At 38.4% G+C, this 57,671-nt stretch carries 53 protein-coding genes and 3 pseudogenes (2 of these 56 cut by a window edge); 47 read left to right on the forward strand and 9 right to left on the reverse strand.

What is annotated here, in order from left to right; translation table 11 throughout:
* Together dhaQ and dhaS are read right to left on the reverse strand one after the other, a co-directional pair.
* On the reverse strand, window positions 1–25 hold the 5' portion of the coding sequence (gene dhaQ, locus SK608_RS05215; RefSeq protein WP_033677094.1) for a DhaKLM operon coactivator DhaQ. 965 nt of this gene lie to the left of the window's left edge; the window shows 25 of its 990 coding nt (coding positions 1–25); its start codon is at window positions 23–25; its stop codon lies beyond the left edge, outside the window.
* On the reverse strand, window positions 22–552 hold the full coding sequence (dhaS, locus tag SK608_RS05220) for a dihydroxyacetone kinase transcriptional activator DhaS (protein ID WP_033677096.1): 531 nt from the start codon (window positions 550–552) through the stop codon (window positions 22–24). The genes dhaQ and dhaS overlap by 4 nt, the downstream gene beginning before the upstream one ends.
* Window positions 553–705: 153 nt before the next feature.
* Here dhaS and dhaK point away from each other — a divergent pair, with 153 nt between their 5' ends.
* The 39 genes and pseudogenes from dhaK (at window position 706) to SK608_RS05410 (ending at window position 43,977) form a co-directional block, all read left to right on the forward strand.
* Entirely contained in the window at window positions 706–1,695 is a 990-nt protein-coding gene (gene dhaK / locus SK608_RS05225) for a dihydroxyacetone kinase subunit DhaK (protein WP_033677099.1), read from the forward strand.
* A 21-nt stretch (window positions 1,696–1,716) separates the two neighbouring features.
* Window positions 1,717–2,292 (forward strand): dihydroxyacetone kinase subunit DhaL, encoded by a 576-nt coding sequence (dhaL, locus tag SK608_RS05230; protein WP_033677101.1) that lies wholly within the window; start codon window positions 1,717–1,719, stop codon window positions 2,290–2,292.
* A complete protein-coding gene (gene dhaM, locus SK608_RS05235; protein ID WP_033677102.1) occupies window positions 2,292–2,666 on the forward strand; it encodes a dihydroxyacetone kinase phosphoryl donor subunit DhaM in 375 nt (124 codons plus the stop codon). The genes dhaL and dhaM overlap by 1 nt, the downstream gene beginning before the upstream one ends.
* A gap of 987 nt (window positions 2,667–3,653) precedes the next feature.
* Window positions 3,654–5,852 (forward strand): hypothetical protein, encoded by a 2,199-nt coding sequence (locus SK608_RS05240; protein WP_033677105.1) that lies wholly within the window; start codon window positions 3,654–3,656, stop codon window positions 5,850–5,852.
* Window positions 5,853–5,856: 4 nt separating this feature from the next.
* The gene (locus SK608_RS05245; protein WP_033677108.1) at window positions 5,857–6,516 is read left to right on the forward strand and encodes an ABC transporter ATP-binding protein; all 660 of its coding nucleotides are present in this window, start codon (window positions 5,857–5,859) and stop codon (window positions 6,514–6,516) included.
* A 501-nt stretch (window positions 6,517–7,017) separates the two neighbouring features.
* Window positions 7,018–8,829, forward strand: coding sequence for a DNA/RNA helicase domain-containing protein (locus tag SK608_RS05250; protein WP_033677111.1), 1,812 nt, complete (start codon window positions 7,018–7,020; stop codon window positions 8,827–8,829).
* Between the two features lie 233 nt (window positions 8,830–9,062).
* Window positions 9,063–9,755 (forward strand): pyrimidine 5'-nucleotidase PynA, encoded by a 693-nt coding sequence (gene pynA / locus SK608_RS05255; protein ID WP_033677113.1) that lies wholly within the window; start codon window positions 9,063–9,065, stop codon window positions 9,753–9,755.
* Window positions 9,756–9,816: 61 nt separating this feature from the next.
* Entirely contained in the window at window positions 9,817–10,470 is a 654-nt protein-coding gene (locus SK608_RS05260; protein ID WP_033677116.1) for a uracil-DNA glycosylase, read from the forward strand.
* Window positions 10,471–10,479: 9 nt separating this feature from the next.
* A complete protein-coding gene (locus tag SK608_RS05265; protein WP_001135768.1) occupies window positions 10,480–10,944 on the forward strand; it encodes an NUDIX hydrolase in 465 nt (154 codons plus the stop codon).
* Between the two features lie 12 nt (window positions 10,945–10,956).
* The gene (locus SK608_RS05270) at window positions 10,957–12,225 is read left to right on the forward strand and encodes a dihydroorotase (protein WP_033677118.1); all 1,269 of its coding nucleotides are present in this window, start codon (window positions 10,957–10,959) and stop codon (window positions 12,223–12,225) included.
* A 41-nt stretch (window positions 12,226–12,266) separates the two neighbouring features.
* Complete coding sequence (gene pdrM, locus SK608_RS05275) at window positions 12,267–13,628, forward strand: sodium-coupled multidrug efflux MATE transporter PdrM (protein ID WP_033677122.1); 1,362 nt, start codon at window positions 12,267–12,269, stop codon at window positions 13,626–13,628.
* A gap of 153 nt (window positions 13,629–13,781) precedes the next feature.
* Window positions 13,782–14,750, forward strand: coding sequence for a thiamine pyrophosphate-dependent dehydrogenase E1 component subunit alpha (locus SK608_RS05280; protein WP_000105369.1), 969 nt, complete (start codon window positions 13,782–13,784; stop codon window positions 14,748–14,750).
* A gap of 15 nt (window positions 14,751–14,765) precedes the next feature.
* Window positions 14,766–15,758 carry an alpha-ketoacid dehydrogenase subunit beta gene (locus SK608_RS05285; protein WP_000448702.1) on the forward strand — a complete coding sequence of 331 codons (993 nt, stop codon included), beginning with the start codon at window positions 14,766–14,768 and terminating at the stop codon, window positions 15,756–15,758.
* A 687-nt stretch (window positions 15,759–16,445) separates the two neighbouring features.
* Window positions 16,446–17,489, forward strand: a complete 1,044-nt coding sequence (locus tag SK608_RS05290) for a dihydrolipoamide acetyltransferase (protein ID WP_033677128.1) — start codon at window positions 16,446–16,448, stop codon at window positions 17,487–17,489.
* Window positions 17,490–17,534: 45 nt separating this feature from the next.
* On the forward strand, window positions 17,535–19,238 hold the full coding sequence (gene lpdA, locus SK608_RS05295) for a dihydrolipoyl dehydrogenase (RefSeq protein WP_033677130.1): 1,704 nt from the start codon (window positions 17,535–17,537) through the stop codon (window positions 19,236–19,238).
* Between the two features lie 59 nt (window positions 19,239–19,297).
* The gene (locus SK608_RS05300; RefSeq protein ID WP_033677133.1) at window positions 19,298–20,287 is read left to right on the forward strand and encodes a lipoate--protein ligase; all 990 of its coding nucleotides are present in this window, start codon (window positions 19,298–19,300) and stop codon (window positions 20,285–20,287) included.
* Between the two features lie 523 nt (window positions 20,288–20,810).
* Entirely contained in the window at window positions 20,811–22,070 is a 1,260-nt protein-coding gene (locus SK608_RS05305) for a UDP-N-acetylglucosamine 1-carboxyvinyltransferase (protein WP_033677135.1), read from the forward strand.
* Window positions 22,071–22,085: 15 nt separating this feature from the next.
* Window positions 22,086–22,637 carry a GNAT family N-acetyltransferase gene (locus SK608_RS05310; protein WP_033677137.1) on the forward strand — a complete coding sequence of 184 codons (552 nt, stop codon included), beginning with the start codon at window positions 22,086–22,088 and terminating at the stop codon, window positions 22,635–22,637.
* Window positions 22,630–23,907: a CBS-HotDog domain-containing transcription factor SpxR gene (gene spxR / locus SK608_RS05315; RefSeq protein WP_033677138.1), complete on the forward strand. Its 1,278-nt coding sequence runs from the start codon at window positions 22,630–22,632 to the stop codon at window positions 23,905–23,907. Before SK608_RS05310 ends, spxR begins: the two co-directional genes overlap by 8 nt.
* A 15-nt stretch (window positions 23,908–23,922) precedes the next feature.
* The gene (locus SK608_RS05320) at window positions 23,923–24,783 is read left to right on the forward strand and encodes a methionyl aminopeptidase (RefSeq protein WP_000631543.1); all 861 of its coding nucleotides are present in this window, start codon (window positions 23,923–23,925) and stop codon (window positions 24,781–24,783) included.
* Window positions 24,784–25,049: 266 nt separating this feature from the next.
* Window positions 25,050–25,757 (forward strand): thiol-disulfide oxidoreductase-associated membrane protein CcdA2, encoded by a 708-nt coding sequence (gene ccdA2, locus SK608_RS05325; protein WP_033677139.1) that lies wholly within the window; start codon window positions 25,050–25,052, stop codon window positions 25,755–25,757.
* 11 nt (window positions 25,758–25,768) lie between these two features.
* Complete coding sequence (gene sdbB / locus SK608_RS05330; RefSeq protein ID WP_033677141.1) at window positions 25,769–26,326, forward strand: thiol-disulfide oxidoreductase-associated lipoprotein SdbB; 558 nt, start codon at window positions 25,769–25,771, stop codon at window positions 26,324–26,326.
* A gap of 96 nt (window positions 26,327–26,422) precedes the next feature.
* Window positions 26,423–27,781 (forward strand): 23S rRNA (uracil(1939)-C(5))-methyltransferase RlmD, encoded by a 1,359-nt coding sequence (gene rlmD, locus SK608_RS05335; RefSeq protein ID WP_033677143.1) that lies wholly within the window; start codon window positions 26,423–26,425, stop codon window positions 27,779–27,781.
* A 72-nt stretch (window positions 27,782–27,853) separates the two neighbouring features.
* Window positions 27,854–28,471: an SAP domain-containing protein gene (locus SK608_RS05340; protein ID WP_033677145.1), complete on the forward strand. Its 618-nt coding sequence runs from the start codon at window positions 27,854–27,856 to the stop codon at window positions 28,469–28,471.
* Window positions 28,470–28,643 (forward strand): annotated as a pseudogene (locus tag SK608_RS10690) (ADP-ribosylglycohydrolase family protein); the annotation flags it as partial. The gene SK608_RS05340 and the pseudogene SK608_RS10690, both read left to right, overlap by 2 nt.
* Before the next feature lie 113 nt (window positions 28,644–28,756).
* Entirely contained in the window at window positions 28,757–29,638 is an 882-nt protein-coding gene (locus SK608_RS05345; RefSeq protein ID WP_033677147.1) for a diacylglycerol/lipid kinase family protein, read from the forward strand.
* 63 nt (window positions 29,639–29,701) lie between these two features.
* Complete coding sequence (locus SK608_RS05350) at window positions 29,702–30,193, forward strand: phosphoribosylanthranilate isomerase (RefSeq protein ID WP_033677150.1); 492 nt, start codon at window positions 29,702–29,704, stop codon at window positions 30,191–30,193.
* 173 nt (window positions 30,194–30,366) lie between these two features.
* On the forward strand, window positions 30,367–32,109 hold the full coding sequence (locus SK608_RS05355) for a glycoside hydrolase family 13 protein (protein WP_033677158.1): 1,743 nt from the start codon (window positions 30,367–30,369) through the stop codon (window positions 32,107–32,109).
* Window positions 32,110–32,228: 119 nt separating this feature from the next.
* Window positions 32,229–32,540 carry a hypothetical protein gene (locus SK608_RS05360; RefSeq protein ID WP_000420558.1) on the forward strand — a complete coding sequence of 104 codons (312 nt, stop codon included), beginning with the start codon at window positions 32,229–32,231 and terminating at the stop codon, window positions 32,538–32,540.
* A gap of 3 nt (window positions 32,541–32,543) precedes the next feature.
* Entirely contained in the window at window positions 32,544–33,260 is a 717-nt protein-coding gene (locus SK608_RS05365) for an alpha/beta hydrolase (protein WP_033677160.1), read from the forward strand.
* 489 nt (window positions 33,261–33,749) lie between these two features.
* A complete protein-coding gene (ylqF, locus tag SK608_RS05370; RefSeq protein ID WP_000201308.1) occupies window positions 33,750–34,601 on the forward strand; it encodes a ribosome biogenesis GTPase YlqF in 852 nt (283 codons plus the stop codon).
* The gene (locus SK608_RS05375; RefSeq protein ID WP_000201109.1) at window positions 34,588–35,367 is read left to right on the forward strand and encodes a ribonuclease HII; all 780 of its coding nucleotides are present in this window, start codon (window positions 34,588–34,590) and stop codon (window positions 35,365–35,367) included. The genes ylqF and SK608_RS05375 overlap by 14 nt, the downstream gene beginning before the upstream one ends.
* Before the next feature lie 16 nt (window positions 35,368–35,383).
* On the forward strand, window positions 35,384–36,934 hold the full coding sequence (locus SK608_RS05380; protein WP_004248487.1) for a ClC family H(+)/Cl(-) exchange transporter: 1,551 nt from the start codon (window positions 35,384–35,386) through the stop codon (window positions 36,932–36,934).
* Window positions 36,935–37,101: 167 nt separating this feature from the next.
* Window positions 37,102–38,493 (forward strand): peptidoglycan-N-acetylglucosamine deacetylase PgdA, encoded by a 1,392-nt coding sequence (gene pgdA / locus SK608_RS05385; RefSeq protein ID WP_000361598.1) that lies wholly within the window; start codon window positions 37,102–37,104, stop codon window positions 38,491–38,493.
* A 76-nt stretch (window positions 38,494–38,569) separates the two neighbouring features.
* Complete coding sequence (locus SK608_RS05390; protein ID WP_000844559.1) at window positions 38,570–39,412, forward strand: aldo/keto reductase; 843 nt, start codon at window positions 38,570–38,572, stop codon at window positions 39,410–39,412.
* A gap of 272 nt (window positions 39,413–39,684) precedes the next feature.
* Window positions 39,685–40,446, forward strand: a complete 762-nt coding sequence (locus SK608_RS05395; RefSeq protein WP_000794054.1) for a hypothetical protein — start codon at window positions 39,685–39,687, stop codon at window positions 40,444–40,446.
* 18 nt (window positions 40,447–40,464) lie between these two features.
* Window positions 40,465–41,382, forward strand: coding sequence for a glycine--tRNA ligase subunit alpha (glyQ, locus tag SK608_RS05400; protein ID WP_000038733.1), 918 nt, complete (start codon window positions 40,465–40,467; stop codon window positions 41,380–41,382).
* Between the two features lie 259 nt (window positions 41,383–41,641).
* A complete protein-coding gene (gene glyS / locus SK608_RS05405) occupies window positions 41,642–43,678 on the forward strand; it encodes a glycine--tRNA ligase subunit beta (protein WP_000164774.1) in 2,037 nt (678 codons plus the stop codon).
* A 42-nt stretch (window positions 43,679–43,720) separates the two neighbouring features.
* Window positions 43,721–43,977, forward strand: a pseudogene (locus tag SK608_RS05410) (DUF896 family protein).
* Window positions 43,978–44,292: 315 nt separating this feature from the next.
* Here the strand turns inward: SK608_RS05410 and SK608_RS11695 are convergent.
* From SK608_RS11695 to SK608_RS11910, 5 genes and pseudogenes are all read right to left on the reverse strand, one after another.
* Window positions 44,293–45,117 (reverse strand): annotated as a pseudogene (locus SK608_RS11695) (IS630 family transposase).
* Window positions 45,118–45,153: 36 nt separating this feature from the next.
* Entirely contained in the window at window positions 45,154–45,318 is a 165-nt protein-coding gene (locus SK608_RS11440; protein WP_200872044.1) for a hypothetical protein, read from the reverse strand.
* A 248-nt stretch (window positions 45,319–45,566) separates the two neighbouring features.
* Entirely contained in the window at window positions 45,567–46,382 is an 816-nt protein-coding gene (locus SK608_RS05425; RefSeq protein ID WP_033677165.1) for a TIGR03943 family putative permease subunit, read from the reverse strand.
* Window positions 46,379–47,284: a permease gene (locus SK608_RS05430; protein ID WP_033677167.1), complete on the reverse strand. Its 906-nt coding sequence runs from the start codon at window positions 47,282–47,284 to the stop codon at window positions 46,379–46,381. Before SK608_RS05430 ends, SK608_RS05425 begins: the two co-directional genes overlap by 4 nt.
* Complete coding sequence (locus SK608_RS11910; protein WP_000268685.1) at window positions 47,285–47,416, reverse strand: SPJ_0845 family protein; 132 nt, start codon at window positions 47,414–47,416, stop codon at window positions 47,285–47,287.
* A 680-nt stretch (window positions 47,417–48,096) separates the two neighbouring features.
* Here SK608_RS11910 and SK608_RS05440 point away from each other — a divergent pair.
* From SK608_RS05440 to SK608_RS05455, 4 genes are all read left to right on the forward strand, one after another.
* On the forward strand, window positions 48,097–49,413 hold the full coding sequence (locus tag SK608_RS05440) for a DUF1919 domain-containing protein (protein ID WP_000442120.1): 1,317 nt from the start codon (window positions 48,097–48,099) through the stop codon (window positions 49,411–49,413).
* 116 nt (window positions 49,414–49,529) lie between these two features.
* Window positions 49,530–51,659 (forward strand): Tex family protein, encoded by a 2,130-nt coding sequence (locus tag SK608_RS05445; RefSeq protein WP_033677170.1) that lies wholly within the window; start codon window positions 49,530–49,532, stop codon window positions 51,657–51,659.
* Complete coding sequence (locus tag SK608_RS05450; protein WP_004248479.1) at window positions 51,646–52,095, forward strand: SprT family protein; 450 nt, start codon at window positions 51,646–51,648, stop codon at window positions 52,093–52,095. The genes SK608_RS05445 and SK608_RS05450 overlap by 14 nt, the downstream gene beginning before the upstream one ends.
* A 58-nt stretch (window positions 52,096–52,153) precedes the next feature.
* The gene (locus SK608_RS05455) at window positions 52,154–52,426 is read left to right on the forward strand and encodes a PspC domain-containing protein (RefSeq protein WP_001085048.1); all 273 of its coding nucleotides are present in this window, start codon (window positions 52,154–52,156) and stop codon (window positions 52,424–52,426) included.
* Between the two features lie 137 nt (window positions 52,427–52,563).
* Here the strand turns inward: SK608_RS05455 and SK608_RS05460 are convergent, their stop codons facing one another.
* Window positions 52,564–52,761 carry a hypothetical protein gene (locus tag SK608_RS05460; protein ID WP_000680771.1) on the reverse strand — a complete coding sequence of 66 codons (198 nt, stop codon included), beginning with the start codon at window positions 52,759–52,761 and terminating at the stop codon, window positions 52,564–52,566.
* A 427-nt stretch (window positions 52,762–53,188) separates the two neighbouring features.
* Between SK608_RS05460 and SK608_RS05465 the strand changes: the two genes are divergently transcribed.
* The 3 genes from SK608_RS05465 to SK608_RS11700 are packed head-to-tail and all read left to right on the forward strand — an operon-like array spanning window position 53,189 to window position 56,237.
* On the forward strand, window positions 53,189–53,947 hold the full coding sequence (locus SK608_RS05465) for an ABC transporter ATP-binding protein (RefSeq protein ID WP_000173358.1): 759 nt from the start codon (window positions 53,189–53,191) through the stop codon (window positions 53,945–53,947).
* 1 nt (window position 53,948) lies between these two features.
* Window positions 53,949–55,937, forward strand: a complete 1,989-nt coding sequence (locus tag SK608_RS05470) for an ABC transporter permease (protein WP_033677172.1) — start codon at window positions 53,949–53,951, stop codon at window positions 55,935–55,937.
* 51 nt (window positions 55,938–55,988) lie between these two features.
* The gene (locus SK608_RS11700) at window positions 55,989–56,237 is read left to right on the forward strand and encodes a hypothetical protein (protein WP_033677173.1); all 249 of its coding nucleotides are present in this window, start codon (window positions 55,989–55,991) and stop codon (window positions 56,235–56,237) included.
* A 28-nt stretch (window positions 56,238–56,265) separates the two neighbouring features.
* Here SK608_RS11700 and SK608_RS05480 read toward each other — a convergent pair whose 3' ends face one another.
* A complete protein-coding gene (locus tag SK608_RS05480) occupies window positions 56,266–56,961 on the reverse strand; it encodes a VIT1/CCC1 transporter family protein (RefSeq protein ID WP_033677174.1) in 696 nt (231 codons plus the stop codon).
* A gap of 511 nt (window positions 56,962–57,472) precedes the next feature.
* Here SK608_RS05480 and SK608_RS05485 point away from each other — a divergent pair.
* Window positions 57,473–57,671 carry the 5' portion of a hypothetical protein gene (locus SK608_RS05485; RefSeq protein ID WP_033677176.1) on the forward strand. 566 nt of this gene lie beyond the right edge of the window, so the window shows 199 of its 765 coding nt (coding positions 1–199); the start codon lies at window positions 57,473–57,475; the stop codon falls past the right edge of the window.

Below are 57,671 nucleotides of genomic sequence, written 5' to 3' on the forward strand. Positions count from 1 at the left end.
GTTTATGATTTGAAATAAATGTCATTGTGGTCTCTTTCCAATAATTGTCATGATTAGAAAGTCTGGTTGTGGAACTGGACTTTTTTTATTGACGTAAGCCTTCACGATTTCTGCTAGAGCATGTGAATGATAGTCTAACAAAAAACAAGTATAAGCAGATGAATCGATATCAATCTGGCCATATTCTCTTAAAATTTTTAATACAAGCAAACGACAGTAGCTGATAAAGTGGTCATAGAAGTTATTTTGCCCTTGAATATCAAAAAGTTGAATATAAAAGTCACGCTCTTGTTCGAAATAAAAAAATAATTCTTGTAATAGTTTTTGGCCTGAAATGAAGTCCAAGTTATTGGTGATATACTCGGTTAAGTCATTTTCAAATATCCAGTCGAGCAGTTCATATTTGTCAAGAAAGTGATTATAAAAGGTCTGTCTACGAATGCCAGCTGATTCCATGATCTCTACAATAGAGATTTTGTCAAATTCTCTAGTAGCTAATAGGTCTCTAAATGCCTTGGCAATCCGTTTTTTTGTAATAAGTGATGATGCCATAGGAAGCCTTTCTTTTACTTACTTCATTTTACCAAAAAAATGTTTTAAACGGGTTTAAAAGGGGACAAATAATAGAATCTGTCCCTTACCAGCCAGAGGTAAAAAATATATAATGAAAGCGAAAACAAAGGTACATGCCGAAAGGAGTTTCTCATGAAAAAAATTATAAATGAACCGACACAGGTTGTTGATGAAATGTTGCAGGGATTGTCATTCATGCATGATGACTTGGTAGAACGCTTAGATGGCTTTGATGTTATCGTTAGAAAGGCAGAAAAGACAGGAAAAGTTGGACTCATTTCAGGTGGAGGTTCAGGACATGAACCAAGTCATGCTGGATTTGTAGGAGATGGAATGTTGTCTGCTGCCATTTGTGGAGCAGTCTTCACTTCACCTACTCCGGACCAAATTTTAGAAGCCATCAAGGCGGCTGATGAAGGTGCTGGAGTTTTCATGGTCATCAAGAACTATTCTGGGGACATCATGAACTTTGAAATTGCACAAGAACTTGCTGAAATGGAAGGTATTGATGTAGCAAGTGTTGTGGTTGATGATGATATCGCTGTTGAAAATAGTCTCTATACCCAAGGTCGTCGAGGTGTTGCAGGTACTATTTTAGTCCATAAAATTTTAGGTGATGCGGCTCGTTCTGGTAAATCATTATCTGAAATGAAGGACTTGGCCGACAAACTTGTCTTAGAAATTAAAACAATTGGCTTAGCCTTGTCTGGAGCAACCGTACCTGAGGTTGGGAAACCAGGTTTTGTTCTAGAAGATGATGAATTTGAATACGGAGTTGGTATTCACGGTGAGCCAGGATATAAAAAAGAGAAAATGCAACCTTCAGCACAATTGGCCTCAGAATTGGTTGAAAAACTATCTGAAGGTTTCCGACTTAAGGCTGGTGAACGCTATGGCCTTCTCATCAATGGTTTAGGAAGCACTCCTCTTATGGAACAATATGTATTTGCAAATGATGTGGCTAAATTACTCCATGAAAAAGGTGTTGAGTTGGCGTTTAAGAAAATTGGAAACTATATGACCTCAATCGATATGGCTGGCTTATCATTAACATTGATTCGATTGGCAGATGATGAATGGTTGGATGCTCTAAATGCACCTGTTACTACACCAGCTTGGTAAAACTCAAGGAGGAAATATCACATGAATGCTGAACAAGCTCTTGAATGGATGAAGCTTTTTAATGAGAAGATTCAAGAACAGAAAGATTATCTTAGTGAGCTAGATACTCCTATAGGAGATGGAGACCACGGTGGAAATATGGCGCGTGGCATGGCTGCAGTTATTGAAAACTTAGAAGGCAAGCAATTTGAGACAAGTAGTGATGTTTTTAAACTTGTTTCAATGCAACTACTGAGTAAGGTAGGTGGTGCTTCTGGTCCCTTGTATGGCTCTGCTTTTATGGGCATGGCCAAGGCTGATTCAAATTCGAAATTAGAAGAAATCTTACAAAGTGGTTTGGATATGATTGTCAAACGTGGGAAAGCAGAAGTTGGAGAAAAGACAATGGTTGATGTTTGGACTCCTGTTATTGCCGCCTTGTCTGATGGCCAGTTGACTCAAGAGGTTATTGATCAGGTAGTGAATGCTACCAAAGATTTACTTGCAACTAAAGGAAGAGCATCTTATGTAGGAGAACGATCTCTCGGACATATTGACCCTGGATCGTTTTCATCAGGATTACTCTTTACTGCTCTTTTAGAAACCGGGGTGGTTTAATGGGAAGTATTGGTCTTGTTATCGTTTCACATTCCAAAAACATTGCACAAGGTCTTGTTGAACTGATTGGTGAAGTAGCTAAAGATGTTCCGATTACTTATGTAGGAGGAACCGAAGATGGAGAAATTGGAACGAGTTTTGATCAAGTAGATAGGGTTGTTTCTGAAAATCCAGCAGATACTTTACTTGCCTTTTTTGACCTAGGTTCTGCTAAAATGAACTTAGAAATGGTGGCTGATTTCAGTGATAAGAGTATCATCATCAACAGTGTTCCAATTGTAGAAGGCGCCTATACTGCAGCTGCTCTTCTTCAGGCTGGGGCAGAACTGCCGGTTATTCAAACACAGTTGGCGGAGCTTGAAATTAATAAATAAGGAATTTACTATTACTCCTTTTTTAGGTGGGCTATTAATTATCACTACTATCAAAGTTTAAGTAAATAATTTCAAAATCAGAAAGGGATTGCTTGCGCAGTTCCTTTTTAATTTAACAGGAGTGGAATCATAGCGTTTCTAAATTGTTAATACTCTTCGAAAATCAAATTCAAACCACGTCAACGTCGCCTTGTCGTACTCAAGTACAGCCTGCGGCTAGTTTCCTAGTTTGCTCTTTGATTTTCATTGAGTATAATAATTCAAAACTGATTGTGATAGGACTATTCTAGCTTTAGAATACTTTAAAAATTAAAATTTAAGGCAATCAATAGCTTAGAATAGTGCGAAAACATTTAGTTTATAGGAATTCTAGGTCTAGAATTACATGGATATTCATGAAGTTAGGGTATTCGATAGTTAGGATTGTTCTATTCTGAAAGATTTAAGCTGTCAATTGTATAGGAGAGTAGTTTGACAATGAATTTTGTTGAAAGATTCCTTGTTTTATGGTAGTCTAAAGTAAAAGAAAGCCCTACCATTATATTTGTATCTTTAATCTGACTTGGTTTATGTCTAGGAGTCTGGGACAAAAAGATTTTGATTTTAGGAACTCTTTATTATAATTTTTTAAAATCGATAGATTAGACAAAAAGGCGAACAAAACAGAATTCTGAATGTCAGATAACTCGTTTTGTTCGCTTTTTGTATTTAAGGTTAAACTTTTGTCCCAGCCTCATTTTTTTGGTTTATTTTACTATAATAATGTTGACAACGCTTTCAAATCATGTTATTATTAAAGCATAAAATAAAAAGTAAAAAAAGCTATGAAAAGAGAAATCTTATTAGCTATAAGTTTGTTGTCTTTGATATTAACCGTCTCGGTAATAAGTCACTTTCCTGCTAAAAATCAGGGCTTTGATTCAGGACTTGTGTTTGTTGCTAAGTAAAAATGGTTTGAATAGTTTAATTAAGAAAGGAGTCTAGGATATGAGTTACAACAACATTTTTCTAGGAAAATTAAAATACCTAGCCCTGTTTTTGGTTGCTGTTCAGAGTATATTATTTGCTCTGACAGCAATTTTTTTTACAGGTGTATCTTATCAAGAAACATGGCAGCACTACAACCAGAATAATCGAACTATAACGCTGTACCTTCAAAAGCTAAGTCCAATTCAGCAAGAAAAAGCGTTTTATTATTTAAATGAGAGAAGTGATTTAGCCGTTTGGACTCATCGAGTCATTCAAGATTCTAAAGGCAATGGTATACAAAAACATTATATAGATGCCATGGGAAATTCTGATTATTTTTCTGATTTTAACTATCACCATTCAAATATTTTAACTAAGTCACAGCTAAAAGTCTTACTAGAGCATGAGGATAGTAAGAAAACGATAGGAATTGCTGAGGCGTCTCATGATACACTTTATGAGCTACCGAGGCCTTTATTTACTGTTCCGATTGTTATTGATCGATTAGAGCAAGTTTATCAAAAAACCAATACTTTAACGGGAATCTATCATGTAAATGGTTTAGAATCAGAAACAGACAAAAGTGAATTTATCAAACAGTTTGCGAGTGCCACAGACTTATCAGAGGAAAATTTTCTACAGGAAAAATTTGGTAGTCGTCGTGATTATGGTCTAGTTCCTTTTGTTCTCATAGGTTTGCTGTTATTCACAATGTTAACGCTGTTAATATTATTGCTTGTAATTGTTCTTCAGGCCTATGAAAAATTTGGTAGTCTCACCCTACTGGGATGGAGTCGAAATGAATTTTGGTTAGCATTATTTAAACCTATTATTTATCCATCGGTTCTTAGCACACCTATATTAGCTGTAGGCATTTGGTGGTTGACAGGCTGGTCCCAAGTTTCATACTATATTTTGATACCTATCATGGGCCATATAGTATTTTCAATGTTTGCCTTAGCTACTATTCTCATTATTCCTAGTTTGATAGTTTATTCAGTGACTGCTTTGTCTACTATTCACAAACGTTTTCCAAGTAGACTATTGACTATTTTAGGTATTAGTTCCTACATTGCGTTAAGCAGTATCTTAATTGCTACCAGTTATTCTCTAGATGGTCCTTTGTACCGTTTTATGGATAATGTCCATATTGCTAGGGCGTGGAAAAGTGTTGAGAATATGCAAGTAATTGATTCTTTTTCTGAAGGCGATGACTTGGGAACACTGGCAGGTACGAGTAATACATTAGAATTAAGTATGTATCATCTTTATACAAAAATAGGTCATGATGAAGGTGTCTATTTAATTCATAGTCAATACTACGGACAAGATTTTTTGGCGAACGTGACTGCTTATCAGAATCTACCTAGTAAACCATTTTGGTATCTAGTTTATTCTTATAATTATTTAACTGAACTAGGTTTTCAGTTTTCTGAAGAAGAATTAAATGAGATACGAAGTGGTAGCAGATTGTATCTGATTCCAGATAGTTATACAACTGAGGAGCAGCAACGTATGCGAGCATATTTAGAAGAAAGTGTCAAAGTCTATGATGGGGATGTGGAGACACCATTTACACAAAATCGTCAATTCATTTATAAAAGCTATTCCACAACTAAAGATATTTTCCTTTGGTCCACAAATTTACAACAAGGGGTAACTAGTAAGGAGCCGATTATTTTTGTAGCTAGTCCTGAAAATCTTTATTTTAAGGAGAGTGCGAATCTTGTTGTTTCGGGTTTCAATGGTTATCTCAAAATACGTAATCAGAATATTCTGACTCGTGTGAAGGAAGAGATAACGACTCATTTTCCAGATCTTATGGATAACGATATTCAATTTACACCAGTTAGGCGATATATTGATGGACGCCAGAAAGAGTTGAGTTATACTTTTTATTTATTTGGTAGCCTTATATTAGCTGTATTGATTAGCTTAACTTCAATACTGATTGCTTTGGTATTGATGTATCGAATTACTTATCAAGATCGGTTAATAGTGCAATACTTCTTAGGATTTGGTTTATGGGCACGTTATAAAGGAATTATGATTTTGGTGATTGTTTCTGCTATTATAGAGGTACTAATTAGTTTCTTATTGAAAACAAAATTGGGTATAGTGTCCGCCGCTTTATCTCTATGTTTGCAGTCAGTTCTTCTATATGGTTTTCTTTTACGGAAAGAACAGCAGAAAATCTTAAATATATTTAAGGAGTAAGAATATGCCAACTATTTCAGTCAGACAGTTATCGAAATATTACGGTACAAAACGTGTTATTGAGAATATTTCATTTGATATTTCGGATAGAGAATTTGTTGCGTTGATTGGTCCATCCGGTTCAGGAAAATCTACGTTACTCAACCTTATTGGCTTATTAGAAACTGTTGATGAGGGAACAATCACGATTGATGGTGAGATTCTACCACAAGTTAACTCTAAAAAGGCAACCCATCTCCGTCGAAATGTATTAAATTACTTGTTTCAATCTAATGCCCTGATTCCAAATGAAAGTGTTGGTGATAATTTGATGCTAGCACTTCATTACACTAATTTAACTAAGGAAGAAAAAGATAAAAAAATAAAGACAGTTTTATCAAAAGTTCACATGGAATCTTTCTTGGAGAGTCGTATTAATGAGTTATCAGGTGGAGAACAGCAGCGAATTGCTATCGCTCGTGCTATTCTAAAGCCAGGAGAGTTGATTCTAGCAGATGAGCCAACTGGCTCCTTGGATCCACAAATGGCTCAAACAGCCTTTGAATTACTGAAACTGCTACGTGATGAGTACGGGAAAACGATTATTTTGGTGACGCATAATATGTATCAGGCTCAGCAATGTGATAGAATTATTGACTTAGAACGCTTAAAAGATTTGCACTGACACGTGTTGCTACATAGATTGCTCATTGTTAGGAAATATTCATGAAAAAATTAATTATTATTGCATTGTGAAATCAGAAGGTATCATACTTTACAAAATTATTCCAAAAAACAGTGTATCAAATTAATTGATGATTGAAGAGTTTTCTAAAAATAAAACTGCTTATAATCTGTGGGTTTTCTCTTTTTAGTGAATATATAAAATGTGGAGAATTAAGACATATATGAGCTAAATGCTTGGCTTACGTTTATAAAAATACAGTAACTCTCCTTAGATATGGCATTTATTGGGAGAGCTTTACATTTTATACAACTACTTTCCTAAAGTATAAAAGCTAATAAACTAGGATGTGTTGACTTTATGGAGATTAGTATTTTATTTGTATTAACCGATTATTGTGGTGCAGGATAGTAATAAATGATTGTAAGATATTTATATTTTTGTTTCGCAGGAAGTCTAGTGTTTAATTATCTATAATTTATAGAAGAAGTTGGTGAGAAAATGAAGTCAAAAGTAATCAATTTATATACATATATGGAAGCTTATAAAGACGATGAAGTTTTTGAAAATTACAAATATATAAACAACATTGAAAGTATGCAGGAACAGGAATACGCTGATGTTAACGAAATTGCTTCTCATATATTTAATAATATAGAGCGTCAAGCAGGGGTTGAAACAAAGAAATTATCTGGATATTATTTGGATAAAAAAGTTGAAATAGGATTTCGAGAACAATTTGATTTATTGAGGTTTTCAAATGACAGTATATTGAATATTGAATTGAAGAGTGAGAGAATTCCAGATGAAGAAATTAAAGATCAATTAATAAGGCATAAGTTTGTATTAGGCTGTGTAGATACTGAGAAAGAAATTTATACATTCACATACGTAAGTGAAACAAAAGAGTTGTTTACAATTTCAAATGAAAGTTTGACAAAAGTAACAATAGATATTTTATGTAATTTAATATCTCTAGACTATCTTGAAAACAATTTGCTGGACGATTTAGATGCTGACAGTCTTATTGTATCTCCATACTCAGATATTAAAAGATTCATTGATCATAGGTATTTTTTAAATAGTGAGCAAAAGAAAATAGTACAGGATATTTTATCAACTGCTAAGAAAGTGAGCATGATTAAAGGAGGAGCTGGAACTGGTAAAACACTTGTATTATTTGACTTAGCTGATAAATTAACTAAGCTAGGAAGTAAAGTATTGTTAATATTTTGTTCAATTCTAGAAAACCCCATTGAAATTGATAATCAAGTAGATTTTAAATTTATACATATTAAACAATTACAAAGTCTGACCATAGAGAATTTTGATTACATATTGCTTGATGAGTCTCAACGATTATACGAAGAAAACTACAATAGGGTTATAGAGAGTCCTGCTAAATTAATTTTTTGTGTAGATAAAGCTCAAACTTTAAAGTATGAAGAGAATAGTTTAAATGTAGAACAAAAATTGGAAAATATAGTAGGTGTACAGAAATTTGATTTAAAGGAAAAAGTTAGAACGGACGAGTCGCTTTCGACTTTTATTTTAAAATTGTTCGAAAAAGATCGTAATGGTTTACAGCCTATAGAATTTCCAAAAGTAAATGCTGTATATTTTGATAGCGTGACTAGAGCTCGATACTTTATTGAAGTAATGGAACGAGATGAAAATTATGAATCAATAGAAGTTGCCTCCTATAAAACTAAGGCCACTGGGACAACTTATAATGAAAAGATTAAATCAGATTCTAAAGATGGCTTCACGGTCATTGGACGAGAATATGAAAATGTGATTATACCAATTGATGATAGGACGATCTATATTGAAAATAAACTAGTATTTAGGCCGACAGGATTCTACTATCCATATTTGGGAACAAATGGTATTTTTCAAGCCATTACAAGAGTAAAGAAACATTTACTTTTCGTGGTGATAAAAAACAAAGAAATTTATACAGAAATTCAAGAATTGATTAATTGGGAGAAACGACGAAATCTGAGAAGAATTAGTAATAGGATCAAGTTATTGAGAGAAACAAATAACTCTCAGTTTAGTGATGTAGCCAAAGTTTGTAAGTGTCTTGAATCAACTTACAAAAATATAGAGGAAACAGGGAAGTTTCCAAACAATAAGATATTGAAAAGATTGTCCAATTTTTATAATGTAAGTAGTAATTTTTTAATTGGAGAACCAATTGAATTATCAATGACTGAATTTGATATAGTGTATCAGAAGAAAATCAAAGGTATGAACAAAGAACAAATAGTAGAGTTAAATGAGTCTTTAATTAATTTTCTTAACGATTAAATAATATGGTGTAAAATAAGTGTTGTGATAAGATGAATTTATGGAAAATATTACTGAGCAACAAGAAGATAATTTAAGATTCTGTCAATCAACCTGTTAGAGATGCCAACTTAGATATTTTTATTTTGCATAATTTAACCCTATTTCATTTTTCATTACTTTTGTTGGACAACTAAATTACGTTATTCAAATAGTTTAACAACATATACCAACTAGAAAGGAAAATTCTCAAATTGTCCTACAAATTTCTATTTTTTGACCTCGACCACACTCTTCTTGATTTTGATGCTGCTGAGGATGTGGCTTTAACGCAACTTCTAAAAGAAGAAGGGGTTACAGATATTCAGGCTTATAAAAACTATTACGTTCCCATGAACAAGGCTCTCTGGAAGGACTTGGAGCAAAAGAAAATCAGTAAACAAGAGCTGGTTAACACGCGCTTTTCTCGTTTATTTGCTCATTTTGGACAGGAAAAAGACGGTAGTTTTCTAGCCCAGCGTTACCAATTTTACCTTGCCCAGCAGGGGCAAACTTTTTCAGGCGCTCATGAACTTTTGGACAGTCTCATCGAGCGAGATTATGAGCTGTATGCTGCGACAAATGGTATTACTGCCATTCAGACAGGGCGCTTGGCTCAATCTGGTCTAGCATCTTATTTCAATCAAGTCTTTATCTCTGAACAATTGCAAACACAAAAGCCTGATGCTCTCTTTTATGAAAAAATCGGTCAACATATTGCAGGTTTTAGCAAAGAAAAGACGCTGATGATTGGAGATTCCCTAACCGCCGACATTCAAGGCGGCAATAATGCGGGGATTGACACTATCTGGTACAACCCTCATCGTGTTGAAAATCACACACAAGCCCAGCCGACTTACGAAGTCCATTCTTACCAAGACTTGCTGGATTGCTTAGATAAACTGTAAAAAGTGGTTTAGATAGCCACTTTTTGCTATAATAGAGTCAGTAAAAACGAAGGAGTCGGCTATGGAACACTCGTCTTGGCATGCTTTGATTAAGGCGCAATTACCTGAAGGTTATTTTGGAAAAATTAATCAGTTTATGGAGCAGGTTTATGCTCAGGGGACTGTTTATCCACCCAAGGAAAAGGTTTTTCAGTCTCTCTTGACAACACCGCTTGAAGAAGTTAAGGTGGTGATTCTAGGGCAAGATCCCTATCACGGGCCAGGTCAAGCGCAGGGCTTGAGTTTTTCTGTACCGGACTCTATCCCAGCTCCGCCATCCTTGCAAAATATCTTGAAAGAATTGTCAGATGACATCGGGGTTAAGAAATCCCATGATTTGACAGCATGGGCTGAGCAAGGAGTCTTACTTCTTAATGCATGTCTGACTGTTCCTGCTGGACAAGCCAATGGTCATGCTGGTCAGATATGGGAGCCATTTACAGATGCTGTGATTCAGGTGGTCAATCATCTAGATAGACCAGTCGTTTTTGTACTCTGGGGAGCTTATGCACGTAAGAAGAAGGCCTTAGTTACCAATCCTCATCACTTGATTATCGAATCAGCCCATCCCAGTCCTTTGTCAGTTTATAGAGGATTTTGGGGTTCCAAGCCTTTTTCCAAGGCCAATGCATTCTTAAAAGAGACAGGACAAGAGCCAATCGATTGGCTTAGATAAGGAGAAAATATGCCTCAGTTAGCGACAATTTGCTACATTGATAACGGGAAGGAACTGCTCATGCTCCACCGTAATAAGAAACCTAATGATGTTCATGAAGGGAAATGGATTGGTGTGGGTGGTAAGCTAGAGCGAGGAGAGACACCTCAGGAATGCGCGGCGCGTGAAATCCTTGAGGAAACAGGGCTCAAAGCCAAGCCAGTTCTAAAAGGTGTCATCACTTTTCCTGAATTTACACCAGATTTAGACTGGTACACCTATGTTTTTAAGGTGACAGAGTTTGAGGGTGACTTGATTGATTGCAACGAGGGGACGCTGGAATGGGTTCCTTATGATGAGGTTTTGAGCAAGCCGACTTGGGAAGGTGACCATACCTTTGTTGAGTGGCTTTTAGAGGACAAACCCTTCTTTTCAGCTAAGTTTGTTTATGATGGGGATAAATTGTTGGATACCCAAGTTGATTTCTATGAATAAAGGAGAAAGCAGATGCTACTAATCAAAAATGGTCGTGTAATGGATCCCAAGTCTGGTTTGGATCAAGTGTGTGATGTCTTAGCCCAAGATGGGAAAATTATCAAAATTGCACCTGAGATTAAAGAAGAAGGAGCAGAGATGATTGATGCTACAGGTCTTGTAGTTGCTCCTGGCTTGGTCGATATTCATGTTCATTTCCGTGAACCTGGTCAAACTCATAAGGAAGATATTCACACAGGTGCCCTTGCAGCCGCTGCAGGTGGTTTTACAACTGTCGTCATGATGGCTAATACTAGTCCAACCATTTCAGACGTGGAGACTTTGCAAGAAGTTCTCCAGTCAGCTGCCAAAGAGAAGATTAATGTTAAGACGGTTGCGACCATTACTAAAAATTTTAATGGGCAAGATTTGACTGACTTTAAAGCACTCTTAGAAGCTGGAGCAGTTGGATTTTCAGATGATGGCATTCCACTCGAAAGTAGTAAAGTTGTCAAGGAAGCCATGGAGGAAGCTAAAAAGCTTAATACTTTTATTAGCCTTCATGAAGAAGATCCAGGATTGAATGGGATTCTTGGCTTTAATGAAAATATTGCTAAAGAGCATTTCCATATCTGCGGTGCAACTGGGGTGGCTGAGTATGCTATGATGGCGCGTGATGTTATGATTGCCTATGCAACTAAGGCTCATGTTCACATCCAGCATTTGTCTAAGGAAGAAAGTGTTAAAGTAGTGGAGTTTGCTCAAGGATTGGGAGCGCAAGTCACAGCAGAAGTAGCGCCACAGCATTTTTCTAAGACCGAAGCGCTCCTTTTGACACAAGGAAGCAATGCCAAGATGAATCCACCGCTTCGTTTGGAATCAGACCGTCGTGCTGTTATCGAAGGTCTCAAGTCAGGCGTCATCACAGTTATCGCGACTGACCACGCGCCTCACCATGCAGATGAGAAAAATGTCGAAGATATTACCAAAGCGCCATCTGGCATGACTGGCTTAGAAACATCTCTATCTCTTGGCTTGACCTATTTGGTGGAAACTGGTGAGTTGAGCTTGATGGAATTACTTGAAAAAATGACATACAACCCAGCCAAGCTTTACAGCTTTGAAGCAGGTTACTTGGCTGAGAATGGTCCAGCGGACATCACTATTTTTGATGCTAAGGCTGACCGCCTTGTGGACTCCCATTTTGCTTCCAAAGCAGCTAATTCACCATTCATCGGTGAAACCTTAAAAGGGCAGGTTAAATATACCATCTGTAAGGGACAAATTGTCTATCAAAACTAGGTGATAGTCTGCTCTGTAAACAAAAAGAATAAAGAGCTTATATGTACCAGACCCATCATTTTAAAGACAAGTTTATCTTATTTTTAAAGATATTTTTTCCTATCCTGATTTATCAATTTGCCAATTATTCTGCCTCCTTTGTTGATACGACTATGACAGGCCAATACAATACCATGGATTTAGCTGGTGTGTCTATGGCAACCAGTATCTGGAATCCTTTCTTTACATTCCTGACAGGGATTGTATCAGCCCTGGTGCCCATCATTGGTCACCATCTTGGTCGAGGCAAAAAGGAAGAGGTTGCGTCTGATTTTTACCAGTTCATCTATCTGGCCTTGGGTCTATCTGTGCTCTTGCTGGGGATGGTACTTTTCTTGTCACCACCAATCTTGAATCATATTGGACTAGAAGCACCAGTGGCGGCAGTAGCGGTTCGCTATCTCTGGTTTTTATCTATCGGGATTATCCCCTTGTTGCTCTTTAGTGTTATACGCTCCTTGCTGGATTCGCTGGGCTTGACCAAACTGTCCATGTACCTCATGCTTTTGTTACTTCCCTTGAATAGTGGATTTAACTATCTCTTGATTTACGGGGCCTTTGGAGTTCCAGAGCTGGGAGGGGCTGGTGCAGGTTTAGGTACTTCCTTGGCCTACTGGGTCTTGTTGGGAATTTCTGTTCTGGTTTTGTTTAAACAGGAGAAGCTCAAAGCCTTACACCTTGAGAAACGCATTCCGCTTAATATGGATAAAATCAAGGAAGGAGTTCGCTTAGGTTTGCCTATTGGGGGAACTGTCTTTGCGGAAGTGGCCATCTTTTCCGTGGTTGGTTTAATTATGGCTAAGTTCTCGTCCTTGATTATCGCTAGTCACCAGTCAGCCATGAACTTTTCAAGTCTTATGTACGCCTTTCCTATGAGTATATCATCGGCTATGGCTATTGTCGTTTCCTATGAAGTGGGAGCCAAGCGATTTGATGATGCGAAAACCTATATTGGTCTAGGAAGATGGACTGCCCTCATTTTTGCGGCCTTTACCTTATCTTTCCTTTACATTTTTAGGGGAAATGTGGCCAGTCTTTATGGGAACGACTCAGAATTTATCGATTTGACAGCGCGTTTTTTGACTTACAGCCTTTTCTTCCAGTTAGCAGATACCTTTGCGGCACCGCTTCAGGGAATTTTACGAGGTTATAAGGATACCGTTATTCCTTTTTACCTTGGTTTGGTTGGCTATTTGGGTGTAGCAATCCCAGTGGCTATGCTATTTGATTCCCTAACAGATTTTGGAGCTTATTCTTACTGGATCGGCTTGATTATTAGTCTAATTGTGAGTGGGGTTCTTTACCGTTGGCGTTTAACTGTGATTATGAAGAGATTTGAATCTTTAGCAAAATCCAAACGATAAAAAGTTTGTGAAAAAATATTCTTGACAAGAAAATCCCTTGTTATCATTGGGTTTTCTTTTTTATTTTGTGAAATTTTCTTTAGAAAAACTTTGACAGTATTTTCCAAAAACGGTAAAATAGTAAGGTAAGAAGAAAGTTAGAAAGGCAAGAAGATGTCAACTTTAGATAAAAATCTTTTGCTAGAAATGTTCCGTAAGATGGAAGAAATTCGTCGCATGGACTTAAAAATTGCACAATTAGTAAAGAAAGGGAAAGTGCCAGGAATGACGCACTTTTCTGTTGGAGAAGAGGCAGCTAACGTGGGTGCTATGTTGGCTCTCAATCCAGATGATTTGATCACATCAAACCACCGTGGTCACGGACAAGCTATTGCCAAAGGAATTGACCTCAACGGGATGATGGCTGAAATCCTTGGTAAATACACTGGAACCTGTAAAGGTAAAGGTGGTTCTATGCATATTGCCGACCTTGATGCTGGTAACCTTGGTGCCAATGGTATCGTAGGTGGTGGTATGGGAATCGCTGTCGGTGCAGCTCTTAGTCAGCAAATGCAAAATACCGGAAAAATCGTTGTCTGCTTCTTTGGAGATGGTGCGACCAATGAAGGTGTTTTCCACGAAGCAGTAAACATGGCTTCTATCTGGAACCTGCCAGTCATTTTCTATTGCATTAATAACGGTTATGGAATCTCTGCGGATATCAAGAAAATGACCAATGTGGAGCATATCCATCAACGTAGCGCTGCTTATGGAATTCCTGGAATGTTTATCGAAGATGGAAACAATGTCATCGATGTCTATGAAGGATTTAAGAAAGCTGTAGATCATGTTCGTGGTGGCAATGGTCCAGTCTTGATTGAAAGTGTAACTTATCGCTGGCTTGGTCACTCATCATCTGACCCTGGTAAATATCGTACGCGTGAAGAAGTGGAATTGTGGAAACAAAAAGACCCGATCGAAAACCTCCGCAATTACTTTATTGAAAATAACATTGCAAGTGCCGAAGAATTGGAAGAAATCCAAGCGCAAGTAAAGGAAGCCGTAGAAGCTTCTGTTAAATTTGCGGAAGAAAGTCCATTCCCACCACTTGAATCAGCATTTGAAGATATTTACGCAGACTAAGGAGAAAGAGATAAAATGGAAACAAAAACAATGTCCTTCCGTGACACCATTATCCTTGCTATGTCTGAGGAAATGCGTCGCGATGAAAATATATTCTTGATGGGAGAAGACGTCGGTGTCTTTGGAGGAGACTTCGGTACTTCTGTTGGAATGCTTGAAGAATTTGGTCCAGAACGTGTTCGTGATTGTCCAATTTCTGAAGCTGCCATTTCAGGTGCAGCAGCCGGAGCAGCCATGACAGGCCTTCGACCAATCGTCGATATGACCTTCATGGATTTCTCGGTTATTGCCATGGACAATATCGTCAACCAAGCTGCGAAAACACGTTACATGTTTGGTGGTAAAGGTCAGGTTCCAATGACCGTTCGATGCGCTGCTGGTAACGGAGTTGGTTCTGCAGCCCAGCACTCGCAATCACTAGAGTCTTGGTTTACTCACATTCCTGGACTTAAGGTTGTAGCACCTGGAACACCTGCGGACATGAAAGGACTGCTTAAGTCTTCTATCCGTGATAATAACCCTGTTATTATTCTTGAGTACAAGTCAGAATTTAACCAAAAAGGGGAAGTGCCAGTTGATCCAGACTACACGATCCCACTTGGAGTTGGGGAAATCAAACGCCAAGGTACGGATGTAACAGTTGTTACTTATGGAAAAATGCTTCGCCGTGTGGTTCAAGCTGCTGAAGAATTAGCAGAAGAAGGAATTTCTGTTGAAATTGTGGACCCACGTACCCTTGTTCCGCTTGATAAGGACATCATCATTAACTCAGTTAAGAAGACTGGTAAGGTTGTTCTGGTCAATGATGCCCATAAAACAAGTGGTTATATCGGAGAGATTTCAGCTATTATTTCAGAATCAGAAGCATTTGACTATCTAGATGCACCAATCCGCCGTTGTGCAGGAGAAGATGTGCCGATGCCTTATGCACAAAACCTAGAAAATGCAATGATTCCAACAGTTGAAAGCATCAAAGATGCCATCCGTAAAACTTATAACAAAGAATAAATTTACATAATATAAGTTATGTAAAATAATGCTTGCTTTTAACTTTAGTAACTTGAGATATGTAATGTACCCAAGTTATTTCTAAAGTTGCGACAGGAGAGAGTCGAATCGATGTTATTCGACGAACGACTTAGTAAGTCTACAAGGTTGACCGCCTGATAGCGGCAACCGTAGTAACTTGAGACACGTTTCGTATCCAAGTGATTTGAAGAGTTGCGACATGAGTGAGTCGAATCGATGTTATTCGACGAACGACTTAGTAAGTCTACTAGGTTGACCGCCTAATAGCGGCAACCGTAGCAACTTGAGATACGTGTTGTATCCAAGTTGCTTGTAGAGTTGAATTCGGACGGAGGTCTGCGAAAAAAAGATAGATTTCCTTGTGTTCATCGAACACATCGTCAATCTCCTATTTTTTCATTGCCCTCTTAGTCCTTAATATCTTATATTCGAACACGGGCTAAAAGCTCGGAAAAAAGATAAATCTCCTTGACTTCATCGAAGTTAGCGTTGATTTCCTATTTTTCGGTCGCTTTTAAACGCCCTTAGTATCATTTAATTGAACTCGGGCTGAAGTCTGTGTGAAAAAGATAAACTTTCCTAGAAACTAAATTTTCTTCGTCAAGTTTCCTATTTTCACTTTGACTTTTGACGCCCTTAGTATCTTATAATAGAATTGGAGAGGTCATGGCTGATGACAAGCTAAGAGCGACTCCTGCGGCTAGAAAGTTAGCGGATGATTTAGGGATCAACCTCTACGACGTTTCTGGCTCAGGTGCAAACGGTCGTGTCCACAAAGAAGACGTGGAAACTTATAAAGACACAAACGTGGTTCGCATTTCGCCACTTGCAAAACGAATTGCCCTCGAACATAACATTGCTTGGCAGGAAATCCAAGGAACTGGTCATCGTGGTAAAATCATGAAGAAGGATGTTTTGGCCTTGCTTCCTGAAAATATTGAAAACGACACCATCAAGTCTCCTGCTCAGATTGAAAAAGTGGAAGAAGTTCCTGATAACGTAACACCATACGGTGAAATTGAACGTATTCCAATGACACCAATGCGTAAGGTTATTGCCCAACGTATGATTGAATCTTACCTAACTGCTCCAACCTTCACGCTTAACTATGAAGTTGATATGACTGAAATGTTGTCTCTTCGTAAGAAGGTTCTTGAGCCAATCATGGAAGCAACTGGGAAGAAGACTACTGTAACAGACCTCCTTTCACTTGCTGTTGTGAAAACCTTGATGAAGCATCCTTATATCAATGCTTCATTGACAGAAGATGGCAAGACTATTATCACTCACAACTATGTCAATCTTGCCATGGCAGTTGGGATGGATAATGGATTGATGACACCTGTTGTTTACAATGCTGAGAAGATGAGTCTTTCAGAACTGGTTGTAGCCTTCAAGGATGTCATTGGTCGTACCTTGGACGGTAAATTGGCTCCAAGTGAACTTCAAAATTCAACATTCACAATCAGTAATTTGGGAATGTTTGGCGTTCAGTCCTTTGGTCCGATCATCAACCAACCAAACTCAGCTATTCTTGGTGTGAGCTCGACGATTGAGAAGCCTGTTGTTGTCAATGGTGAAATTGTGATTCGCCCAATCATGAGTCTTGGTTTAACAATTGACCACCGTGTCGTAGATGGTATGGCTGGTGCTAAGTTTATGAAAGACTTGAAAGAATTGATTGAAAATCCAATCTCAATGTTGATTTAAGAGCAAGAGTATTCATTTTTAAGATATAGATAAAGGAAGGAAGACATGGCCTTAGAAGTAATTATGCCAAAAGCCGGCGTGGATATGACAGAAGGACAAATCGTCCAATGGAATAAAAAAGTCGGAGAATTTGTAAAAGAAGGAGAAATCCTTTTGGAAATCATGACTGACAAAGTCAGCATGGAATTGGAAGCAGAAGAAGACGGTTACTTGATCGCTATCCTCAAAGGAGATGGTGAAACTGTCCCTGTAACGGAAGTTATCGGTTACCTTGGTGAAGAAGGGGAAAATATCCCAACAGCTGGAGCAGCAGCGCCAGAAGCTAGCCCTGCACCTGCAGCAAGTGCCTCAAACGATGATGGTAAGAGCGATGATGCTTTTGATATCGTTGTGATTGGTGGAGGTCCTGCTGGTTATGTTGCAGCCATTAAAGCTGCCCAACTCGGTGGTAAGGTTGCCCTTGTTGAGAAATCTGAACTTGGTGGAACCTGCTTGAACCGTGGTTGTATTCCAACCAAGACCTATCTTCACAACGCTGAAATCATCGAAAACATCGGTCATGCTGCAAACCGTGGTATCGTAATCGAAAATCCAAACTTCACTGTAGATATGGACAAACTCCTTGAAACTAAGTCTAAGGTTGTCAATACCCTTGTCGGTGGTGTTGCAGGTCTTCTTCGTAGTTATGGTGTAGCAGTACATAAGGGTATTGGTACCATTACTAAAGACAAGAATGTCTTGGTAAATGGTTCTGAATTGCTTGAAACCAAGAAAATCATCCTTGCCGGTGGTTCAAAAGTCAGCAAGATCAACGTCCCTGGTATGGAATCTCCACTTGTGATGACCAGTGACGATATTCTTGAAATGAATGAAGTGCCAGAAAGCCTTGTTATCATCGGTGGTGGAGTTGTCGGTATAGAACTCGGTCAGGCCTTCATGACATTTGGCTCAAAAGTAACTGTTATCGAAATGATGGACCGTATCGTCCCAGCTATGGACGCTGAAGTTTCTAAGAACCTTCGCTTGATTCTTGAACGTAAAGGTATGACCATCTTGACTGGTACTAAACTTCAAGAAATCATCGAGGAAAATGGTCAACTTCGTATCAAGGTTGAAGGAAAAGACGATATCATCGCAAGCAAAGCTCTTCTTTCAATCGGTCGTGTGCCAGACCTTGAAGGTATTGGCGAAGTTGAGTTTGAATTGGATCGTGGACGCATCAAGGTCAACGAATACATGGAAACTTCTGTTCCAGGTATTTACGCACCAGGTGACATCAACGGTACGAAGATGTTGGCTCACGCAGCTTTCCGTATGGGTGAAGTTGCCGCAGAAAATGCTCTTAAAGGAAATCATGCTGTTGCCAAATTGAATTTGACTCCAGCAGCTATCTACACTCTTCCTGAAGTAGCAGCAGTAGGTTTGACAGAAGAACAAGCCCGTGAGAAATACGATGTTGCCATTGGTAAGTTCAACTTTGCTGCTAACGGTCGTGCTATTGCATCGGATGCTGCTCAAGGTTTCGTAAAAGTCATTGCAGATAAGAAATACGGAGAAATCCTTGGTGTCCATATCATCGGTCCTGCAGCTGCAGAATTGATCAACGAAGCGTCAAGCATTATCGAAATGGAAATCACTGTTGAAGAAATGCTGAAGACTATCCACGGACACCCAACCTACTCTGAAGTGATGTACGAAGCATTTGCGGATGTTCTAGGAATGGCTATCCATTCACCTAAGAAAAAATAAAAGAAAGATAGAATAGACTGGAAAATATTTTTCCAGTCTCTATCGTATAAAGGGATATCATGAAATATATTATCAATCATTCAAACGACACTGCCTTTAATATCGCCTTGGAAGAATACGCCTTTAAACACCTTTTGGATGAGGATCAAATCTTCCTACTTTGGATTAACAAGCCATCTATCATTGTTGGTCGCCACCAGAATACCATCGAAGAAATCAACCGTGATTATGTTCGAGAAAATGGCATTGAGGTGGTTCGCCGTATCAGCGGTGGTGGAGCTGTTTATCACGATCTAAACAACCTCAACTATACGATTATCTCAAAAGAGGATGAAAACAAGGCTTTTGACTTCAAGAGCTTCTCAACTCCGGTCATCAATACCCTGGCTCAACTTGGGGTTAAAGCTGAGTTCACAGGTCGTAATGACCTTGAGATTGATGGTAAGAAGTTCTGTGGCAATGCCCAAGCCTATATTAACGGCCGTATCATGCACCACGGTTGCTTGCTCTTTGACGTTGATTTGTCAGTCCTTGCTAACGCCCTTAAGGTTTCAAAAGATAAATTTGAATCAAAAGGTGTGAAATCTGTTCGTGCTCGTGTGACCAATATTATCAATGAACTACCAGAAAAAATCACAGTCGAAGAATTCCGTGACTTACTCTTGGAATACATGAAAAAAGAGTATCCAGAGATGACAGAATACGTTTTTTCTGAGGAAGAATTGGCTGAAATTAACCGTATCAAAGATACTAAGTTTGGTACTTGGGACTGGAACTACGGTAAATCACCGGAATTTAACGTCCGTCGTGGAACCAAATTCACCAGTGGTAAGGTTGAAGTCTTTGCTAATGTCGTCGAATCAAAAATCCAAGATATCAAGATTTATGGGGATTTCTTTGGTATCGAAGACGTTGCTGCAGTAGAAGATGTCCTTCGTGGCGTTAAATACGAACGCGAAGATGTCCTTAAAGTCCTAGAAACTATTGACATCACAAGATACTTCGCTGGTATTAGCCGTGAAGAAATCGCTGAAGCGGTAGTAGAGTAAAGAAAAGCTATTTATTAGTCATTGTGGGTTGCAGAAAAGATATTATCTGGATAGGACAAGTCTTAAAACCTGCTGAACGAGAATCAAAAAGAACTCACTTCCAATGCTTAATAAAAAAACTCGGAAGTTTGTTCTGAGTCAACTAAATACGACTATTTGCAATTGAATATAGAGATGAGAAGGTCAGTAGTAGATTATCTGTAAGGTGACACAGACATGAGTTGTTTTTGATTTCTTCTTGCTATAAATATCCCAAAAGACTATTATCTCTTATAGTTGAACGATACCTCAAAAGTTAGATAGAGAAAATCTAATTTTTGGGGTATTTTATAATTTTTAATTCAGGTTCTTTTTAGTATCAAAAAATGTTGAAGAAAAATGTAGACGTAGCCTTTCAACTTAATCCGATTTATTGCTTACTATCTCCAATAAAATTGAAAAGGATGGAAAAAAGTATAAATTTATGATATACTTTATTTTAAAGACCTTATTAGAAATCTTGAAAGAGTATTGAAAACTTAGAATGAGAAAAATTGTTATCAATGGTGGATTACCACTACAAGGTGAAATCACTATTAGTGGTGCTAAAAATAGCGTTGTGGCCTTAATTCCAGCTATCATATTGGCTGATGATGTGGTGACTTTGGATTGTGTTCCAGATATTTCGGATGTAGCCAGTCTTGTCGAAATCATGGAATTGATGGGAGCTACTGTTAAGCGTTATGACGATGTATTGGAGATTGACCCAAGAGGTGTTCAAAATATTCCAATGCCTTATGGGAAAATCAATAGTCTTCGTGCATCTTATTATTTTTATGGAAGTCTTTTAGGTCGCTTTGGTGAAGCCACAGTTGGCTTGCCTGGAGGGTGTGACCTTGGTCCTCGCCCGATTGACCTACACCTTAAGGCTTTTGAAGCTATGGGGGCTACTGTTAGCTACGAGGGAGATAACATGAAGTTATCTGCCAAAGATACAGGACTTCACGGTGCAAGTATTTACATGGATACGGTTAGTGTCGGTGCAACGATTAATACGATGATTGCTGCGGTTAAAGTGAATGGTCGTACTATTATTGAAAATGCAGCCCGTGAACCTGAAATTATTGATGTAGCTACCCTCTTGAATAATATGGGAGCCCATATCCGCGGTGCAGGAACTAATATCATCATTATTGATGGTGTTGAAAGATTACATGGAACCCGTCATCAGGTAATTCCAGACCGTATCGAAGCTGGAACATATATTTCTTTAGCTGCTGCAGTTGGCAAGGGGATTCGTATAAATAATGTTCTTTACGAACACCTAGAAGGATTTATTGCTAAGCTGGAAGAAATGGGAGTGAGAATGACTGTATCTGAAGACAGCATTTTTGTCGAAGAGCAGTCTAATTTGAAAGCAATCAATATTAAGACAGCTCCTTACCCAGGCTTTGCAACTGATTTGCAACAACCGATTACCCCACTTTTACTAAGAGCGAATGGTCGTGGTACAATTGTTGATACGATTTACGAAAAACGTGTAAATCATGTTTTTGAACTAGCAAAGATGGATGCGGACATTTCGACAACAAATGGTCATATTTTGTACACAGGTGGACGTGATTTGCGTGGAGCCAGTGTTAAAGCAACTGACCTACGAGCTGGGGCTGCACTAGTCATTGCTGGTTTGATGGCCGAGGGGCAAACTGAAATTACAAATATCGAGTTTATCTTACGTGGTTATTCTGATATTATTGAAAAATTACGTAATCTAGGAGCGGATATTACACTTGTTGAGGATTAAGCCGTAGAGGTGTTTATGAATATTTGGACCAAATTAGCAATGTTTTCTTTTTTTGAAACGGATCGCTTGTATTTGCGTCCTTTCTTTTTTAGTGATAGTCAAGACTTCCATGAGATAGCCTCAAATCCTGAAAATTTACAATTTATTTTCCCAACTCAGGCAAGTCTGGAAGAAAGTCAATATGCACTGGCCAATTACTTTATGAAGTCCCCTTTGGGAGTGTGGGCTATTTGTGACCAGAAAAATCAACAAATGATTGGTTCTATTAAATTTGAGAAGTTAGATGAAATCAAAAAAGAAGCTGAGCTTGGCTATTTTTTGAGAAAAGATGCTTGGTCGCAAGGATTTATGACAGAGGTTGTTAGAAAAATTTGTCAACTTTCTTTTGAGGAATTTGGTTTAAAACAATTGTCCATTATTACCCACCTTGAAAATGAAGCTAGCCAAAGAGTTGCTCTTAAGGCTGGATTTAGTTTGTTCCGTCAGTTTAAGGGAAGTGATCGCTACACAAGAAAAATGCGGGATTATCTTGAATTTCGGTATGTAAAAGGAGAATTCAATGAGTAAGCATCAGGAAATTCTAAGCTATTTGGAGGAATTACCAGTAGGTAAAAGGGTCAGTGTTCGTAGCATTTCCAACCATCTGGGAGTCAGTGATGGAACGGCCTATCGTGCTATCAAAGAAGCTGAAAATCGTGGAATTGTGGAGACCCGCCCAAGAAGTGGTACTATCCGTGTTAAATCCCAGAAAGTTGCGATTGAAAGATTAACTTTTGCTGAAATTGCAGAAGTGACTTCTTCTGAGGTTTTGGCTGGGCAAGAAGGTTTAGAGAGAGAATTTAGTAAGTTTTCAATTGGTGCCATGACTGAACAAAATATCTTGTCTTACCTTCACGATGGGGGACTCTTGATTGTCGGAGACCGTACCCGTATCCAACTGTTAGCACTTGAAAATGAAAATGCTGTTCTTGTGACAGGAGGATTTCATGTTCATGATGATGTGCTTAAACTGGCCAATCAGAAAGGGATTCCGGTTCTGAGAAGCAAGCATGACACATTCACCGTCGCGACCATGATTAATAAAGCCTTGTCAAATGTTCAAATCAAGACTGATATTCTGACAGTTGAGAAACTTTATCGTCCGAGTCATGAATATGGTTTTCTGAGAGAAACCGACACAGTCAAAGATTATTTGGACTTAGTTCGTAAGAATCGTAGCAGCCGTTTCCCAGTTATCAATCAACACCAGATTGTTGTTGGAGTTGTAACCATGAGAGACGCTGGTGATAAGTCACCAAGTACCACAATTGATAAAGTCATGTCTCGTAGTCTATTTTTAGTTGGATTATCGACAAATATTGCCAATGTGAGTCAACGGATGATTGCTGAAGACTTTGAAATGGTACCGGTTGTTCGGAATAATCAAACCTTGCTTGGAGTTGTGACACGGCGAGATGTCATGGAGAAGATGAGTCGTTCTCAAGTTTCGGCTCTACCAACTTTTTCTGAGCAGATTGGTCAAAAACTCGCTTATCACCATGATGAAGTAGTGATTACAGTGGAACCCTTTATGCTTGAGAAAAACGGTGTTTTAGCTAACGGTGTATTGGCAGAGATACTGACTCATATGACCCAAGATTTAGTTGTGAATAGTGGTCGCAATCTCATCATCGAGCAAATGCTGATCTACTTTTTGCAGGCTGTTCAGATAGATGATATACTGCGCATTCAAGCACGCATTATCCACCATACTAGACGATCAGCTATTATTGATTACGATATTTATCATGGTCATCAGATTGTTTCAAAGGCAAATGTGACTGTTAAAATTAATTAGAAACTAGGAGAAAAAATGATAACATTAAAATCAGCTCGTGAAATCGAAGCTATGGACAAGGCCGGTGATTTTTTAGCAAGTATCCATATTGGCTTGCGTGATTTGATTAAGCCAGGCGTAGATATGTGGGAAGTTGAAGAGTATGTCCGACGTCGTTGCAAGGAAGAAAATTTCCTTCCACTTCAGATTGGGGTTGACGGTGCCATGATGGACTATCCTTATGCTACCTGCTGCTCTCTTAACGATGAAGTAGCTCATGCCTTCCCTCGTCACTATATTTTGAAAGATGGTGATTTGCTCAAAGTTGATATGGTTTTGGGAGGTCCTATTGCTAAATCTGACCTGAATGTCTCAAAATTAAACTTCAACAATGTTGAGCAAATGAAGAAATACACTCAGAGCTATTCTGGTGGTCTAGCAGACTCTTGTTGGGCTTATGCTGTTGGTACACCTTCCGAAGAAGTGAAAAACTTGATGGATGTAACCAAAGAAGCTATGTACAAGGGGATTGAACAAGCTGTTGTTGGAAATCGTATCGGTGATATCGGTGCAGCGATTCAAGAATACGCTGAAAGTCGTGGATACGGTGTAGTGCGTGATTTAGTTGGTCATGGTGTTGGCCCAACCATGCACGAAGAACCAATGGTTCCTAACTATGGTATTGCTGGCCGTGGGCTTCGTCTCCGTGAAGGAATGGTCTTGACCATTGAACCGATGATTAATACAGGTGACTGGGAAATCGATACAGATATGAAGACTGGTTGGGCCCATAAGACCATTGACGGTGGATTGTCATGTCAGTATGAACACCAATTCGTGATTACGAAAGATGGTCCTGTTATCTTGACTAGTCAAGGTGAAGAAGGGACTTATTAAAATAAGTAAAAGTAGATTGAAGAAAAAGTGGCTCTTTGGACAATTTTCTTCAATTTTTTCTTTTATCTATAGTGAAATGAAAAAACGAACAATTTGATTGAGAAATTCAAATCAATTTCTAACAATGTTTTAGAAAACATAGTGTACTATTAAAGAGTTTGTTTCATATAATATAATGATAAAAACAGTTAACCGTAGCAAACTTGATACAAATTTTAACATTTATAGTACAATAGGTTTAAATTCTTAAGAAAGTTGGTTCTTTATTGGAAACGATAGTCTTTTCAATCTCCGTTTTTTTAGCAGGTGTCCTGTCCTTCTTTTCTCCCTGTATTTTTCCTCTTCTGCCAGTTTATGCTGGAATTTTATTGGATGATCAGGAAAGTGCAAAAAGCTTCTCCTTATTTGGAAGAAAAGTTGCCTGGTCAGGTTTGATTCGAACACTTTGCTTTATCGCAGGTATTTCACTCATTTTCTTTATTCTAGGATTTGGTGCTGGTTACTTTGGTAATATTCTCTATGCCAATTGGTTTCGCTATACCATGGGTACGATTATCATTATTTTGGGCCTTCACCAGATGGAAATTTTTCATTTTAAGAAATTAGAGGTTCAAAAAAGCTTTACTTTTAAGAAATCAGAAGCCAATCGTTATTGGTCGGCCTTTTTACTCGGTATTACCTTTAGTTTTGGTTGGACGCCTTGTATTGGTCCAGTTTTGAGTTCTGTTTTAGCGCTTGCAGCTTCTGGAGGCAATGGTGCTTGGCAAGGAGCGATTTATACCTTGATTTACACTCTGGGCATGGCTCTTCCTTTCTTGGTTTTGGCTCTAGCTTCAGGTGTAGTGATGCCTTATTTTAGTAAAATCAAACGCCATATGATGTTACTGAAGAAAATTGGTGGTTTCCTCATTATTTTAATGGGAATTTTGTTACTATTAGGACAAGTAAATGTTCTAGCTGGAATTTTTGAATAAAGGAGAAAAAGATGAAAAAAGTAATGTTTGCTGGCTTAAGCCTCTTGTCATTAGTCGTATTGATAGCCTGTGGTGAGGAAGAAACTAAAAAGACTCAAGCAGCACAACAGCCAAAACAACAAACGACTGTACAACAAATTGCTGTTGGAAAAGATGCTCCAGATTTTACCTTGCAATCTATGGATGGTAAAGAAGTTAAGTTATCTGATTATAAGGGTAAAAAAGTCTATTTGAAGTTTTGGGCTTCCTGGTGTGGTCCATGTAAGAAAAGTATGCCAGAGTTGATGGAATTAGCGGCGAAACCAGATCGCGATTTTGAAATTCTTAGTGTCATTGCACCGGGTATTCAAGGCGAAAAAACTGTTGAGCAATTCCCACAATGGTTCCAAGATCAAGGTTATAAGGATATCCCAGTTCTTTATGATACCAAGGCCACAACCTTCCAAGCTTATCAAATTCGAAGCATTCCTACAGAATATTTAATTGATAGCCAAGGAAAGATTGGGAAGATTCAATTTGGTGCTATCAGCAATGCGGATGCAGAAGCAGCATTTAAAGCAATGAACTAGCATAGATAAAGAGAATCTGATTACAAATTTCATGGTATAATAGATGGTAACCGTAACGTTGCCGTCTTTTTTGTCGGCCAATAGAAAGAGAAGAGAATGTTAAAGAAAAATGATATTGTAGAAGTTGAAATTGTTGACTTGACCCATGAAGGTGCAGGTGTGGCCAAGGTGGATGGTTTGGTATTTTTTGTAGAGAATGCTTTACCAAGTGAAAAAATCCTCATGCGAGTTCTCAAGGTCAATAAAAGGATTGGCTTTGGGAAAGTGGAAGAATACCTTATCCAGTCACCACACCGTAATCAAGATCTAGATTTGGCTTACCTGCGTTCAGGAATCGCTGATTTAGGTCATCTTGCATATCCAGAACAGCTCAAATTTAAAACCAAGCAAGTTAAGGACAGTCTCTACAAGATTGCAGGAATTGCTGATGTAGAGGTTGCTGAAACTTTGGGTATGAAAAATCCAGTCAAGTACCGCAACAAGGCACAGGTCCCTGTTCGTCGAGTAAATGGTATCTTGGAAACTGGATTTTTCCGTAAGAATTCTCATGACCTCATGCCTCTAGAAGATTTCTTTATCCAAGATCCAGTGATTGATGAGGTAGTAGTAGGCCTACGTGACTTGCTCCGCCGTTATGATTTGAAACCTTATGATGAAAAGGAACAATCTGGCTTGATTCGAAACCTTGTGGTGCGTCGTGGGCATTACTCAGGACAAATCATGGTTATTTTGGTAACAACTCGACCTAAAGTTTTCCGTGTGGAACAATTGATTGAACAACTAATCAAGCAGTTCCCAGAGATTGTGTCTGTCATGCAAAACATCAACGACCAGAATACCAATACAATTTTTGGTAAGGAATGGCGCACCCTTTATGGACAAGACTATATTACCGACCAGATGCTGGGAAATGACTACCAAATCTCTGGTCCAGCCTTTTACCAAGTTAATACAGAAATGGCGGAAAAACTTTATCAGACAGCCATTGACTTTGCGGAGTTAAAAGAAGATGATGTGGTCATTGATGCCTATTCTGGTATAGGAACGATTGGCCTCTCTGTTGCGAAACTCGTCAAGGAAGTCTATGGTGTCGAAGTGATTCCAGAAGCGGTTGAGAATAGCAAGAATAATGCCCAATTAAACAATATTTCAAACGCCCACTATGTCTGTGATACAGCCGAAAATGCCATGAAAAATTGGCTCAAGGAAGGTATTCAACCAACCGTTATTCTAGTGGACCCACCAAGAAAAGGGCTCACAGAAAGCTTTATCAAGGCAAGTAGCCAAACAGGAGCAGACCGCATAGCCTATATCTCATGCAATGTCGCTACTATGGCGCGTGATATCAAACTCTACCAAGAATTGGGATATGAGTTGAAGAAAGTCCAGCCGGTTGATCTTTTTCCGCAGACGCACCATGTCGAATGTGTAAGTTTGTTAGTGAAACGGAGCTAATGCTCAAAATAAAGAAACTAAAACTCCATTATTTTAAGATGAAAACCTAAATTTTTCTGTGGAGCTAAAATATTGATAGAGAACAGACCAGAATTTGATAAAATCACATCCTTTGATGAGTTTAATAAATACTATTGGTATCGTGATGAACTTTCACAGATATGCAAGTCATTAGGGCTTGAATATAGAGGTACCAAACAAGAAATCAATCATATTATTGAGCAGTACTTTAAGGGGAATTTGATTGAAAAATCATCAATAAAAAGGAAAAAGAAACAAGTAGAAGTCCTTACCTTAGATACGCCCTTACTTAAATGTAGATTTTCATTTAACACTTACTTTAGAGAATATTTCTCAACTTTAACAGATGTTTCACCCTTTAAATTTACTGCTGATATGGCGACTGCTTGGAGAAAAGTAAAAAGAGAAAATGATTTGAGTTTTACAATCCAAGATATGCTAAAAGTCTATTATGGAGATTCAGATTATGCCAAGTATGACCATTCGGTTTGTCAATGGAATCAATTTTTAAAGGATTTCTGTGCAGACGAAAATAGTGGCAACTACTCGAATAAACTAAAAGTAGCTTCCATTCTTTGGAAAGAAGTTAGAAATTCAAGTAATGAAAAAATTTATTCAAATAATCTTTTGAGTGAATATGCTGGTAAAATAAAAGAGTATTGTAAGTAGAAACGCCATCTCACTTGGTGGCGACAGTGATACACTCGCAGCAATCACAGGAAGCATAGCAGAGGTAGCTTATGGTATTCCTGATGGGATAAAAGATAAGGCCTATTCTTACTTGGATGAACTCTTAAAAGATGTAGTTATGCGATGGGAAAATAGAATAAAATTATATTAATCTCCAGTACGTCAGATTTCTCTTTTCTGAGTTTTCATTATATAATAGCATTATATGTAATGGTAAATGTAGCTACGCTAACATTTCTATTTAAAAATTAAGGAGTATTATCAATGAAAAAGGCAATGGTAATTATCAACCCTACGTCTGGTGGGGAAAAGGCTTTGGATTACAAAGATAAGCTGGAAAATAAAGCAAAAGAATACTTTGAGCACGTGGAAACCAAAATTACCGAAAAGGCGCTGGATGCAACACATTTTGCTGAAGAAGCTTCTCGTGAGAAGTACGATGCAGTGGTTGTGTTTGGTGGAGATGGGACTGTCAACGAAGTCATTTCTGGTATTGCTGAGAGAGACTACATTCCTAAGTTGGGTATTATCCCTGGGGGTACGGGTAACCTCATTACGAAACTGTTGGAAATCAATCAAGACATCGATGGCGCGATTGATGAACTGGATTTTGATTTAACCAATAAGATTGATATTGGTAAAGCAAATGATAACTATTTTGGTTACATCTTTAGTATCGGTTCTCTTCCAGAGGCGATTCACAATGTTGAAATCGAGGACAAGACAAAATTCGGTATTTTAGCCTATGCTGTTAATACTATGACGTCTGTCATGACGGATCAGGTCTTTAACATTAAGGTTGAGACAGAAAATGGAAATTATGTTGGTGAAGCAAGCCATGTTTTGGTTCTCTTGACAAATTACTTCGCTGACAAAAAAATCTTTGAAGAAAACAAAGATGGATATACTAACATTTTGATTTTAAAAGACGCATCTCTATTCTCCAAATTATCCGTCATTCCTGATTTACTAAAAGGCGATGTTGTCGCAAATGATAATATCGAATATATCAGAGCACGTAATATTAAGATTTCTTCAGATAGTGAATTGGAGTCAGATGTTGATGGCGATAAGTCGGATAACCTTCCTGTAGAAATCAGGGTACTGGGCCAACATATTGAAGTATTTTCAAAACCGAAAGAGTAGAAAATAAAAATTAGTTTATTATTCACAACGAAATTAAGTTCTATATCAACGATTGGAGGAGGAATGAATTCTCTATTTGATGAATTTCGAACAATTTGTTCTCATTTAAACCAAGTTGGAATCACTCCGACGCTCATGGGGTCTTTGGGGTTTGAATACCAATCAAATGAAGAATGGGGGCCGTCTGACATTGACATTCATGTGCCTGGTGACCCTAGAGGTTGGGAAGCACCCGATCATCTCAGAATTTATGAGTGGGATAAGATAATGAAAGTGATGAAACACTTAGGCTATGCCTTAATAGATATTCATGAGCATGAATTCCAAAAAGATGGTCTGAGTGTTGAATTCGGAAGTATCGATTCTTTACCTGATTTTGCTGGAGTTTCGGAATCGGATATAGAGTTGATTCATCTCGAAAACATCACTTTTCGCGTTCCAAGTTTGGAACAGTTTTTAAGTATTTACAAGGCTTCTTCCCAAGATTCTTATCGAAATGAGCACAATAACAATAAGGATTTTAAAAAGATAGAGTGGCTGGAAAGACATTTGTGAATCATCATTTGAAAAGTAGTTGGTTGTAAGGCTGACTGCTTTTTTATTTATAGAAACAATCCACTCGAAACTACGGGCAAACCTTGCAAATAAAATACGAAAGTAGTATACTAGAATCACAATTATGAAAACGTTTGCGTAAAATTTGAATTGGAACTCAAGGAGACAAATTGATGGAATTAAGTGCCATTTACCATAGGCCAGAGTCGGAGTTTGCCTATCTTTATAAGGATAAGAAGCTTCATATTAGGATTCGAACTAAGAAAGGGGACATTGAAAGCATCAACTTGCACTATGGAGACCCTTTTATCTTTATGGAGGAGTTTTATCAGGATACAAAAGAAATGTCCAAAATAACTTCTGATGCCTTATTTGATTATTGGCAGGTTGAAGTGTCAGTTGACTTTGCACGTATCCAGTATCTCTTTGAACTCACGGATACAGAAGGTCAAAGTATTTTGTATGGTGATAAAGGTTGTGTGGAAAATTCTCTAGAAAATCTTCATGCCATTGGAAACGGATTTAAGTTGCCTTATCTTCATGAAATTGATGCATGCCAGGTTTCTGATTGGGTTTCAAATACGGTATGGTATCAGATATTTCCTGAGAGATTTGCTAATGGAAATGCTCGATTAAACCCAGAAGGGACTTTAGACTGGGATTCATCTGTCACACCTAAGAGCGATGATTTCTTTGGTGGTGATTTACAGGGGATTATTGACCATCTGGATTACTTTCAAGGCTTGGGTATTACTGGTCTCTATCTTTGTCCGATTTTTGAATCTACAAGCAATCACAAGTACAATACGACAGATTACTTTGAAATTGACCGTCATTTTGGAGACAAGGAGACCTTTCGGGAACTGGTGGAGCAAGCGCATCAGCGTGGCATGAAAGTCATGCTGGATGCTGTATTTAACCATATTGGTTCGCAATCGCCCCAATGGCAAGATGTTGTTAAAAATGGTGAGCAGTCTGCTTATAAAGATTGGTTCCATATCCAACAATTCCCAGTGACGACTGAAAAGCTAGCCAACAAGAGAGAGTTGCCTTATCATGCTTTTGGTTTTGAGGACTATATGCCGAAGCTAAATACAGCAAATCCAGAGGTCAAGGACTATCTTTTAAAGGTTGCGACTTATTGGATTGAAGAGTTTGATATTGATGCTTGGCGTTTGGATGTGGCTAATGAGATTGACCATCAGTTTTGGAGGGATTTTCGCAAGGCAGTTCTAGCTAAAAGGCCTGATCTTTATATCCTTGGAGAAGTCTGGCATACGTCTCAGCCTTGGCTAAATGGAGATGAGTTCCATGCGGTCATGAATTATCTTTTATCTGATAGTATCAAGGAGTATTTCTTACGAGGACTTAAGAAGACTGACCAATTCATCGATGAAATCAATGGCCAATCTATGTATTACAAACAGCAGATTTCAGAGGTTATGTTTAATCTCTTGGATTCGCATGATACAGAACGAATCTTGTGGACGGCTAATGAGGATGTTCAACTGGTCAAATCAGCTCTAGCCTTTCTCTTTTTACAAAAGGGAACACCATGTATCTACTACGGAACCGAGCTTTCCTTGACTGGCGGTCCAGACCCAGATTGTCGTCGTTGTATGCCTTGGGAACACGTATCAAGTGATAATGACATGCTGAACTTTATGAAGAGGCTGATAAAGATTCGCAAACACGCGTCAGAAATCATTTCGCATGGCAAGTATAGCCTCCAAGAAATCAAACAAGATGTAGTTGCCTTGGAGTGGAAATATGAAGGACAAATTCTTAAAGCTATCTTTAACCAATCAAAAGAAGATTATATTGTCGAGAAAGAAGCAGTAGCACTAGCAAGCAATTGCCAAGAATTAGAGAATCAGCTTGTCATCTCTCCAAAAGGATTTGTGATTTTTCATTAAAGAGCAATTATGAGCGACAGGAAAATTGTAGTATAGAGAGCTTTTTACAAACAGACTATTTGTCGTCTTGCTACAATTGGTATATAATTTAACTTAAAGAAAATAGGAGGACTAATCGAATGGAATTAAAAGATTTTACAGAAAAAGAACAGGAAATGATTAAGAAGGGGCTGACGACGTCTAAGATTAGTGACAAGGAAACTGCTGAGAAGATTCTTGCGCTAGTACCACAAGACTTGATTAAGCGCATTCCGTTTTTCGTCAGAAAACATGCTACAACACGTACGATTAAACGCATTTCAATTGAACACCCTGAACTCTACGCTGTAGCTCAAACAAGTGGTGAGATTCCAGAAAAAGAACGCGAAGAATTGCGTCAGATTATCACAACTATCTTTGAACAAAAGATGAACAAGCATAGTATTAAGTAGAGAATGAAAATATATTTTATTGGCGGTTTGGGAAGCAATGTCTATCATAGCAAGGATTTTCTTCAAGAACTAGATTTGCAGATCTGTTTTCTGAATCCATATGAAAGATTTTTTCAAAGCGAATTAGATTTGAAATCATGGTTTAAAAATGAGATTGTAGAGGAAGAATCTATCTGTCTGATAGGTCATTCTCTTGGAGGAGATTTGGCTCGTTATCTCGCATCGGAATTTTATGAAGTGACAAAACTGATTCTTTTGGATGGTGGCTATCTAGATTTAGATAAGAGTTTACCTTTAGATACAGAGTTAGAGGAAACTAAAAACTATATCAAATCTCAAGTTATTTCGGACTTAAATCTTCTTATTTCTAAAGAAAAATCCGAAGCAAAGTATTGGTCAGAAAATATGGAGGAAGCTGTAAGACAGTCCTATCACTGGAATGCGAAGTATAATAGATATGAGTTGGCTATAAATTATGAAAATATAGAAGCGATCCTCCGCCTACGGAGGAAAATCCAAGCTTTTAAGAGAGAAGTGGGAGATACCTTGTTTATTAGTCCTCGCTATCCTAATGAAGCTACATGGAGAGAGGAAGCCCTAAAAGAATTGCCAGACTATTTTGATACTATTCTTCTAGAGAACTTTGGCCATGAGCTTTATACTGAAGCACCTAAAGAAATCGCTAGTCTAATTAATGAGTGGTTCTCTTATTCTCACTAGGATATTGAACAAATCATCATAATTAATATATAGTTGATTGGAATAAGATATGAACAAATTGATTAGGAATATCAAATTAATTTGGGCTTTTTGTCAACTATAGTAGGTTGAAGTCAGCTAAGATCTAGAAAGGACAAATTTCGTCCTTTCTTTTTTGATATTTGATTCTTTGATATCGAGTAGTTTTATGATAAAAAGTAATGATTCCATATGATTTTTTCTATGGAACTTTTTCTACACAAAATAGACTCCATAATATCCATAGGGGATTTACCCACTACAAATATTATAGAGTCGCTTTTTCTATTCAGGGAGCTTGAAGGGCTATCATCGGACAAAATAGAGAAGGCATGATATAATATAAAGTAGATTTCTATGTAATTAAATAAGAACTGTTTGAACACCATTCATTTGAAAACTCTCTATGTTCAAACAATAGTAAAATAAAATAGGGGCTCTAAACCCTTGCTACGAAAGGAAAAAAACTCAATGGCTACTATTCAATGGTTTCCTGGCCACATGTCTAAAGCGCGTCGACAGGTTCAGGAAAATTTAAAATTTGTTGATTTTGTGACGATTTTGGTGGATGCACGCTTACCTCTATCTAGTCAAAATCCTATGTTGACCAAAATTGTTGGTGACAAACCAAAACTCTTGATTTTAAACAAGGCGGACTTGGCCGATCCAGCAATGACCAAGGAATGGCGTCAGTATTTTGAATCACAGGGAATCCAGACGCTGGCTATCAACTCCAAAGAACAAGTAACTGTAAAAGTTGTAACAGATGCGGCAAAAAAACTCATGGCTGATAAGATTGCTCGCCAGAAAGAACGTGGCATCAAGATTGAAACCTTGCGTACCATGATTATTGGGATTCCAAACGCTGGTAAATCAACTCTTATGAACCGTTTGGCTGGTAAGAAAATTGCCGTTGTCGGCAATAAACCAGGTGTGACAAAGGGTCAACAATGGCTCAAAACCAATAAAGACCTGGAAATCTTGGATACACCAGGGATTCTTTGGCCTAAGTTTGAGGATGAAACTGTTGCATTGAAACTGGCCTTGACAGGAGCTATCAAAGACCAGTTGCTTCCTATGGATGAGGTAACTATTTTTGGCCTCAATTATTTCAAAGAACATTATCCAGAAAAGTTGGCTGAACGCTTCAAACAAATGAAAATTGAAGAAGAAGCGCCTGTTATTATTATGGACATGACCCGTGCCCTCGGTTTCCGTGATGACTATGACCGTTTCTACAGTCTCTTCGTGAAGGAAGTCCGCGACGGCAAACTCGGTAACTATACCTTAGATACATTGGAAGACCTCAATGGCGACGATTAAAGAAATCAAAGAACTACTTGCAACGGTTAAGGAGTTAGAAAGCCCTATTTTTTTAGAGCTTGAAAAGGATAATCGCTCTGGAGTTCAAAAGGAAATCAGCAAGCGTAAAAAAGCCATTCAGGCAGAATTGGATGAGGATCTTCGTTTGGAATCCATGCTTTCCTACGAAAAAGAACTTTACAAGCAAGGATTGACCTTGATAGCAGGTGTTGACGAGGTTGGTCGTGGTCCTCTGGCTGGGCCTGTAGTCGCTGCAGCTGTTATTTTACCTCAAAATTGTAAGATTCAAGCCCTCAACGACAGTAAGAAAATTCCAAAAAAGAAACATCTGGAGATTTTCCAAGCCGTTCAGGACCAAGCTTTGTCAATCGGCATTGGTATCATGGATAATCAAATCATCGACCAAGTCAATATCTATGAAGCAACCAAACTGGCCATGAAGGAAGCAATCTCCCAGCTCAGTCCTCAACCTGAACATCTCTTGATAGATGCCATGAAACTGGATTTACCAATTTCACAAACATCTATCATCAAAGGAGATGCCAACTCCCTCTCTATCGCAGCAGCATCTATAGTAGCCAAGGTGACACGTGATGAATTGATGAAGGACTACGATCAGCAGTTCCCTGGCTATGATTTTACTGCTAATGCAGGATATGGAACAGCTAAACACCTGGAAGGCCTCACAAAACTAGGAGTTACCCCAATTCACCGAACCAGCTTTGAACCCGTTAAATCGCTGGTTTCAGGAGAAAAAGAAAGTTAAGTTAGAAGGAATGATTATGGAGGAACAGTCAGAAACACTCAGCTCCAAGAAAGAATTTGCCTTTGCCTCAAGCACCATATTATCCCAAGTTGGGCGAGGCATCATCGTGGGTCTCGTCGTCGGACTCATCGTCGGATCTTTTCGGTTTTTAATCGAAAAAGGCTTCCACCTGATACAAGGACTTTATCAAGATCAAGCGCACCTAGTGCGCAATCTTTTTATCATTGGTCTATTTTATTTAATAGTTTGTTGGCTCAGTGCGAAATTAACTCGGTCAGAAAAAGACATCAAAGGTTCAGGAATTCCTCAAGTTGAAGCCGAATTAAAGGGATTGATGACTCTCAACTGGTGGGGCGTACTTTGGAAAAAATATATTCTAGGAATTTTGGCTATTGCTAGTGGCCTTATGCTAGGGCGTGAAGGACCAAGTATTCAACTTGGAGCAGTCGGTGGTAAAGGAATTGCCAAATGGCTCAAATCCAGTCCAGTAGAGGAACGCTCCTTGATTGCTAGTGGAGCTGCCGCTGGTCTAGCTGCGGCCTTTAATGCACCTATTGCAGGACTTCTCTTTGTGGTAGAAGAAGTTTATCACCATTTTTCACGCTTTTTCTGGGTCTCCACTCTCGCAGCTAGTCTCGTAGCAAACTTTGTTTCTCTGCTCATATTTGGCCTAACACCCGTACTGGATATGCCAGACAACATCCCACTCATGACCCTAGACCAGTATTGGATTTACCTCCTTATGGGAGTTTTTCTTGGACTATCTGGTTTTCTCTATGAGAAGGCTGTGCTCAATGTTGGTCGAGTTTATGATTGGCTTGGTCAAAAAATCAATTTGGATAGAGCTTATTATCCAATTCTGGCCTTCATTCTCATCATACCAGTCGGAATCTTCTTACCCCAAATCCTTGGTGGTGGAAATCAGCTGGTTCTTTCCCTGACTAAGCAAGATTATAGTTTCCAAGTTCTATTAGCTTACTTTTTGATTCGCTTTGTTTGGAGCATGATTAGTTATGGAAGTGGCCTTCCAGGAGGAATTTTCCTACCCATTTTGGCGCTAGGTTCCTTACTTGGTGCTCTAGTTGGTGTTATTTGTGTCAATCTTGGACTTGTCAGTCAAGAGCAGTTTCCTATATTTGTCATTCTGGGAATGAGTGGCTATTTTGGAGCAATATCTAAGGCACCCTTAACCGCTATGATTCTGGTAACCGAAATGGTAGGAGATATTCGCAATCTCATGCCACTTGGATTAGTAACCCTAGTTGCCTACATCATCATGGATCTGCTCAAGGGTGCCCCAGTTTATGAGGCCATGCTAGAAAAAATGCTGCCTGAAGAAGCTTCAGACGAAGGAGAAGTCACTCTCATTGAAATCCCTGTTTCAGATAAAATAGCAGGAAAACAAGTACACGAACTCAACTTACCACATAACGTACTCATCACCACCCAAGTCCATAATGGTAAAAGCCAAACCGTTAACGGTTCAACCAGAATGTATCTCGGAGATATGATTCATCTAGTGATTCCAAAAAGTGAAATTGGGAAAGTAAAAGATTTATTGTTGTAGGAGTTTTTACATAATTTATGTTATGTAAAAATAAACTTCTTAATTAAATATATTAGAAAACCGATTCTCAGCAATGAGATCGGTTATTTTTTAATAACCCTCTTTTTTAATATACTATTTCCTCCAAAATCATTGAAATTATAGCCTGAATTTGATATGATATCTCTATGGATAAAAGTAGAGCAAAACGTGTTGAGCACGATAAAAAGAGAATCGGTTTAATAGCCCTGGTAGCTATCTTTTCGGTAAGTATCTGTGTCCTTGGTTCAATGATTGGATACAAAGTATATACAAAGCAAAGTTTCGAACAAAAAATTGAGTCTTTAAAAAATGATAAAGATAATCAATTGAGTGAGGGAAATCAGAAAGATCATTTTCGTAAGGGACAAGCAGAAGTAATTGCCTATTATCCTCTCCAAGGGGAGCAAGTGATTTCATCTGTAAAAGAAATCATGACACAGGATATTAAGGAAAATCTGGAAGACAAAGAAAATCTGGTTTTTTATTATACGGAGAAACAGGATTCGACTTTAAAAGGGATTGTCAACCGAAGTGTGATGAAACAAGTCTATGATTTAACTTCGTCAAAAGTTGAAGAGACTGAAAAAACTAGTCTGGCAAAAGTACATTTGACAGAAGATGGTAAACCTTTTACACTTGATCAACTATTTTCAGATGCTAGTAAGGCCAAAGAGAAACTGATAAAAGAACTGACTTCTTTTTTACAGGATAAGAAATTGGAGCAAGAAAAGATTGATCAAGTTGTTAAAGGTTTCTCTGACCAAGACTTGTCTGCATGGAACTTTGATTACAAGGATAGTCAGATTATCCTTTATCCGAGTCAGCCTGTTGAAAATCTGGATGAGATTGCCTTGCCAGTATCAAGTTTCTTTGAGGTCATTCAGTCCTCTTATTTATTAGATAAGGATGCAGAGCTATATAAGGCTTATTATGAAAAGAAAAATCGTAAAGTAGTGGCCTTGACTTTTGATGATGGACCAAATCCTGCGACGACAAATCAAGCATTAGATACACTTTCTAAGTATGGTATTAAGGCGACTTTCTTTGTTTTAGGTAAGAATGTTTCTGGCAATGAAGAGATTTTGAAACGTATGAAAGCAGATGGTCATGTCATTGGAAACCATAGTTGGAGCCATCCAGTTCTTTCAAAACTTTCCCTTGATGAAGCTAAAAAACAAATTACTGATACTGAGGATGCGTTGACTAAGGTGCTGGGTTCTAGTTCAAAACTCATGCGTCCGCCTTATGGAGCCATTACAGACGACATTCGCAATAGTCTCGATTTGAGTTTTATTATGTGGGATGTAGATAGTCTGGACTGGAAGAGTAAAAATGAAGCAGCTATTTTGACAGAAATTCAGCGTGAAGTCAAGAATGGTTCTATTATTCTCATGCATGATATCCATGCTGAAACAGTGAATGCTCTGCCGAAGGTTATTGACTATTTGAAAGGGCAAGGTTATGACTTTGTTACCGTACCAGATTTGTTAGATTCTCGTCTTAAAGCTCACCAGCTCTATTACGACCGTGACCAATAATACACAAAATCTAAAGAGATAAGTTTTCTTTGAGAATTTGTTTCTTTGGATTTTCTTCTCATAGAAAGGAAAAATAATGAAATCTTACACTTTAAATAATGCCGTTCCAATTCCAGTTATAGGATTTGGAACCTGGAAAGCTGAAAATGGAGAGATTGCCTATCAAGCTGTCCTAGAGGCTTTAAAGGCAGGCTATCGCCATATCGATACGGCAGCGATTTATAAAAATGAAGAAAGCGTTGGACGTGCTATTCAAGATAGTGGTATTCCGAGGGAGGAAATTTTTGTAACAAGTAAACTTTGGAATACAAATCACAACTATGAGCAAGCTCGTCAAGCTTTTGAAGAGTCTTTAGCGAAGTTGGGCTTGGATTATTTGGATTTGTATTTGATTCATTGGCCAAATCCAAAACCGCTCAGAGAAAATGACCAATGGAAAATCCGAAATGCAGAAGTTTGGAGAGCGATGGAAGACCTCTATCAAGAAGGCAAAATCCGTGCTATTGGAGTTAGTAATTTCCTTCCCCATCATTTGGATGCCTTGCTTGAAACAGCAAAAATTCTTCCAGCGGTCAATCAAATTCGCTTGGCGCCAGGTGTGTATCAAGAGGAAGTTGTAGCTTACTGTAGAGAAAAAGGAATTTTATTGGAAGCTTGGGGACCTTTTGGTCAGGGAGAACTGTTTGATAGCAAGCAAGTGCAAGAAATCGCAGCAAATCATGGAAAGTCTGTTGCTCAGATAGCCTTGGCCTGGAGCTTGGCAGAAGGATTTTTACCGCTTCCGAAATCTGTCACAGCGTCTCGTATTCAGGCTAATCTTGATTGCTTTGGAATTGAACTGAGTCATGAGGAGAGAGAAACTTTAAAAACAATTGCTGTTCAGTCTGGTGCTCCACGAGTTGATGATATGGATTTCTAGAAAATCATAAAAAGAATTGTACATTGTTCTAATTTTTGCTATAATAGTTAGCAGGAAAGAAAGTCTTATGGCGTTCTTCAAGCGAGCTTGGGATAGTGGGAGCCAAGTAGGACAAAATAAAGAGCTGGCGCTTTCTGTAGTATTTTCAAAAACAATGAAGTAATAAATTAGGGTGGAACCGCGTTTTTGACGCCCCTAGGTTAAATCAACCTAGGATTGTCGGACGCGGTTCTTTCGCTTATTCAGTCTATTATGTGAAAGAAAGGAGAGACGTGAAAAACCTTTATCTTGTAAAAGACGATAGTCAACTAGCTGCATTTCGTGATTTTGTAGTAAGAAATACTGAAAAGTTGAAAGATTATCAATCTTTTTTAAAGAATGAACTTGCAGTCTGTGATTTACCGCAAGCTGTTATTTGGTCAAGTTTTAATGCTGCTACACAGATTATTAGGGAAAGTGCTGTTCCAGCCTATACAAATAATAGACGAATGGTTATGACGCCTGATTTAGCTGTTTGGAAAGAGTTGTATTTGTATCAGTTGATGGACTACGAGTGTTCTCAGCAAACTCAAGCAATAGAAAGTCACTATCATTCTTTATCTGAAAATTTCCTCTTACAGATTGTAGGACATGAGTTAGCTCATTGGTCGGAGCATTTTTTAGATGATTTTGATGGTTATGACTCTTATATCTGGTTCGAAGAGGGGATGGTTGAATATATTAGTCGCAAGTATTTCTTGACAGAAGAGGAATTTCAAGCGGAAAAAATTTGTAATCAATCTCTCGTAGAACTTTTTCAGAAGAAGTATGGTTGGCATTCATTGAATGATTTTGGTTCTTCGACTTATGATAAGAACTATGCAAGTATTTTTTACGAATACTGGCGTAGTTTTTTGACAATAGATAAGTTGGTAGAAAATCTAGGTAGTGTACAAGCGGTCTTCGATTCTTATCATTTATGGGCAAATACAGATAAAACTCTTCCTTTGTTAAATTGGTTTGTTCAGCAGAAATTAATTGAAAAAGAAATATAAAAACTAAAGGAGTAAACAATGTCTAAGAAATTAACATTTCAAGAAATTATTTTGACTTTGCAACAATTTTGGAATGACCAAGGTTGTATGCTTATGCAGGCTTATGATAATGAAAAAGGTGCGGGAACCATGAGTCCTTACACTTTCCTTCGTGCTATCGGACCTGAGCCATGGAATGCAGCGTATGTGGAGCCATCACGTCGTCCTGCTGACGGTCGTTACGGGGAAAACCCTAACCGTCTCTACCAACACCACCAATTCCAAGTGGTCATGAAGCCATCTCCATCAAATATCCAAGAGCTTTACCTTGAGTCTTTGGAAAAATTGGGAATCAATCCTTTGGAGCACGATATTCGTTTCGTTGAGGACAACTGGGAAAACCCCTCAACTGGTTCAGCTGGTCTTGGTTGGGAAGTTTGGCTTGACGGGATGGAAATCACTCAGTTCACTTATTTCCAACAAGTCGGTGGATTGGCAACTGGCCCTGTGACTGCGGAAGTTACCTATGGTTTGGAGCGTTTGGCCTCTTATATTCAAGAAGTAGACTCTGTCTATGATATCGAGTGGGCTGATGGTGTAAAATACGGAGAAATCTTTATCCAGCCTGAGTATGAGCACTCAAAATATTCGTTTGAAATTTCGGACCAAGAAATGTTGCTGGAAAACTTTGATAAGTTTGAAAAAGAAGCTGGTCGTGCCTTGGAAGAAGGCTTGGTTCACCCTGCCTATGACTATGTTCTCAAATGTTCACATACCTTTAACCTGCTTGATGCGCGTGGTGCTGTATCTGTAACAGAGCGCGCAGGCTATATCGCTCGTATCCGTAACTTGGCCCGTGTTGTAGCCAAAACCTTTGTCGCAGAACGTAAACGCCTAGGCTACCCACTTTTGGATGAAGCAACACGAGCTAAACTTTTAGCAGAAGACGCAGAATAGTGAGTAATACTGTGCTCTAAAATCGTTAGAGGCAAGTCGAAGACTTGCTAGAGGGATATGCACCGCCGTACTGTTATGTGGGGATTTTTGAATCCTTGGGTTCAAAAATCAGTCAGCTAAATCCACTTTGATGAGACTGTTGGAAATCTTGATTAATTTAGCATTAGATTTCCATACAGACTCACAAAGTTGGTTAGCTACGTCCCCAGTACCTAAGATGCATATCAAAAAAGATTGAAGAAAATGTAAAGGAAAAAACATGACAAAAAACTTATTAGTAGAACTCGGTCTTGAAGAATTACCAGCCTATGTTGTCACACCAAGTGAAAAACAACTAGGCGAAAAAATGGCAGCTTTCCTCAAGGAAAACCGCCTGTCTTTTGAAGCCGTTCAAACCTTCTCAACACCACGTCGTTTGGCTGTTCGTGTGACTGGTCTAGCAGACAAACAGGCTGATTTGACTGAAGATTTCAAGGGTCCAGCAAAGAAAATTGCCTTGGATAGTGATGGGAACTTCACCAAAGCAGCTCAAGGCTTCGTCCGTGGAAAAGGCTTGACTGTTGAAGATATCGAATTCCGTGAAATCAAGGGTGAAGAATATGTCTATGTCACTAAGGAAGAAATTGGTCAAGCAGTTGAAGCAATTGTTCCAGGTGTTGTAGATGTTTTGAAGTCATTGACTTTCCCTGTCAGCATGCACTGGGCTGGAAATAGCTTTGAATACATTCGTCCTGTTCACACATTAACTGTTCTTTTAGATGAAGAAGAGTTTGATTTGGATTTCCTTGATATAAAGGGAGGTCGTGTGAGCCGTGGTCATCGTTTCTTGGGGAAAGAAACCAAGATTCAGTCAGCATTGAGCTATGAAGAAGACCTTCGTAAGCAGTTTGTAATCGCAGATCCACGTGAACGTGAGCAAATGATTGTTGACCAAATCAAAGCAATCGAAGCTGAACATGGTGTACGTATCGAAATTGATGCTGATTTGCTTAATGAAGTCTTGAACTTGGTTGAATACCCAACTGCCTTTATGGGAAGTTTTGATGCCAAATACCTTGAGGTTCCAGAAGAAGTTTTGGTGACTTCGATGACGGAACACCAACGGTACTTTGTTGTCCGTGATCAAGATGGTAAGCTCTTACCAAACTTCATTTCTGTTCGTAACGGAAACGCAGAGCATTTGGAAAATGTCATCAAAGGAAATGAAAAAGTTTTGGTAGCTCGTTTGGAAGATGGTGAATTCTTCTGGCGTGAAGATCAAAAATTGGTCATTTCAGATCTTGTTGAAAAATTAAACAATGTGACTTTCCATGAGAAAATTGGTTCCCTTCGTGAACACATGATTCGTACTGGTCAGATTGCTATTCTCTTGGCAGAAAAAGCAGGCTTGTCAGCGGATGAAACGATTGACCTAGCACGTGCAGCAGCCATTTACAAGTTTGACTTGTTGACAGGTATGGTTGGCGAATTTGACGAGCTCCAAGGAATTATGGGTGAGAAATATGCCCTTCTTGCTGGGGAAACTCCAGCAGTGGCAGCTGCTATTCGTGAACACTACATGCCTACATCAGCTGAAGGAGAACTTCCAGAGAGCAAGGTTGGAGCCATTCTAGCTATTGCAGACAAATTGGATACGATTTTGAGTTTCTTCTCAGTAGGCTTGATTCCATCAGGTTCTAATGACCCTTATGCCCTTCGTCGTGCGACGCAAGGTGTGGTTCGTATCTTGGATGCCTTTGGTTGGCACATTGCTATGGATGAGTTGATTGATAGCCTTTATGCTTTGACATTTGACAGCTTGACTTATGAAAATAAAGCAGAAGTTATGAACTTTATCAAGGCTCGTGTTGATAAGATGATGGGATCTACTCCAAAAGATATCAAGGAAGCCGTTCTTGCAGGTTCAAACTTTGTTGTGGCGGATATGTTGGAAGCAGCAAGTGCTCTCGTAGAAGCAAGCAAGGAAGAAGACTTCAAACCATCTGTTGAATCACTTTCTCGTGCCTTTAACTTGGCTGAGAAGGCAGAAGGAGTAGCTACAGTTGATTCAGCTCTCTTTGAGAATGAAGAAGAGAAAGCATTGGCAGAAGCTGTAGAATCACTCGTTTTGTCAGGGACTGCCAGTCAGCAATTGAAACAACTCTTTACTCTTAGCCCAGTCATTGATGCATTCTTTGAGAATACCATGGTTATGGATGAAAATGAAGCAATCCGTCAAAATCGTTTGGCAATCTTGTCGCAATTAACTCAAAAAGCAGCTAAACTTGCACGTTTTAACCAAATCAATACCAAATAAAATCTGTTAAACGGATTAAATCTTATCATAAAGGAGAGAAACATGGATCCTAAAAAAATTGATCGTATTAACGAGCTTGCCAAAAAGAAAAAACAGAAGGCTTGACCCCAGAAGAAAAAGTAGAACAAGCCAAACTACGTGAGGAGTACATCGAAGGTTATCGTCGCACTGTTCGTCACCACATTGAAGGGATCAAAATTGTGGATGAAGAAGGAAACGATGTTACACCAGAAAAACTACGTCAAGTCCAACGTGAAAAAGGTTTACATGGCCGTAGTCTCGATGATCCAAATTCATAATAAGTATTCTTTCTTTTAAAAAAGATAGGTGAAATAATAATCACAAGACTATCATACATAAATGAGCTGCACCTCAAAAGTTAGAGCTAGAAAATCTAACTTTTGAGGTGTTTTATTATGAAATTGAGTTATATAGTGAATTGAAATAAGATACGAACAAAAAGATTAGTGAATTCAAATTAATTTCTATATAGGTTTTAGAATTAGTTGTGTACTATTCTAGATTCAATCTATTATAAATATATGCTTTAAAATGATGGCCTCTGAGTCTTCTATCGTCAAGAAAAATCATCAAATCCCTCGTATTATAGTCATTTAGTTAAAAAAGCTCTCTAAATATTTGAAAATATTGGGAACTTCCCTTAATAAATCCGTCACTTTCTTTTTCAAGATAGCCCAAGCTTGCTCAATAGGATTCAAATTTGGGGAATAAGGCTGTAGAGGTAAGAAAAAGTGTCTATCTTGGATGCACAGTTCATCCAAGATATGCTTGGGATGAAAACTAGCATGACATGAGGTGTATTCAAAGCAGGCAAGAGCTGCATTTTGAACCACTCCACAAAGAAATCACTCATCATACTTTCCTTGTAAATCATGGGAGCTATAAACTCTCCGTCTACTTGTCCTGCAACAATTGAAGTTCGCTCAAAACGCCGTCCGCTAATCTTTTCATAGACTTTCTCTCCTCTAGGAGCCCGTGCATAAGGACGATAGAAGTAGCTGTCTATTCCCGTTTCGTCAATATATACGACTGGTAAATCTTTAGATTATTCAAAATATCAAGAAACTCAGTGACTTTCTCTGGATCTTGTTCCTTAAAGCTAGTCGTCCTTTTTTAAAGTGACCTTAATCTACTTTAAAGCTGCCCATACTGAAGGAACAACACAATCAAAATGTGCCGCAATTTCCCGTAAAAAAGCGTCTGGATGAGCCTCTACAAAAGTTTTAATTCCTCTAAAGGAATCTTTCGCTTTTTGACAACTCACTTTTTCCGCTCTAAGTGTCCTTGCTCACGTCTTTCTTTTCCCGCGTGAAGAGAGTTCTGCCGCCAACATCAAAAACTTTAGATGCCTCGACATGGCTGTGTCCTTCTTTGATGTAATCTAATGCTCCTTGTTCAAAATCTCTACTATATGCCATAGCTTTATTACAAGATGCTTATTTTAAACTAAGAAACTATACCAGCCAATCTAAAACATTGTGAAGAGCTACAGTAGTTGTCCCAAATTTCTTCTGAATTTTCTTTGGTTTATTGCTATCTAGTGGACCATCTAGAATACAACAAACGATAGACTTTTGGTAGACATCAATTCCACACCACGTTTCAATCATGACTTCCATTATAAAAATCTCCTGTTAACTATTTGAACAATAGAACAAGAGGCTACTAGTAAGATATTTTCATGCTCAAGGCATATTCGAGTTATTTCATGATTCTTGTTCATCCAGTTTTTTGTACAGGCTAGGAAAAGCCCTATTAAACACCACTGATTGGTATTGTTCACCTTCATTATAGGCTAAACATCTTTTTCTGTCATGAGTTAGCAGGCTCTGCCTGCTTAGAGTTTTTTATGAACTTGGTTTGCTTTTTAAAACACGCGATACACATAGGGATTCTCTGGTTTATCGACTTTGGTAAAGCTGTCGATTTCCAAGGTTGGAAGGTTTTGTTTGAGTTCTTTATGGTAGTGATTGAGCAGTTTTCCTTTGGCCGTAATCCAAGTGTTGTTTTCATACTGCCGGGTATTTCCCTTGGTCAGCAATCCATAGACACCAGAATCTGCGATACAGTGGATAATGCCAAAGCGGAACAGAAATTGACTATTGGCATGACTGGGGTCGTTATAGACAAAGCCTGTAAACTGGATTGTCTTGCCCTCAAACTCATCTGGATAGTCGTAGATAGCCTCCATGACTTCCATATAGTTTTCATTAGTAATCTGAATACTATCTTGGGATAAGTATTTATCCGCCGCTGTTCGCATCTCCTTTTCATAGGCTGATTTTGAAAAATAAGAACTGGTATCTGGTTTCAAATATTGGCTTGTCGTCCCTTCACTTGTCTGAATGGCTTGATCCGTTCCTTCTGATAAGGGGAAATGATAGCCTTTGGCAGAAACGGTCTGAGAATCTAAGCTAACAGTTGGAAAAGTTAAACCGACGACAATTGGAATGACAAGAAGAGCAATACTAGTTCCTTTAGCTAATCGGCTATTCAGATGACTGTGGGTTTTGACTTGCTTCATCCAGATATACAATTGAACAATAGCCAAGATAAAGGAAAGCACCATGGAGATATAGGCAAGGTAGGAATAGTGCATGTTGATGTACTGGTTTAATTTGCCCGACAGATGGAGATAAATGGTCAATTCAAAATAGCCAGCTAAAACTAAAAATCGAATCATAGGATGACTCCAATCAATAGAGAATAGACTAAGACAACGAGTGTCACAATCGTTATGAAGTGACTGATAAATCGTGCTTTCAAGTAATTTTTCATCATGAGAATATTTTTGATATCCAGCATTGGGCCAATGACGAGAAAGGCTAGAACTGGTGCCAAGCCGAAACTTGAGAGAAGAGAAGCTCCGATAAAGGCATCTGCCTCACTACAAAGCGAAAGAAGAAAGGCCAAAAGCATTAAGAGCAGGATGGCAAAAAGAGGGGTCGCACTGATAGAGGTCAGAATCCGTGTCGGAACATAGACCTGTATAACAGAGGCAAAAAGACAGCCAAATACTAAATAACGTCCCGTATCAAAAAACTCATCAATGGCTTGCACAAAGACCTGAAAAACTTTCTTTGCAGGTCTCAAGTGAGAAAAATCATGTTCATGACAGGCCAACCGATTTTCTTTTTGAATCGGTTCTTGCCAGAAAAATCCTAGAAAAATCCCAAGTATCGCAGCCACAACAATGGAACCCAGAGCTCGTAACAGAGCGACATGGAAGGAATTGCCAAAGGCAGAATAAGTCGCAAAGAGAACAATAGGATTGATGACAGGCGCTGTTACAAGAAAGGGAACAGCCGTGTAACTGGGGACCTTCTTTTCCAGAAAACGATTGATAATGGGGACAATCCCACATTCGCAAGAAGGGAAAAGTATCCCAACGAAGGTCCCAAAAAAGATTCTCCCCCAACGATTTCGAGGGAGAAAATGATAAACCTTATCAGGTGTGATATAAACCTCAATCAGTCCTGAAACAATACTTCCTATCAGAACGAAGGGTAGGGCTTCAATGATTATAGAGAGAAAAATAGCCCCAGTCTGAAGCACACTAGACGGGAGTTGTTGGAAAGCAGTCATCTAGTTTTTCTTTTCTGCTTTGGCTTTTTTCTCTTTGTCATCAGGGAAAGTGACTTGTTTCAAATCAGGGAGTTTCGCAAACTCTTCAAACATCTTGTCCAAGTCGTCTCGTTTTGTAAATTTTACAGCCATAGGTGTACCTCGATTCTAAATTCTACCTCTATTATACTATTATTTTAAGGAAAAGGGAAAAGTTAAAATTGAGTATCTAACGAATAATAGAGCTTGATATATCCTGATTAAGTCTGGTAGATTGAGAAAGTTTGACAAAAAAAGTAGATAGTGCTAGAATAACGTTAACGGAAGACATTTGAGGGCAGAAAGGTTCCTGCCGCACCTTGAAAAAGGTATCTGAGATGCTGGGTACACCGACCAGCCAAATGTCTGTTATTTCAAAGGAGGGGCTTAAATGCTCCTTTTTTGTTTGAAAATTTCAAAAAAGATTATCCCCACCGCAGGCTCAGGCTTGCGGTTTTTTATTTGCACTGAAAATTGATTCGTTAACTTCAACAAATAGCTTTATAAAGCGTTTTGTCAAAAATAAAAACAGTGCAATTAATCACTGATCCTTTTGTAAACTATTAGAATTAAATTGCAACCTTCTCAATGATACGGGCAAAGATAATTATGAAAATAAACTATCAACAAGCAACGGCAAGCATTTGTAAACATCAAATTTTTTGTGCTTTTATTAAAATAAAAAGAAAATCATTAGCAGAAAATTATGGGAGGTAGTCAAATTGACTTACTCAATTAGTGTTGTTTTGTTACAACAAGGAGACAGAAATAGTTTATTAGAGTCTTTGTCAATAGTGGAAAGACAAACATTAAAAGATATAGAGGTTATTATTGTAAATCAATCTACAGAGGAAATAGTTTCCATTAGCCAACAGATGGATCTATCATTTAATATTAAGATTATAGATGAGAATTCTTTTGCTGAGTTGTCTGATATGATTACAGGAGATTATATTACGTTTCTATCTTCAAATGATTCATTATTTGATTGGACATTTGAAAAGATGTATCATGCGATAAGATTATCCGATTCTGATGTGGTTCTTGGTAATTTTGCTGATTTGGTTGATGGAGTATTTTACTTTTATCCTTGGGGGGATAATTGGTTAACAGAAAACTTAACGAACTATCAAGTTTTACAAAAGATGGATGATACAGATCATCGAATTAGAAAACAATATTGCTCATTATTCGGAAAATTATTCAATAGTAAGCTTTTACGAAAAATAAATCAATTTGATAAAAACAACCTTATTTGGAGACTTTATATTCACTCTAAAACTGCAACCTATATTAATTTCCCGACATATATCTATAAACCTGTTGTAGATGCTAAACCTCTAAAAGACTCCTACAAAATCATATTAGAAAATTATGAAAATAGAATCAAAGATTGCTCTGTCTTAGAAAACTATGATATAGAAAGAGCGAAAAAACAGTATATTCAAGAATTAGCAAATTTTAGTGCTTGGTTAAAAAATGATGGTGAACATTTAGATTCTGAAATTGTTTATCATAAGTTGATAGCTGCAGAGAAAGGAATTTTCCCTTTTCTTGACCTTGATAGATTAGATTTTACGATTATAAGTAATAATTGTGTTGGAGGATTAATTTATAAACAACTTGGTTTTCAATATAGAACACCTTTTGTTGGTTTATTTATTCTTCCTGATGATTATTATAAACTTACAAAGGACTTTCGTTATTATATGGAACAAGAACTTGTTTTCGAAGAGGAACTTATTTCACCGAGCTGGACTCATGAAGTTTATCCTTTAGGGCACTTAGGAGATATAGATATTCACTTTTTACATTATTCTAGTATTGAAGAAGCACGGACTAAGTGGGAAAAAAGAAAAAAACGCATAAATTGGGATAATCTATATTTTAAATTTGACAATAAAGATTCAGCTAGTGAAGAAATTCTAAGTAAGATGGATAATCTTCCCTATTCTAACAAATTAATTTTAGTCAATCGTCCATATAAAAATTTGAAAAGTCAATGTGTTATTCCAGGTCAGGAACATCTTTCAGAACTAGCTATTATGCCAGATCCATTAAATACTTTTGATGTTATGGATTGGTTAAAAAAAGGCGGCAATGCTATATAAATAATACGTTATTTGTACCATAGAATATTAAGATGAAGCAAATTTATTCTCCACATATTGTTTTTAAATACTGTAAGAGATAATTTGAAACGTTTAGCTTATGGTATAATAGATTCATGGATAAAAAATATGAAAAAATCTCCCAGGATTTGGGAGTGACGTTAAAGCAAATTGATACCGTTCTAAGTTTGACAGCAGAAGGGGCGACAATCCCCTTTATCGCGCGTTATCGCAAGGACATGACTGGTAGTTTGGATGAGGTTGCAATTAAGGCTATTATCGACTTGGATAAAAGCCTGACTAACCTCAACGACCGTAAGGAAGCTGTCTTGGTTAAGATTCAAGAACAAGGCAAGTTGACCAAGGAATTGGAAGAAGCTATCTTAGCTGCCGAAAAATTAGCAGACGTTGAAGAACTCTACCTTCCATACAAGGAAAAACGTCGAACTAAGGCAACCATTGCTCGTGAAGCTGGACTCTTTCCTCTTGCTCGCTTAATCTTGCAGAATGTAGCTGACTTAGAGAAAGAAGCTGAGAAGTTTGTCTGTGAAGGATTTGCGACAGGGAAGGAAGCTTTGGCTGGTGCAGTTGATATCTTAGTCGAAGCCTTATCGGAAGATGTGACCTTGCGTTCCATGACTTATCAGGAAGTGCTGAGACACTCTAAACTCACTTCCCAAGTTAAGGATGAAAGTCTTGATGAAAAGCAGGTTTTTCAGATTTATTATGATTTCTCAGAGACAGTTGGAACTATGCAAGGCTATCGTACCTTGGCGCTCAATCGTGGGGAGAAGCTGGGTGTCTTGAAGGTCGGTTTTGAAAATGCAACGGACCGTATTCTTGCCTTCTTTGCTGCTCGTTTCAAGGTAAAAAATGCCTATATTGATGAAGTTGTTCAGCAATCTGTTAAGAAAAAAGTCTTGCCTGCTATCGAGCGCCGTATTCGTACAGAATTAACTGAAAAGGCAGAAGAGGGAGCTATTCAACTCTTTTCTGACAACCTGCGCAATCTACTCTTGGTTGCTCCGCTGAAAGGGCGCGTGGTTCTTGGATTTGACCCAGCCTTTCGTACAGGTGCCAAGCTAGCCGTTGTTGATGCAACAGGAAAAATGCTGACGACACAGGTTATTTATCCTGTCAAACCAGCCTCTGCTCGTCAAATCGAAGAAGCCAAGAAAGATTTGGCAGATTTGATTGGTCAATACGGTGTAGAAATTATTGCTATCGGAAATGGAACGGCCAGTCGTGAAAGTGAAGCTTTTGTGGCGGAAGTTCTCAAAGAGTTTCCAGAAGTCAGCTATGTTATCGTCAATGAAAGTGGCGCTTCGGTTTACTCTGCCAGCGAACTTGCTCGTCAGGAATTTCCAGACTTGACCGTTGAAAAGCGATCGGCTATCTCAATCGCCCGTCGTTTGCAAGATCCCCTTGCTGAATTGGTCAAAATCGATCCTAAGTCAATCGGTGTCGGTCAGTACCAGCACGATGTCAGCCAGAAGAAACTATCTGAGAGTCTGGACTTTGTCGTCGATACCGTGGTAAACCAAGTTGGTGTCAATGTCAATACAGCCAGCCCTGCTCTTCTCTCCCACGTAGCTGGACTCAATAAAACCATCTCTGAAAATATCGTCAAATACCGTGAGGAAGAAGGAAAAATCACTTCACGTTCTCAAATCAAGAAGGTTCCTCGTCTGGGTGCTAAGGCCTTTGAGCAGGCTGCTGGTTTCCTTCGTATTCCAGAAAGTAGCAATATCCTTGATAATACAGGAGTTCATCCAGAAAATTATGCTGCTGTCAAGGAACTCTTCAAACGCTTGGATATCAAGGACCTGAATGAAGAAGCACAAAATAAGCTTAAGTCCCTTTCAATCAAGGATATGGCGCAAGAGCTAGACCTTGGTCCCGAAACTCTTAAAGATATCATTGCTGACCTTCTCAAACCAGGTCGAGATTTCCGTGACTCTTTTGATGCTCCAGTTCTCCGTCAAGATGTACTGGATATCAAGGATCTTGTTGTCGGCCAGAAGCTAGAAGGTGTGGTGCGTAACGTCGTTGATTTCGGTGCCTTCGTTGATATCGGGATTCACGAGGACGGTTTGATTCATATTTCCCACATGAGTCGCAAATTTATCAAACATCCCAGCCAAGTGGTGTCAGTCGGAGATTTGGTAACAGTTTGGGTCAAGAAAATCGATACTGAACGTGAAAAAGTCAATCTGTCGCTCCTAGCTCCAGATGAATCTAACTGATTACGTTAAGCAGGTTTCACTAGAAGACTTCGGCAGACCTTTTATCCATCATGCCCAGTGGAATAGTCGTCTACGTTCGACAGGTGGGCGATTTTTCCCCAAAGATGGGCATTTGGATTTTAATCCCAAGGTTTATCAGGAACTTGGTTTGGATGTTTTTAGGAAAATTGTCCGCCATGAACTCTGTCATTATCACCTCTATTTTCAAGGGAAGGGCTATCAACACAAGGATCGAGATTTTAAGGACCTTTTGCAAGCAGTGGATGGATTACGGTTTGTACCATCCTTGCCCAATAGTAACTCCAAACAAATCAAGCTTTATCGTTGTCAATCCTGCCAGCAAAGGTATCATCGCAAGAGAAGGATTGATACTAAACGCTATCGCTGTGGACTTTGTCGAGGTAAATTACTACTAATAAATCAGCCTGAGGACTGATGAAAGCCGAGCCTACCCGTGATATACTATGTCTAACCTAGCAGAAAGAGGAAATATCATGAACAGTAAATTTTATAAAATGAGACGAAATCGTATGATTTCAGGAGTTCTGGCAGGTTTGTCAGACAAGTGGAACTTTGATGTTACCCTTGTTCGTTTTCTGTTTGCCATTTTTACAGTCGCAAACTTTGGACTTGGCGTGATTATCTATATCATCCTAGCTTCTGTCATGCCAACCAAGGAAGAAATCGAAGCAGAAATGTACGGAACAGGCCCACGTAAACGCAAAGAAGCCCAAGCCATTGACGATAATGAAGGCTGGTTTTGGTGAGGTTCTACAAAAGATTAAGAATAAGCAAAAAGCTTTAAATCAATAGTCTAAACTGCTTGATTTAAAGCTTTTTTACTTTTAATAATATTTCGCCAGTCTCATCTGTAAACTAAAAATATTATTTTGAACTTAGATTTCTAATCTGATTTTTCATGCTGAGACAATACATTTTTTGATAAATGATGGATACTGATAACAACTGATAGCCAGCAAATAGCATAAGCAGTAGCTGTAATTCTTGTACCGATAAAGTATGTCTTTTCAACTAAGAGCTGACCGATGAATGGAGAGAGGAGATAGAGAAGTCCGATGAGTATATGTTCTTTGTGTTTCATTAAAGCGCACCTTCTTTCCTTATAGGTAGAACGACTTGCAAGTGTTCAATTTAATGGTATATTATCTAGGTAAGCTTACTCAAATGTTAGTTCCCGCTTCCTCCTTTCCAAAGTAAGCCTTTTCGCACTTATATTTTACAACTTTAAAAATAGGAAATCAAATCATTTTCTAAGTAATTTTGCTTACATTTCCCCCAATCTTACAAAAATGTAAGATTAAAGTCTCTTTTGTAAGGTTAGGTTATGGCAAGCGGTCTTTTTTTGATGTAAACTAGACTCATAAAGAACAAAGGAGTAACATCATGAAACAAATCTTACATAAGAAAACTAGAAAACCAAGCCGCAAAGATATCGAGCGCGTTCAGTTGGGATGCGCTATGATGCAAGCTACATTTCATTTGATGGGATATTAAGAAAGGGGATTCTCATGACACTTTTAGATGTAAAGCACGTTCAAAAAATTTATAAAACTCGTTTTCAGGGCAACCAAGTAGAAGCCCTTAAGGATATTCACTTTACCGTAGAAAAGGGTGACTACGTTGCCATCATGGGTGAGTCTGGTTCTGGTAAATCAACTCTTCTCAATATTCTAGCTATGTTGGATAAACCAAGTCGTGGTCAGGTTTACTTGAATGGAACTGACACAGCAACCATTAAAAATTCACAGGCTTCTAGCTTCCGTCGTGAAAAGCTAGGATTTGTCTTCCAAGACTTTAACTTGCTAGATACTCTGTCTGTTAAGGACAATATCTTGCTTCCGCTTGTCTTGTCAAGAAGACCTATTACGGAAATGATGAAGAAATTGGTGGTGACAGCTGAGAATCTAGGTATCAACCAATTGCAAGAGAAGTACCCTTACGAGATTTCAGGTGGGCAGAAACAGCGTGTAGCAGTAGCCCGCGCCATCATCACAGAACCTGAAATTCTCCTTGCGGATGAGCCAACAGGTGCCCTTGATTCCAAGTCATCTGCAGCCTTGCTTGATGTGTTTGATGAAATCAATGAACGTGGTCAAACAATTCTCATGGTAACCCACTCCACAGCAGCAGCCAGCAGGGCCAAACGTGTTCTATTTATCAAGGACGGCATTCTTTACAATCAAATCTACCGTGGAGAGAAGACAGAGCGTCAGATGTTCCAAGAAATCTCTGATACCTTGACTGTCATGGCAAGCGAGGTGAATTAGTATGTTTCGATTAACCAATAAGTTAGCGGTATCGAACTTGATTAAAAACCGCAAACTCTACTATCCTTTTGCGCTGGCTGTTCTCTTGGCGGTCACTGTCACCTATCTCTTTTACTCTCTAACCTTCAATCCCAAGATTGCGGAAATCCGTGGCGGGACGACCATTCAAGCTACACTTGGATTTGGTATGTTTGTCGTCACCCTTGCGTCAGCTATTATCGTCCTTTATGCCAATAGTTTTGTCATGAAGAACCGTTCCAAAGAACTGGGGATTTATGGCATGTTGGGCTTGGAGAAGCGTCATCTAATCAGTATGACCTTTAAGGAGTTAGTGGTATTTGGGATTCTAACTGTTGGAGCGGGTATCGGTATTGGAGCCTTGTTTGACAAGTTAATTTTCGCTTTCTTGCTCAAACTGATGAAATTGAAGGTTGAGCTGGTCGCTACTTTCCAAATGAATGTTGTCATTGCAGTACTTGTTGTCTTCGGTTTGATTTTCCTAGGCCTCATGTTCCTGAATGCCCTTCGAATTGCCCGTATGAATGCCCTTCAGCTCTCACGTGAGAAAGCTAGTGGTGAGAAAAAAGGTCGTTTCCTATCTCTCCAAACTATTCTTGGTGCGATTAGTTTAGGTGGTGGATATTATCTTGCCCTTACTGTAAAAGATCCTCTTACAGCTCTAACAACCTTCTTCCTAGCTGTTTTGCTGGTTATCTTTGGTACTTATCTCTTGTTCAATGCAGGAATTACCGTTTTCCTCCAGATCTTAAAGAAAAATAAGAAATACTATTACCAACCAAATAATCTTATCTCTGTTTCCAACTTGATTTTTCGTATGAAGAAAAATGCAGTTGGACTAGCAACTATCGCTATTTTGTCAACAATGGTTTTGGTAACCATGTCAGCAGCGACAAGTATTTTCAATGCCTCAGAATCCTTTAAGAAAGTGATGAATCCGCATGACTTTGGCATTACTGGACAAAATGTTGAAAAAGAAGACTTGGACAAACTCTTGAGCCAGTTTGCAAGTGACAAAGCTTATAGTGTCAAAGAGAAAGAAGTGCTTCGTTACAGTAACTTTGGTATTGCAAATCAAGAAGGAACCAAGTTAACTATTTTTGAAAAAGGACAAAACCGTGTCCAACCAAAAACAGTTTTCATGGTATTTGACCAAAAAGATTATGAAAATATGACTGGTCAAAAACTGTCTCTATCAGGGAATGAGGTTGGTCTTTTTGCTAAAAATGACGGACTGAAAGGACAGAAAACTCTAACTCTAAACGATCATCAATTTTCTGTCAAAGAAGAATTTAATACAGATTTTATTGTGAACCATGTCCCAAATCAGTTTAATATTTTTACTACTGATTACAATTACCTTGTTGTGCCTAATTTGCAAGCATTTTTAGACCAATTCCCAGATTCGGCTATCTATAATCAGCTTTACGGTGGTATGAATGTAAATATCAGTGAAGAAGAACAACTCAAAGTCGCTGAAGAATATGAAAAATACTTACAAAAGTTTAATGCTCAATTAAACACTGAAGGTAGCTATGTTTATGGTAGCAATCTAGCAGATGCTAGTTCTCAGATGAGTGCCCTCTTTGGTGGTGTCTTCTTTATCGGTATTTTCCTATCCATTATCTTTATGGTCGGAACTGTTCTGGTAATCTACTACAAACAAATTTCTGAAGGCTACGAAGACCGTGAACGCTTTATTATCTTGCAGAAAGTCGGTTTGGATCAAAAGCAAATCAAGCAAACCATCAACAAACAGGTTTTAACTGTTTTCTTCCTTCCTTTGCTTTTTGCCTTCATACATCTAGCCTTTGCCTACCATATGCTTAGCCTGATTTTAAAAGTGATTGGTGTAATAGATACGACTATGATGTTGACTGTGACCTTGTCTATCTGCGCTATCTTCCTCATCGCCTATGTGCTGATTTTCATGATTACTTCAAGAAGCTATCGCAAGATTGTACAAATGTAAAAAAAGGTACCTCGACTTCAAAATCGAGGTATTTCTTGTATTTTATACTCAATGAAAATCAAAAAGCAAACTAGGAAGCTAGCCGCAGGTTGCTCAAAGCACTGCTTTGAGGTTGCAGATAGAACTGACGAAGTCAGCTCAAAACACCGTTTTGAGGTTGCAGATAGAACTGACGAAGTCAGCTCAAAACACCGTTTTGAGGTTGCAGATAGAACTGACGAAGTCAGCTCAAAACACCGTTTTGAGGTTGCAGATAGAACTGACGAAGTCAGTAACATACATACGGCAAGGCGAAGCTGACGTGGTTTGAAGAGATTTTCGAAGAGTATTAAATGCTGAAAAGTTGTCCTAGCAGAAAGGTAACTCCCATAGTTAAGAGACCAATAGCAAGGTTCCGAATCATAGCCGTTTTGGTAGGTGCTTTTCCAAGTTTGGCACTAGTGTAACCAGTGAGAAGAAGGGCCACACCGACGATAAGGACGGTAGCAGGGATGCGGTATTCACTTGGGAAAATGGTAATTGAAAGCATGGGTGGTAAGCTACCAAGGAAAAAAGAAATAAAGCTAGAGATAGCAGCATGCCAAGGATTGGTAAACTCTTCATACTCAATCCCATATTTTTCCTCAACCAAAGCCTTGAGTGGATTTTTAAGAAAGGCCTTGTTGGTCAAGAGTTGGGCAGAGGTTTCACATTCTCCATTTTGGATATAGGCAGCATAGAGGGATTTTTTGGCTAGCTCTATATCTTGGTCTAGCAAGACTTGCTCACGCGCAACGGCCGCTTCCTCAGTATCTTTTTGAGTTGAAACGGATACGTATTCCCCACCAGCCATAGAAAAGGCACCAGCCAAGATAGCCGCAAAGCCTGATAAAAAGATGATCCAGATATTAGTCGTGGCACTGGCAACCCCAATAACCACACCAGCAATGGAAATAATCCCATCGTTGGCACCAAGAACACCCGCACGCAGGATATTTAAACGACCTGCAAAGTTTGAATCAATTTCGTGATTTGTTTCTGACATACTATTCTCCTTTTTATCCAGTATAAAGGAAAAATATAGGGAAATCAATCTTTTAAAAGTATCTGAAAAAAGTTGCACGATTTTAATTTTACGAGCTTTTTTAAAAGTTAGAAACACGACTAGCTAGTAGAGAAGGATAAAAGAGAAGCAAAGCTGATAGACTAATCCTTTTTCTACTTATCTATGGTATAATAGGACGTAGATTTACTAATCGGAGTAAGAAAGATTTTATGATTAAACTAGTAGCAACAGATATCTGTATAAGTAAATTGATACAATAGAATATAAAGAAAGCCTTGGAAAAAGTTGTTTTAAGGGTTTTTACTATCTATAGATAGAAGGAAATGGGTATCAGAAACACTTTGATTTTATGGAGACACCCTTGATTTGTTAAACGTTAAATTGTATGTTTCCAAAGTCAATCATCTTGAGACAGTATAAACGTATGTTATAAAATGCTATAATCATTCATAATATTTAATTTTAAATTACTGTATGCGAGGAATGGAATATGCCAAAATCATTTGATGAATTTTACTTTTACACTGCGGATAAGAAAGAAGATATTCAGATTTTAAATGATTATTTTGTAAAATATAAAAATCTAGGAATTTATCAAGATAATATGTTCTGCCCAGAGTGTAAACAAGCAGAGTTATCTTACATCCCTAAGACTTTACAAAGGAGAGCACATTTAAAAAGAAAGACTA

This window comes from Streptococcus mitis subsp. hohhotensis, from assembly GCF_000722775.1.
GTDB classification, from domain to species: Bacteria; Bacillota; Bacilli; order Lactobacillales; family Streptococcaceae; genus Streptococcus; species Streptococcus carlssonii.

Bases quoted from the DNA above. Each gene is read 5' to 3' on its own strand.
- dhaK (WP_033677099.1), top strand. From the start codon at position 706: ATGAAAAAAATTATAAATGAACCGACACAGGTTGTTGATGAAATGTTG.
- pgdA (WP_000361598.1), top strand. From the start codon at position 37,102: ATGGATAAAAGTAGAGCAAAACGTGTTGAGCACGATAAAAAGAGAATC.
- SK608_RS05480 (WP_033677174.1), bottom strand. From the start codon at position 56,961: ATGTCAGAAACAAATCACGAAATTGATTCAAACTTTGCAGGTCGTTTA.
- dhaS (WP_033677096.1), bottom strand. From the start codon at position 552: ATGGCATCATCACTTATTACAAAAAAACGGATTGCCAAGGCATTTAGA.
- SK608_RS05430 (WP_033677167.1), bottom strand. From the start codon at position 47,284: ATGACTGCTTTCCAACAACTCCCGTCTAGTGTGCTTCAGACTGGGGCT.
- ylqF (WP_000201308.1), top strand. From the start codon at position 33,750: ATGGCTACTATTCAATGGTTTCCTGGCCACATGTCTAAAGCGCGTCGA.
- SK608_RS05245 (WP_033677108.1), top strand. From the start codon at position 5,857: ATGCCAACTATTTCAGTCAGACAGTTATCGAAATATTACGGTACAAAA.
- SK608_RS05240 (WP_033677105.1), top strand. From the start codon at position 3,654: ATGAGTTACAACAACATTTTTCTAGGAAAATTAAAATACCTAGCCCTG.
- SK608_RS05380 (WP_004248487.1), top strand. From the start codon at position 35,384: ATGGAGGAACAGTCAGAAACACTCAGCTCCAAGAAAGAATTTGCCTTT.
- SK608_RS05250 (WP_033677111.1), top strand. From the start codon at position 7,018: ATGAAGTCAAAAGTAATCAATTTATATACATATATGGAAGCTTATAAA.
- dhaL (WP_033677101.1), top strand. From the start codon at position 1,717: ATGAATGCTGAACAAGCTCTTGAATGGATGAAGCTTTTTAATGAGAAG.
- SK608_RS05390 (WP_000844559.1), top strand. From the start codon at position 38,570: ATGAAATCTTACACTTTAAATAATGCCGTTCCAATTCCAGTTATAGGA.
- SK608_RS05460 (WP_000680771.1), bottom strand. From the start codon at position 52,761: ATGAAACACAAAGAACATATACTCATCGGACTTCTCTATCTCCTCTCT.
- SK608_RS05355 (WP_033677158.1), top strand. From the start codon at position 30,367: ATGGAATTAAGTGCCATTTACCATAGGCCAGAGTCGGAGTTTGCCTAT.
- spxR (WP_033677138.1), top strand. From the start codon at position 22,630: ATGAGTAAGCATCAGGAAATTCTAAGCTATTTGGAGGAATTACCAGTA.
- SK608_RS05450 (WP_004248479.1), top strand. From the start codon at position 51,646: ATGAATCTAACTGATTACGTTAAGCAGGTTTCACTAGAAGACTTCGGC.
- SK608_RS05375 (WP_000201109.1), top strand. From the start codon at position 34,588: ATGGCGACGATTAAAGAAATCAAAGAACTACTTGCAACGGTTAAGGAG.
- SK608_RS05455 (WP_001085048.1), top strand. From the start codon at position 52,154: ATGAACAGTAAATTTTATAAAATGAGACGAAATCGTATGATTTCAGGA.
- SK608_RS05360 (WP_000420558.1), top strand. From the start codon at position 32,229: ATGGAATTAAAAGATTTTACAGAAAAAGAACAGGAAATGATTAAGAAG.
- SK608_RS05350 (WP_033677150.1), top strand. From the start codon at position 29,702: ATGAATTCTCTATTTGATGAATTTCGAACAATTTGTTCTCATTTAAAC.
- glyQ (WP_000038733.1), top strand. From the start codon at position 40,465: ATGTCTAAGAAATTAACATTTCAAGAAATTATTTTGACTTTGCAACAA.
- SK608_RS05365 (WP_033677160.1), top strand. From the start codon at position 32,544: ATGAAAATATATTTTATTGGCGGTTTGGGAAGCAATGTCTATCATAGC.
- SK608_RS05285 (WP_000448702.1), top strand. From the start codon at position 14,766: ATGGAAACAAAAACAATGTCCTTCCGTGACACCATTATCCTTGCTATG.
- SK608_RS05320 (WP_000631543.1), top strand. From the start codon at position 23,923: ATGATAACATTAAAATCAGCTCGTGAAATCGAAGCTATGGACAAGGCC.
- SK608_RS05445 (WP_033677170.1), top strand. From the start codon at position 49,530: ATGGATAAAAAATATGAAAAAATCTCCCAGGATTTGGGAGTGACGTTA.
- SK608_RS05305 (WP_033677135.1), top strand. From the start codon at position 20,811: ATGAGAAAAATTGTTATCAATGGTGGATTACCACTACAAGGTGAAATC.
- SK608_RS05300 (WP_033677133.1), top strand. From the start codon at position 19,298: ATGAAATATATTATCAATCATTCAAACGACACTGCCTTTAATATCGCC.
- sdbB (WP_033677141.1), top strand. From the start codon at position 25,769: ATGAAAAAAGTAATGTTTGCTGGCTTAAGCCTCTTGTCATTAGTCGTA.
- glyS (WP_000164774.1), top strand. From the start codon at position 41,642: ATGACAAAAAACTTATTAGTAGAACTCGGTCTTGAAGAATTACCAGCC.
- SK608_RS05280 (WP_000105369.1), top strand. From the start codon at position 13,782: ATGTCAACTTTAGATAAAAATCTTTTGCTAGAAATGTTCCGTAAGATG.
- SK608_RS05425 (WP_033677165.1), bottom strand. From the start codon at position 46,382: ATGATTCGATTTTTAGTTTTAGCTGGCTATTTTGAATTGACCATTTAT.
- rlmD (WP_033677143.1), top strand. From the start codon at position 26,423: ATGTTAAAGAAAAATGATATTGTAGAAGTTGAAATTGTTGACTTGACC.
- SK608_RS05260 (WP_033677116.1), top strand. From the start codon at position 9,817: ATGGAACACTCGTCTTGGCATGCTTTGATTAAGGCGCAATTACCTGAA.
- SK608_RS05470 (WP_033677172.1), top strand. From the start codon at position 53,949: ATGTTTCGATTAACCAATAAGTTAGCGGTATCGAACTTGATTAAAAAC.
- SK608_RS05265 (WP_001135768.1), top strand. From the start codon at position 10,480: ATGCCTCAGTTAGCGACAATTTGCTACATTGATAACGGGAAGGAACTG.
- SK608_RS11910 (WP_000268685.1), bottom strand. From the start codon at position 47,416: ATGGCTGTAAAATTTACAAAACGAGACGACTTGGACAAGATGTTTGAA.
- SK608_RS05345 (WP_033677147.1), top strand. From the start codon at position 28,757: ATGAAAAAGGCAATGGTAATTATCAACCCTACGTCTGGTGGGGAAAAG.
- SK608_RS05310 (WP_033677137.1), top strand. From the start codon at position 22,086: ATGAATATTTGGACCAAATTAGCAATGTTTTCTTTTTTTGAAACGGAT.
- SK608_RS05465 (WP_000173358.1), top strand. From the start codon at position 53,189: ATGACACTTTTAGATGTAAAGCACGTTCAAAAAATTTATAAAACTCGT.
- SK608_RS11440 (WP_200872044.1), bottom strand. From the start codon at position 45,318: ATGGAAGTCATGATTGAAACGTGGTGTGGAATTGATGTCTACCAAAAG.
- SK608_RS11700 (WP_033677173.1), top strand. From the start codon at position 55,989: ATGAAAATCAAAAAGCAAACTAGGAAGCTAGCCGCAGGTTGCTCAAAG.
- lpdA (WP_033677130.1), top strand. From the start codon at position 17,535: ATGGCCTTAGAAGTAATTATGCCAAAAGCCGGCGTGGATATGACAGAA.
- SK608_RS05290 (WP_033677128.1), top strand. From the start codon at position 16,446: ATGGCTGATGACAAGCTAAGAGCGACTCCTGCGGCTAGAAAGTTAGCG.
- SK608_RS05270 (WP_033677118.1), top strand. From the start codon at position 10,957: ATGCTACTAATCAAAAATGGTCGTGTAATGGATCCCAAGTCTGGTTTG.
- pdrM (WP_033677122.1), top strand. From the start codon at position 12,267: ATGTACCAGACCCATCATTTTAAAGACAAGTTTATCTTATTTTTAAAG.
- dhaM (WP_033677102.1), top strand. From the start codon at position 2,292: ATGGGAAGTATTGGTCTTGTTATCGTTTCACATTCCAAAAACATTGCA.